The sequence below is a fragment of the Chryseobacterium populi genome, assembly GCF_000282115.1.
Taxonomy (GTDB): domain Bacteria; phylum Bacteroidota; class Bacteroidia; order Flavobacteriales; family Weeksellaceae; genus Chryseobacterium; species Chryseobacterium populi.
Map to the genome: position 1 here is coordinate 57,672 of NZ_AKJY01000045.1, position 42,460 is coordinate 100,131.

Consider the following 42,460-nt stretch of genomic DNA (forward strand, 5'->3'; position numbering starts at 1 on the left):
TATAAAAGCTATGATTATGAACTTGACAGTGCCCATGTTGCCAGCTATAACAGAAATGAGAACGATGATGACCACTATACACAGCCGGGATTATTATATACGAAAGCAATGAATTCTGATGACAGGGAAAATCTTATCAATAATATAGTAGGAAGCATGAGAGGAATTGACGGACCAAAGAGAGATGAAATCATCAACCGACAATTATGTCACTTTTTCAGGAGTAATATAGAACTTGGCATGAAAGTAGCATCACAGTTAAACATCAATATTGACGCAAATATGATGAACCATTCCAAATAATTATATTGAACATAAATTCAATTAAAAGGAAAAAAAGTCAATATTTTTTCCTTTTTTTTGTAAAAAAATTATAATTTGCAGAAAATAATATTTTAAATTGGAAAATGAGCTACGAAAATATATTATTAAATAAAGAAGATAAAATATCTATTATTACCATAAACAGACCTGAAAGTCTTAATGCATTAAATGCTAAAACCATTCAGGAACTCAGTGCTGCATTCGATGAATTAAATTCAGATACAAACTGCAGGGCTATTATTATTACAGGAAGCGGAGAGAAATCTTTCGTTGCCGGAGCAGATATTAAGGAGTTTAGTGACTTCGGACAAGATAAAGCAGAAGAGTTGGCCAGAACCGGACATAATTCTCTGTTTAACAAAATAGAAAACCTGTCTAAACCTGTCATTGCAGCAGTTAATGGCTTTGCTTTAGGCGGTGGATTAGAGCTTGCCATGGCATGCCATATCAGATACGCATCGGAAAATGCGAAGCTCGGACTTCCGGAAGTAACGTTGGGATTAATTCCCGGTTATGGAGGAACTCAGAGACTTCCGAAGCTTATCGGAAAAGGCCTTGCCAACGAAATGATCTTCTCAGCCAAAATGATTCCTGCGCAGAGAGCAAAGGAAATCGGATTGGTTAATGAAGTATACCCTATTGAAGATTTATTATTAAAAACAAAAGAATTAGCAAAAATTATTGCCTTTAACTCACCAATGGCAATATCAAAGGCTATCCATGCCGTCAATTTATCAGACACGGATAAAGGTTTCGATACTGAAATTAAATATTTCGGAGAACTTTTTGAACTGGACGATAAAAAAGAAGGAGTTACTGCTTTTATAGAAAAAAGAAAGCCTGGCTTCTAAAAAAAATTAAACTCAAATTATTTCGAAAAAAACAATGTTGCGGTATGAATAAGTTTGATAAAGCTTATCTTAAGATGGCTCAGGAGTGGGCAAAGCTCTCCTACTGTAAAAGAAAGCAGGTAGGTGCTCTTATCGTAAAAGATAGGATGATTATTTCAGATGGTTACAACGGAACTCCTTCGGGATTTGAAAACTGTTGTGAGGATGAAGACGGAAAAACACACTGGTATGTACTGCATGCAGAAGCAAACGCTATATTAAAATTAGCAGCTTCCACTCAGTCTGCAAAAGGGGCGACGTTGTATTTAACGCTTTCCCCCTGTAAAGAATGCAGCAAGCTGATTTTACAGGCAGGTATTACCAGACTCGTGTATATCAATGAGTATTCGGATGACGATGGAATATCGTTCCTGAGAAACCATAATATTGAAATAGAGCAAATTTCTGATTGTGAACTAAAAAAATAAAGCACAAATGACTTGGGATGAAAAAATTAAGGATTTTGAAATCTTTCTTCGTTTCGAAAGAAATTTTTCAGAAAACACTCTCGACGCCTATGTTCGGGACATTAAAAAATTAAAAGAATACGCCGAGGAAGAACTTGACAGTATAGCTCCTGATAAAATCGGGTACGAAAACCTTCAGGAATATATCTTCAATCTCTCCAAACAAAAATTCAGCGAAAGATCTCAGGCACGATGGATCTCTTCCATAAAAGCTTTTTTCAAGTTTCTGCTTGAAGATGAAGCCCGTGAAGACAACCCTGCCGCATTGCTGGAGGGGCCTAAGTTGGGATTGTATTTACCTGACACTTTAAGTCTGCCGGATATCAACAGGATTATCGGAGCAATAGAAATCTCATCGGATCTTGGGAAGCGAAACCAATGTATTATTGAGGTCCTTTATGGCTGCGGGCTGCGGGTTTCTGAGCTTATCGACCTGAAAATTTCAAATATCAATTTTAAAGAAAATTATATTAAGATACATGGAAAGGGAAATAAAACCCGTTTCGTTCCTTTAGCCGATTACACTGCAGAATTACTGGGAAATTATATCAGGGAGGTGCGTTCGAAAAGTAAAATAAATAAGAAATATGAGGACACTTTATTTCTTAACAGCAGAGGTACCTCTATGTCAAGAGTTATCGTATTCCTTATTATAAAAGAACTTACCGATAAAGCCGGTGTAAGCAAGAAAATATCTCCGCATACCTTCAGGCATTCTTTTGCTACCCATTTGCTGCAGAACGGGGCAGATCTTCGTTATATACAGGAAATGCTGGGACATTCCAGCATTACCACTACAGAGGTTTATACGCATCTGAAAACTGAAGAGCTCAGGGATGTTATCCTGACTTATCATCCGAGAAATATTAATATTGTTTAATGAAATTATTGAAATATTGCCCTAGCTGTGGTAAAGAATCTTTACAATGGGATGGTGAAAAAAAATGGAGCTGCCCCAATTGTGACTTCAGGTTATACAATAACGTGGCCGGCGCTGTAGCTGTAGTCATAAGATGTGGGAACGAAATTTATCTTACCCGAAGAAATCAGGACCCTAAAAAGGGTAAGCTGGATCTTGCCGGAGGTTTTGTAGATCCCAGGGAAAGTGCTGAAGAAAGCTGTAAAAGAGAATTATTTGAAGAGCTTCAGCTGGATATCAATATTTCAAATTTAAAATATTTAACAAGTCTTCCTAATATTTATCATTACAAAGAAATTGATTATAATACGATCGATCTGTTTTATGAATATCGGATTTCAGAAAAATTTGAGGCAAGCCTGGAGCTTTCAGAAATCTCAGAAACACAGTGGATTCCTTTAAGTGAAATCAACCTGGAAGATATTGCTTTTGATTCTCAGAAGAGATTTTTTGAACAGTATCTGAAATCTGTTTAAAAATTTATCAATAAAAAAGCGGACCTAGGTCCGCTTTACTCTTTATATAAGTTGGCTTTATTCAAGCCAGATTTTCTTTTTTACAGATTTTTAAAATGCAATCATTTGCGAAAATCAGTGATATTTGTAATTGAAAACCATGTATTTATAACTCACTCAGATTTTGCAAATTATGCAGAATTAACTGTAAGTAAAATTTAAAAGACCTGAAGAAATTGATTTAATAGGTTTTGGATTTCAGCATTTCTTCAAAATAATTTTCAAGCAATACTCTTTCCGCTTCTGATAGATTAGCCTCTTTGTGATAAACAATATACCCGGGCATCGGCATTGTTTTGCCCTGAAGCGTCTGAACAACATTTTTAAGCATATTGGCTTTCAGGTCTGTATTATAAGTTTCCCAAACAGAGAAATTGATATGCTCCCGACCTTCATTGACATGGCTTTTTACAGACCAGGAAACCGGTGCTATATAGGCATATTTCGGGTAAACCGTTTCATTGGAGTGACAATCGTAGCACGCTCCTTTAATCAACGCCGAGATTTTCACCGGAGTTTTTTTTGAATCAACAAAATTAACTTTGTGGTCAACAGGCTTATTATTTCTGTCTATAGGAATAAACTGAATGATCGCAAAAGCCACCAGGCTCCAGAATAGAATCTTCTTTACCGTCTTCATGAACTGGTCTTTTATCTTACAGGTTTAACAAGGGCATTCCCGGATTTCAGATCCTGATCTTCTTTTTCAGTTTCCTTGACAGGTTGCTTTGGAATATTCAGACTTTTGGTATCCAATACCCGTGGGTCCTTTAGGTCCCAGTTTTCATTGGTATCCCATAATGGCCTCACCACAGCAACTTTATAGAAAACATAGGAATCTTCTGCAAAAATTTCATTCTGGAAATCAGCCTCATCCCAATATTTATTATCATTATTGTCTACAAGAATCCTTACGATATACTCGGAAGGTTTTAAAATATCGAATTTAATCTCATTTCCATTCGTATATTTCTGGTAAACCACTTTTTCTGAAGTATCCAATAGCTGGATCCAATAATTGGTAGCAGGAGCATTCTGAAGTTTAAAAGTTACACTGCCGTAGTTTTCAATTTTATCTGCTTCAAAGTCAAAACGTTTCGACTGGGTATTTTTAGCATAGAAAGATGAAACCGTTTCTTTAGGAATCGTCAGCTGGTATTTTTTTCCGGTTATGAAATCAGAATGGACCAAAATCTGGTAAGGGTTTGTTTCCGAAATTTTTGCTGTAAAAGGTAAAGTATTCAGACTGTCTCCCTCTGTTTTAAGGATCCATTTGTCTGAATTGATTTTATCCAGGTAATAATTGGAACTGATTTTAAAGTCGGTCTTTGGAGCTAACAATGATCCTCCGTTATCACTGATCACATCCATTGCATTCTTCGTATTATACTTGTAAAATACAGAAACGGTATCTTGCTTCTTATCGGCATCGTAACTGAACTTTAAATTTTCTGTCGTGCTTTGTCCCACATTATTTTTTACCGCATCGAACCAGATTCTCACTGAATCCGATTTAGACTGATGGGTAACTTTTATATCCTGAAGCTTATCATTTAAAGAAAGAACTTTTACATCATTCGGATGTCCGTCAAAGGTCATTACAATCCCACCCGGTATTTCTTTCATTTCACCATATTTCAATGGCTTTTTAGACGGATAGATTTTTAAATTCAAGCCTGATATGGAGGTCTGCACATCTACAGGATCTTTCTGGAAGCCTATTTTTTCTTTTCCAGGATCATATATTGAATTTCCGTTTTCATCTTCAAATGCAATGATCTTATATTTTCCCGGAGATAAATAATTAAGCTCGTAATAGCTGTCATCATCCACTTTGGTGATATAATACGGTTTCTGCTTATAGTTCATTGTATCCTGTACCTTATATAAGCCCACAACAAGTTTATTATCCGATGTAGATTGCGGCTTTATTGCTACGGCATCTTTTACTTCTCCACTGATGTATAGATCATCTAATTTATCACCGGTTGAAAAAGCAAAATTAAAGTAACGCAAAACATTAGCTTCATTATTATCCGTAATAGAGTTTCCGAAATTAAAATTATAGGTCGTATTGGCCTGTAAAGTATCTTCCCATTGAATAATCAGGTATTTATTCGCGATATTGGAAGGTAAAATACGTTTGATCTTTTTGATCGGTGGTGAGATGATCAGATTTTTGTTGATATCTTTCAACGTTACATATTCATCAAAATCAATACGGAGCTCTTTAATATCCCTCGGAACATTGATTCTTGTTGTATCAATATTTGAGCTTAAAAATTTGGGAGCTAATGTATCTTTCGGCCCTCCTACAGGCGAACCCACTCTTGCACAGGACTGCACAAGAAAACCGATAATGAATAATAAAAAAAATCTTTTCATGAATACGTTTAAGCAAAAATAAACATTATTCTCCAAAAACTTCATGTCCGTTTTTCAAAGAATCCTGATTATCATTCATTACGCTGTGAAGCTTGTCTTTCTGTGCCGGGAAATCCTCAAATAATCCGGATAAAGCAAGTGCAGTATATACTCTGTTTGAATATTTATTACCGATTGCAATAATGGTTACTTTAGATTTTAATAAATGGGCAAAAACTGAATTGGTTCCATGCCACCAGCCATTATGATAGGTCAGCTTCTCTCCGTTATCAAAAATTTTCATTCTGAATCCTAAGCCGTAATTATTCATTCCCGCCTTTTCATTGCTGTATGGCGTGAAAACCATCTGCATCAGCTCCGGCTGAAGGAAATCTTTAGAATACATTGCTTTTGAAAAATTGAGAAGGTCTCTCGGCGTTGTATAGACATTTTTATCTCCATAAATAAGGTCCAGCCTGTCTAAAGGATATAACCTGTTTCCACCATAATAAAAAGACTGGGCTGCGGTAGGAATATCTTTTTCCTGGAAAATATAAGTGTGGCTCATTTTTAAAGGAGTGAAAACCATTTCTTTCATGGCCTGCGAAAAAGGAATTTCCGTTACTTTTTCGATCAGTAATGCCAGTAAGGCAAAATTGGTATTACAGTACATAAATCCGGTTTCCGTATCTCTGGCCAGTTCAGGCTTATACCTGATAATCATATTCAATACATCCTGGTTGGTAATATAGGTTTTTGAAAGCTCAGCCGGCGCCGGTTGAATTTTGGTGATAAAATACTCATATTTCGGAAGCCCGCTTCTTTGGGAAAGCAAAGACTTCACAGTCACTCCCGGATAAGGAAACCCCGGAAAATATTGTGTTATATGATCTGTTAATTTTATTTTCCCCGCTTCTATCAGCTTCATCATTGCCATTGCCGTCATTGTTTTTGAAACTGAAGCCACATGTAAAGGAGTATCTTTATCAATAGGCATCTGATTTCCATCCCGTCCGAATCCCCTGTACTTTTCATACAAAATATCATCTCCCTTAGCCACCAGAATTCCACCGCTAAGGTCACTCCCTTCCCAGACTTTTTTATAATACTGGTCAATATACTGAATAAGTGAATTTTTATCAGAAAGCTGTTCATCATCTTTTGTAAAGACTTTGCTTAGATCTACGTTTCCATAATTAGGAAGACCCGTCGTATTTTCAGCAACAGATTCTTTTGATTCGGATTTATTTTTACAGGAAAAAAGAAATAAAAAAACAGTGATAACTAATACAAAATTACGCTTCTTCATGAGTTTCAAAAATGAGCGGCAATTTAATAAAACTCAAAATAAATATTAAATACTCGGAGTATATTATGAATTATTTAACATAAAGAGAATTATCAATTTGCAAAATTGCTAAAAGGCAGAGAAGCCTAATTGTAAAACTGCAAAACCGTAAACAACAAGGATGATTTTACAGTTTTACAACTTTAAGACGCTAAAATCTTATCTACAATCACCTGAGCCAGTTTTTCCTTGCTCTGATGGGTCCATCCTGCGATATGGGGAGTAACAATCACTTTTTCAGAGCTCAGAAGGTATTGTAAATCTTCATTTTCGGTTTCAAGATTTTCAAAAGAAGACTTTTCATATTCCAGGACATCAAGACAAGCTCCTTTTATTTTCCCGGACTTTATCGCTTTAACTAAGCTTTTAGTTTCCACATTTTTCCCTCTTGCTGTATTGACGAAATAAAATTCTTTATCCATTTCAGAAATAAAGTTTTCATCAATCAGATAATGGGTTTCAGGGGTGATAGGAATGTGCAGGCTCAGAATATCTGCTGTTTTTTTCAATTCTTCCAGGCTAACCTGTGTGGCATATTCATCCGAAAGACCAGAAATAATATCATGGAAAATCACTTTACAGCCAAAACCTGAAAATCTTTTGGCAGTGGCTTTTCCCATATTACCATAACCTATCAGTCCTACTGTTTTTCCCAACAGCTCATCACCTCTGTTTTCTTCTCGTTTCCATATCCCGTTTTTAACTTCCTGAGAAGCAATGAAAAGACGGTGCATCAGGAATAATAACATCCCTATTACATGCTCTGCAACGGAGTCTCTGTTTCCTTCCGGAGAATTGATGAGCTGAATTCCCAGTTTTTCAGCTACCTCAACATCGATGTTTTCCATTCCGGCTCCTACCCTTGCAATGAATTTAAGATTTTTTCCTTTTTCAAGGAAATTTTTATCCAGGGGAATCCTACTTCTAATGATTATTCCGTCATAATTTGAGATCTTAAGACAAACCTCATCGTAAGAAGACGAAAAATCCTCTTCCAGAGTATAGTTCTTTTCCAAAAGCTGTTCGGTAATAAGAGGATGGTTTTTATCTAAAAGGAGAATCTTCATTTTTAATATTTTTAACGCAAAGTCCGCAAGGATAAAAAAAACAAAAATGCTTTTAAGTTCGCAAAAGCGTTAGCACTTAGCAAAAATTAAAAGCATTTGATTTATTTTAAATATAAGTTATTTTTCTTTTTTAGGCTCCTGAGGTTCCTGGAATAATTTTTTCAGCTCCACGGATTCCAAAGGCTTCATTCTTCCGGAAAGTATTAATGATAATTCTTTTCTACGGAAAGCAGCAGCAAATCTTTCTTTTTCTTCTTCCGTTTCGGGAACCATTTCAGGAATCGGGATCGGGCGGTTGAATTCATCTACTGCCACAAAAGTATAAATACCCGCATTCGTATGGATCTTCTTCTGATTAATAGGATCATCCAACCAGACATCTACATACACTTCCATCGATGTGGAAAAAGCTCTTGAAACTTTGGATTCTAAAACCACAACTCCCCCTTCAGGAATCGGATGATTGAAAGAAACGTGGTTTACAGAAGCTGTTACCACTCTTCTTTCACAGTGTCTTGCCGCAGAAATAGATGCACAACGATCCATTTTCGCTAAAAGCTCACCTCCAAAAAGGTTTCTTAAAGAATTGGTTTCGTTCGGAAGTACGATATTAGTCATAATGGTCAGGGATTCTGACGCTTTTTTTATTTTTCCCATTGAGTCCTAGTGTTATTTTCTGGAGTTTGAATGAATTCCCGTTGCTTTCCCGGCAGGCTTTATCAATGAATCTTTTTTCAGAGAATCTGATTTTTTGACCTGTGTCGAATCTTTTTTAATCGATGCCGTATCCTTTTCTATTCTTTTTGTTTTGGTCTGTACGGAAACTTTATCAAAAGATTTTTTTCCGAAAATAAGCTCCTGTTGGGTATACCCTACATAAAGCAATCCTAAAACAGGCACAGCAAAAAGAAAAATCCACAGAACAGATTTATTGAACTGATAATCTTTTTCTTTGTTTTCCGGGGATGCTGAATTTTCAGCATTATTCATTTCAGAAATCCGGATTTCTTCCAGACCATAAAAATCAGGATGATCGGATTGCAGCCTGTTTCCTTTAAAATGGGTCTGTCCGTCTTCAATAAAAATCGTTCCGAGATTCTGAATTTCCAAAATCTGCTCTGACTGAAGTTTTTTCTTCCAGAAATCGGTCTGAATCTTTAAATCACTTTTCGCAACCGCCACAGACATCTGTTTTTGAGTATTCATGAAAGTAATAAGCTCATCAGACTGAACCTCATAATCAGAAAGAAAAGCAATCCGGCTTGCAGGCGGAAGGATGCTTCCGTTTTCCGAGTTGATAATTGCCTTGGAATTTTCAAGAGAAAACACACCAAAGCCCGGAACTGTAACAGAACCAAATTGTTTCAGATATTCTAAAATGTAAGCTGAAATATTCATCTGGCAGCAAATTTATAACTTTTTCATGACTTTTCGGGACATTTATTTGTATAAAAAAGGCCTGTAACAATGGCTCTCTAAATGTCATTTTCTGAATTTATCATCTGATTTTAATTATTTCTTTTACATCCTTAGTTTTGAGGATTAAAATATTTATTCTTATCATAAAACATTAAATTCCATTGGATTTATTATTAATAAAAAAAGACCGCCGAAGCAGTCTTTAAAAAAAATTGAATCTAACATTTTACTTTATATTAATGTAAAATATCCATAATGAGTATTACTGAATTTTCCAGCTGATCCCGAACATAAAATTAGTTCCGGCCTGGGAAAAATAATAGGGTTCTCCATCATAAACCGCACCATTATTCACATATTTTTTATTGAAAATATTGTTCACCAGTAATTTCAAAGCAATGTCATTATTTGCAATCCTGAACTGATACTGGGCATTAAAATCGGTAAGAAGGTAATCTTTAAGCTGTAAATTTTTGTCTTCCGTATTATCGAGATACTGCTTTCCTACATATTGATTCATCAAAGAAAACTGGAATTTTTTGTTGGGATTAAATTTCAGTCCAAGATTGGCGACAACATCCGGGGAGAATGAGATTTGTGTATTTCCTAATTCTTCAACTGCCGTTTCATTTTCTATTTTAAAATCCTGGTTTCTGTTCTGGCTTAAACTTACGTTTCCGGAAACTTCCCATTGCTCGGACAGCTTTGCCAATGCCCCGATTTCAATCCCTCTCCTGTAGCTTTCTCCTGAATTCGTTCTGATGAAAGCCCCTACATTATTAAGTTCACCATTTAAAACCAACTGATTCACATAATACATATAATACAAATTGGCCGTCACAGATACAATTCCGAACTGTTTTTCCAATCCGGCTTCAAAATCGTGAAGCTTCTCTGCCTTTACATCATTGTTGGCAATCAGGTCATCCCTGTTCGGCTCACGTTGGGCATGGGCATAAGACAGGAATACTTTCCCGTTTCCTATTTTATAATTTACACCGGCTTTTGGATTGAAGAACAGCCAGCTTTTTTTCAGATTTGCCCCTTCATCATCACCTGCCATGATGATTTTTGTATCGTAATCGATATTTCTAAGCTGCAAATCACCAAAGAATTCAAAATTATTGACCCTGAATAATGCTTTTGCAAACCCGGCCACTTCGTTTTTCACAGAACGCCCTCTGTAATATTCATGCTCATCGATCGGATAAAAAACTCCGGTCACGTTTCCGAAATGTCTTCCATAGTACTGGTTCCCTACAGCTCCGAAATTAAGATCGAGATTATCAAACTTCCCGTATAAAGTGGAAACGATCCCATAAAAGTCATTATCCAGCCATTTTTTCCTGATAAAATCAGAATATTCTATGGTCTCATTGCCTTCAATAATATTCGGCAAATTATATCTTGAAAAAGGGTCGCCCTGCTTATAATTTTCATAATAACCTTTTCCTTTTGTATAGTGTAGCGTTGTTTCCAGGTTCCAGTTGTCATTGATTCCTTGCTCCCAAAGCAACTGATAATGATTTTGTCTGTAGTTATCCGTTTCATTATTGTAGAACCCGACAATATTCTCCCAGTTGGCATCATAAATCGCTCCCGAATAATTGAATTTAGGATCATTTTCCCAGGTTTTCCGGTCAATTCCGTTCCATGCCTGGTAAGTTTTTTCCTTTCCTCCAAAAGCCATTAAACGCAATCTTGTTTTTCCTTCTTCAAATAATGCTGTGAAATTGTAAGAATCTAATTTTGATGAAGCCCGGTCTATGTATCCGTCAGACTGGATATGAGTATACCTTCCCATCACGGAAAGACGGTTTTTCCAGAACTTCCCGGAACCTATTTCAGCGGAATACTTATACGTACTGAATGATCCGTAGCTGTCATCTGTTTTTACATAAAACGTTTCCTCAGGATCTTTGGAGATCACATTGATACTTGCCCCAAAAGCTGAAACCCCATTATTGGAAGTTCCCACTCCCCTTTGAATCACGATCTGTGAAGCAGAGCTCGTTAAATCCGGAACATTGACAAAAAAAGTCCCCTGGCTTTCAGAATCATTAAATGGTACTCCATTCATCATTACATTAATTCCTCTACCGGCAACTCCACGGATCCTGAAGCCTGTATAACCCACTCCGTTTCCTGCATCGGAAGTAGAAATAACGGATGTCTGATTTTTTAAAAGAATAGGCAGATCCTGTCCAAGGTTCTTGCTGTCAAGATCTTTTTGAACGTTGATGATTTCTTTAGCAACGGGAAGCCTTTTGGTGAAATTAACAGCTTCAATTTCCTTGATTTTTAAAGTGTCCCTGTTTTGAGTCTGGGCAAAAGCCAGTGAACTTGCCGTAAGCCCTAAAAAAAATAATCCTTTCATTCTATAAATTTTAAAATTTAATGAATAAAAGGGGATCGATAAGATATTATACAATTCCGACGCCCTGAAGAGTCGAAGTCTCCCTAAACGGCATTACCCGTTCCAGGTTCTTTGGGTATAATCTCAGCCTTTTACAGCACCCCTTTATTTCAGCTGCAAAATTACAAAAAATATTTGAGCTATGCGGATTAGGAATTTAAGCTAAGTTTAATATGCCTTATTCGAAGAGTCGATGTAATAATAGTTGGTTCCGTCTTTGGTTACTTCAAACATTTTCCCAAGTTTCCAGCTGAAGTTTCTTTTGATATTAGTATATTCAAATGGAATAACAACTTTATTATGTACGTCTATCACACCAAACATATCATTCTGAGAAGCTACAATCATCGGGTTTGAGACATCATCTCCTTCCATAATATGAAGATATTCGTATTGGGGATAAATCTGATATTGCCTGTAATCGGCAGCATTTACAAACTGTGAGGGCTCTATAATCCCATAGAATCCGTTTAAAATATAAGCCTGATATTGTTGCTTCTTAAATTCTACTTTGCATTTTCCCAGGTCTGAGCTTTTGTATTGATAAACTCTTTTACCGGCCTTGTCTATTCTGTATGAAATAAGATCTTTTTCAACAGTTCCATAATTTTTAGTCCCGTATTTTCTTATTTTTTCATTCGGTGAAGCCAGGAGGTTGCAATCTTCAGCAAAAAAAACCGCGATATGGTATTCCGGCTGAACAATAAATTTTCCCTTCTGATTAATGTAACCAAACTTTTCGTCTCTTTTTTGTGGAATCAGAACGGGAACTTCCTGATTGATCACAACCAAATCAGGATTGGGTTTAGGTTCCGAAATTTTTTTAACAGCTGTCTTAACACCGTTTTTCACCGGAATTTTCTTTACAGATTTGGTCTGTGAAAAAACAAAAACAGAAATAAAGATTCCAAAAAAACACGCACTATTTTTCATATTCATCATTTGTCTGCAAAAATACGACCAAAAATAGAAAATATAAAAAACATATTTATAAAGAATCTAAATAATTTAACTTAGATAAAATATTAGAAATTCGTAAATTTGGGAACACTTTTTAAGCGTTTGATAATTTCTAAAACGTTTTTGAGACAGATATTATCTTACAATTTTAAACGGGGTGTAGGTTATACTCATTCTACTCCGGTTCGTGTTGTGATTCAAAATGCGACATCTCAAAATAGCATTATTGTAATTTTTACAGACTGGTATAGAAAAAATGGCAGTACAGAAGACTGCTTTAATAACCTAAATTTAATATTGAAAAGACTTCTATATGAATATTTATAAGGATTACATCAAAGAGATTGAAGAAAGAAAAAACCATGAGCTTCATCCAAAACCGATTGATGGTGCTGAATTATTAAGCGAAATTATTGCACAAATCAAAGATTCAGGTAATGCAGACAGAGCTGATTCTCTTAAATTTTTTATTTACAATACTTTACCCGGAACGACAAGCGCAGCAGGTGTAAAAGCTAAATTTTTAAAAGAGATCATTCTTGGTGAATCCGTAGTAGAAGAAATATCACCGGCCTTTGCCTTTGAACTGCTATCTCACATGAAAGGAGGTAAATCGATCGAGGTATTGCTGGACCTGGCCTTGGGGAATGATGCAGCTATTGCTAAAGAAGCAGCAAACGTTCTTAAAACACAGGTTTTCCTTTATGATGCAGATACTAACCGTCTAAAGGAGGCATTCGACAGCGGTAACGAAATCGCAAAAGAAATCATTGAAAGCTATGCAAAAGCAGAGTTTTTCACTAAACTACCGGACGTTGCAGAAGAAATTAAAGTGGTTACATTCATCGCTGGTGAAGGTGACATTTCGACTGATTTACTTTCTCCGGGTAACCAGGCTCACTCAAGATCAGACCGTGAGCTCCATGGTAAATGTATGATTACTCCTCAGGCACAGGAGGAAATCAGAGCCCTTCAGGCTCAACATCCGGATAAAAGCGTGATGCTGATTGCTGAAAAAGGCACCATGGGTGTAGGCTCATCAAGAATGTCTGGAGTAAATAATGTGGCTTTATGGACCGGTAAACAGGCTAGCCCTTATATTCCATTCGTAAATATTGCTCCTATTGTTGGAGGAACAAACGGGATTTCCCCGATTTTCCTTACTACAGTAGACGTTACAGGTGGTATTGGTATTGACCTTAAAAACTGGGTGAAAAAACTGGATGCAGAAGGTAACCCGACCCGTAATGAAAACGGAGAACCAATTCTTGAAGAAGCATACTCTGTTGCTACAGGAACCGTACTTACCATCAATACAAAAACAAAAAAACTTTATAACGGAGACCAGGAATTAATCGATATTTCGAAGGCATTCACTCCACAGAAAGTTGAATTTATCAAAGCCGGCGGATCTTATGCGATCGTGTTCGGTAAAAAGCTACAGACATTTGCCGCGAAACTTTTAGGAATAGAAACACCTCCTGTTTTTGCTCCATCAAAAGAAATTTCCCATGACGGGCAAGGTCTTACAGCAGTAGAAAAAATCTTCAACAGAAATGCTGTCGGCACAACACCGGGAAAAGTATTACACGCCGGTTCGGATGTTCGTGTAGAAGTGAATATTGTTGGTTCACAGGATACCACAGGCCTCATGACTTCTCAGGAACTTGAATCTATGGCAGCAACAGTGATTTCGCCAATTGTTGACGGTGCTTACCAATCAGGATGCCACACTGCTTCAGTATGGGATAAAAAAGCTCAGGCAAACATTCCAAAGCTGATGAAATTCATGAATGATTTCGGTTTGATCACTGCCCGTGACCCGAAAGGTGAATACCATTCAATGACTGACGTAATTCACAAGGTTCTTAATGATATTACTGTAGACGAATGGGCCATCATTATCGGTGGTGATTCTCATACAAGAATGTCTAAAGGAGTTGCTTTTGGAGCAGACTCCGGAACTGTTGCTCTTGCACTGGCTACCGGTGAGGCATCTATGCCGATTCCTGAATCTGTAAAAGTAACCTTCAAAGGAAACATGAAAGAACATATGGATTTCCGTGATGTAGTTCATGCAACCCAGGCTCAGATGCTTAAACAGTTCGGTGGAGAAAACGTATTCCAGGGCAGAATTATTGAGGTTCACATCGGAACTCTTCCTGCTGACCAGGCATTCACATTTACAGACTGGACTGCAGAGATGAAGGCTAAAGCTTCCATCAATATTTCCGAAGACAATACCCTGATTGAATCATTGGAAATTGCGAAAGGCAGGATCCAGATCATGATTGACAAAGGTATGGATAATCACAACCAGGTTCTTCAAGGGTTAATCAATAAAGCGGACAAAAGAATTGCAGAGATTAAGTCTGGTGAAAAACCTGCTTTAGCTCCTGATGTGAATGCCAAATATTATGCTGAAGTGGTTGTAGATCTTGATGCAATTGTAGAACCTATGATCGCAGACCCTGATGTAAACAACGACGATGTTTCTAAACGATATACTCACGATACGATCAGAGCTCTTTCTTACTATGGCGGGGATAAAAAAGTAGATCTTGGCTTTGTAGGATCTTGTATGGTTCACAAAGGGGATTTGAAAATCGTTTCCCAAATGCTTAGAAACCTTGAAAAACAACAAGGTAAAGTAGAATTTAATGCTCCACTTGTGGTGGCAGCACCTACCTATAATATCATTGATGAATTAAAAGCGGAAGGAGACTGGGAACTGCTGGAAAAATATTCCGGCTTCGAATTCGATGATAATGCCCCTAAAGGCGAGGCCCGTGTGGAATACAAAAACGTAATGTACCTTGAGCGTCCCGGATGTAATCTTTGTATGGGTAATCAGGAAAAAGCTGCTAAAGGAGATACGGTACTGGCAACTTCTACCCGTCTTTTCCAGGGAAGAGTAGTTGAAGATTCTGAACGTAAAAAAGGAGAATCTCTACTTGCATCAACACCTGTTGTTGTTTTATCTGCTATCATTGGAAGAATTCCTAATATAGATGAATATAAAGCTGCAGTTGAGGGTATCGACCTGACTAAGTTTACACCTCCTATCAAGGAATTGGTTAAAGTTGGCCATTAATACTTCAGCTGTAGATAAGCATAAATGTATAAACATTAATTCTAAGAGATATGACTTTTGATATTGATATGATCAAAAAAGTGTATGAACGTTACCCGGAAAGGATTGCTGCTGCAAGACAAGTTGTGGGAAAACCGCTTACACTTTCAGAAAAAATCCTTTATACCCACCTTTGGGAAGGGAATGCTACCCAGGCACATGAGAGAGGAAACTCTTACGTAGATTTTGCACCGGACAGAGTAGCTATGCAGGATGCAACTGCCCAGATGGCCCTTTTGCAATTTATGCAGGCCGGAAAATCTAAGGTAGCAGTTCCTTCAACAGCACATGCAGACCACCTGATCCAGGCGAAAGTAGGTGCTGATAAAGATTTACAGGAAGGTATCAACAAAAACTCCGAGGTTTTCAACTTCCTGAGTTCTGTCTGTGATAAATATGGAATCGGGTTCTGGAAACCGGGAGCAGGGATCATCCACCAGGTTGTTTTGGAAAACTATGCATTTCCCGGAGGTATGATGATCGGTACTGACTCTCACACCGTAAATGCCGGCGGACTTGGTATGGTAGCCATTGGTGTAGGTGGTGCTGATGCAGTAGATGTAATGGCAGGAATGGCATGGGAGCTTAAAATGCCTAAACTTATCGGTGTAAAATTAACCGGTAAAATGAACGGATGGACTTCTGCAAAAGATGTTATCCTTAAAGTAGCCGGAATCCTTACAGTAAAAGGAGGAACAGGATGTATCGTAGAATATTTCGGAGAAGGGGCACAATCTCTTTCTGCAACCGGAAAAGGTACTATCTGTAACATGGGTGCTGAAATCGGAGCGACCACTTCCACTTTCGGATACGATGATTCAATGAGAAGATATCTGGCTGCTACGGGAAGACAGGATGTAGTGGATGCAGCTGACAAAATCGCTGACCACTTAACGGGTGATGCTGAAGTATATGCAAACCCTGAGCAATATTTCGATCAGGTAATTGAAATCAACCTTTCTGAGCTGGCTCCCCATTTGAACGGGCCTTTCACTCCGGATCTGGCAACTCCTGTTTCTGAATTCAGAGCTAAAGCTGAAGCTAACGGATGGCCGCTTGAGGTTGAATGGGCATTGATCGGATCTTGTACCAACTCTTCTTATGAAGATTTATCAAGAGCTGCTTCAATTGTTGAAGATGCAGTGGCAAAAGGGGTTAAGCCTAAAGCAATCTTAGGAATCAACCCTGGATCTGAGCAGGTAAAATTTACAGCAGAAAGAGACGGTTTCTTAGATTCTTTCAGAAAATTTGAAAACGCAAGAATTTTTACTAATGCCTGTGGACCTTGTATCGGGCAGTGGGACAGAGAAGGGGCTGAAAAAGGAGAGAAAAACTCTATTATTCACTCTTTCAACAGAAACTTCGCAAAGAGAGCTGACGGTAATCCGAATACCCATGCATTTGTAGCCTCTCCGGAAATGGTAGCTGCTGTTGCCATCTCAGGAAGATTAGACTTCAATCCGATTACAGATACTTTAACGAATGAAGCCGGTGAACAGATAAAATTAAATGAACCTCAAGGTTATGAGCTGCCTGAAAAAGGATTTGCTGTAGATGATAACGGATACCAGGCACCATCTGAAGACGGATCTTCAGTAGTGGTAAATGTAAGCCCTACATCGGACAGGCTTCAATTATTAGAAGAATTCCCGGCCTGGAACGGTAAAAATATTGAAGGAGCCAAAGTTTTAATTAAAGCTTTCGGAAAATGTACTACCGACCACATCTCTATGGCTGGACCATGGCTGAAATACAGAGGTCACCTTGATAATATTTCAAATAACATGTTAATTGGCGCAGTAAATGCCTATAACATGGAAACCAACCATGTTAAAAACGAACTGACAGGTGAATACGGTGAAGTACCTGCCGTACAGAGAGCCTACAAAGCTGCAGGAATCCCTACTATCGTTGTGGGAGACCAGAACTACGGTGAAGGGTCATCGAGAGAGCACGCAGCCATGGAACCAAGACATCTTGGAGTAAAAGCCGTATTGGTAAAATCTTTCGCAAGAATCCATGAAACAAACCTTAAAAAACAAGGTATGCTTGGATTAACTTTTGCCAATGAAGCTGATTATGATAAAATTCTGGAAGATGACACCGTTAACTTCTTAGATTTAGATCAGTTCGCACCCGGAAAACAATTAACTTTAGAGTTTGTACATGCAGATGGAACCAAAGACATCATCATGGCCAACCATACTTATAACGATCAGCAAATTGATTGGTTTAAAGCGGGTTCTGCTCTGAACTTAATCAAACAACAGGAAAAATAAGATTAATTGTTAGATTAATTAATATAAAGGCGACTTCATTTGATGAAGTCGTTTTTTTTTGTTGGACTATGGTAATAAACCTTATAGGTTTTAAAAAACAATAAGGTTTATAATATCAGTTTTAAAAAATCTCATTTTAATTTATCCAGAAGACCTGCCCTGTAACTCTCTCCAATAGGGATCTCATACTCAGGAAGAATGACTTTTTTAGCCCCGATACTTTTAACTTTTTCTATATTAACAATAAAAGATTTATGAATCCGTACAAATTTTTCAGAAAGCTGGCTTTCCATAGATTTAAGCGTATCCAGAACAATATATTCATCATTTTCCGTCCGGATGTTAACATAATCTTTGATACTTTCAACGTAAAGAATTTCATGAAAACCGATACGATGTCTTTGTCCGGAGGATTTCACAAAGAAATGGGTATTTTCTCCCTGTGGAAAAGAAAATCGTTCCTGGGCTTTCAGTACACTTTTTTGAAACCTTTCAAAGGAAATAGGCTTCAAAAGGTAGTCTACAATATTATGTTCATAGCCTTCCAATGCATATTCGGAATAAGCTGTTGTTAAAATATATTTTTGATCAGCTCCCACAATCTTCATAAAATTGATTCCTGTAAGCTCCGGCATCTGAATATCCAGAAAGATAAGGTCTGAATCATTTTTCTGCAGATATTCCAAGGCCTGAATAGGATTTTCTGTAGAGTAAACCAATTCAAGAAAAGGAATTTTTTCTACATAATGTTCCAAAAGAGAGATTGCCAATGGCTCGTCATCCACAATGATGCATTTTATCCTATCCATTTCTTAAATCAATTTTTAAATCTACAATAAATTCCGTTTCCGAATCTTTGATCTTAAGCTCATGCTTGGGGTACAAAATTTCCAGTCTTTTTTTCACATTCTGAATTCCAATTCCCGAAACAACATCCTTCATTTTCTTTGTTTTATAATTAAAAAGATAAAAATGCAAAACCTCATCATGATCTGAGATCTTCATTTCAAAACCGTTGTCACGGAAATCACCGTGCTTGAAAGCATTTTCCACAAAAGGGACCAGCAGCATCGGTGATATTTTCAGGTGAGAATGTTGAATATTTTTCTCTATGATCAACAGTTCCGGGTTTCTGATCCTAAGCTTCTCCAGGGCAATAAGACTGTCAATATATCCAATTTCCTTATCCAAAGAAATGGTGTCTTCTTCAAGATCTTTTGTGCTGTATCTCAACAGTTGTCCAAGCTCTTCAATAGCAGGGAGCGCTTTATCCGACTTCTGATAGACAAGTGAGTAGATATTATTTAAAGAATTAAAAATAAAATGCGGATTGATCTGGGTTTTCAAAGCCTGAAGCTCAGCTTGTTTTTTTTCGATCAGAAGCTGCTTTTTATCATTTTCAGCCACTCCATATTTCTCCAGTATCCATAGAATGCCGGCAATAAAAGTAGTCAGAGAGCTATTGTATATATTATCGAAGAGATAGTAGAGAAGTCCCGTATTTTCATCATAATTGCGAAAGCCAAGAGTAGAAGGCAGGATCAGTTCTTCCAAAATATATCTCATACTGGCAAAACACAGCAGCGTCAGAATAAAAACGAAAACTGCCGAATACAATTTCTCAAGTTTAAAAACCTTTGGGAAAATAAAGAAATACGAAATATAGAATGTCGTAATTTTTACAATAAAAAATGTAATCCTCAGAATGTGCATTTCACGACGATTGGTCTCCGGGACAAAAAAATTAGGAGTAATGACAGTTCCTATAAAATTGAACCCCCAGTAAATAATTTGAAGCCAGATAATTTGCTTTTTACTCATATTCAAATATAAACCTCTAAAGGCATAATTCATCTATTGTTTTCGACAAAAACCTGTTTTTTTCCGACGAAATTTATTTGATACACAGAATTCTGCACTTCATCTAAAATCTGTTTTATCGACAATTGTCATCCCATATTTTTGCCAGAGAAATGTAATATAATTATCATTTAATCTGTCATTTATAATATGAAAAAACACATTTTATTGATAGCCAGCCTTGTCTGTTTTTTTTCAACAGCACAAACCAAAGACACCGTTAAAGTCTACAAAATAGAAGCAGTTACTGTGAATGGTAAAAAGGCTCTGGTAGAACGTAAAGTAGACCGGCTGGTTTATAATGTTCAAAATTCTATGCTTTCACAAGGAAGTTCCGGAACTGAGGTTCTTGCCGGCACTCCTTTACTGCAGGTAGATGAAAATAAAGGTCTTCTTTCCATAGCGGGGAAAAATGGGGTTTCTGTAATGGTCAATGACCGGATACTTAATCTTTCCGGGTCTGAGCTGATCAACTACCTTCGAAATCTGCGCTCTGAAAATATTCTGAAAATTGAAGTAATAACGACTCCTCCTGCCAAATACGAAGCTCAGGGAAACAGCGGAATCATCAATATCGTTCTTAAAAAGAACCAGAATCTTGGATGGAACGGCTACCTGAACACCAATTATATTCAAAAAACATATGCTGCTTTCAATAGTGTCGCAGGTGTGAACTATCAGAATGAAAAGATAAAAGCTTCGGTGAAAGTCCAGGGATATGACGGAGACAAAAGATCAGTGGAAAATTATAAAATAAACGGTCAAAATTCCTCTATAAGCAGAGATGAAAGGAGGGATATGAATGACGGATTGGGACTGAATGCTAATTTTGATTATTCTCTTACTAAAAACTCCAATATCGGATTAGTATATGATATTTCGAAGGGACATTCTAATATGGATATCAATTCGAAACAAAACTATTTCACCAACAATACTCCTACTTTACAAACAGATACGGATTCCAAGCACCGTTCTGCCTTTACTTCACAAATGCTGAATTTATATTTTGACCAGAAATTAGGAGAACATAAGCTAAGCCTAGGTGCCAATTATTATGGAAATCTACCGGATACTGAAGTTAATTTTACCACAAGAAATATTGCCAACAATTCAACACAGGTCGTAAGAAATCTTTCATCTGTGGATTATAAAATATATTCCGGTCAAGCAGATTTAACATTAAATTTCAAAAAAATCCAATTGGAAACCGGAGCAAAATACAGTCAGTTTTCAAATAATTCGAACATCAGATATTTCAATTTCACCAATGGTGATTATATTATAGATCCTGCCAGAAGTAATCTGTTTGATTATAAAGAAAAGAATTATGCTGCGTATCTTAGTGCCAGTAAAGATCTTGGAGACAAATGGTCTGTGAAGGCAGGGCTTCGTTATGAATATACACAAACCAACGGATTCTCACCTACTACACAATCTCAGTCCGAAAATAATTATGGTAAATTTTTCCCGACAGCCTATCTGTCTTATAAAGTCAATGATAACAATCAGTTCAGTGTTAATTATTCCCGGAGAATCAACCGTCCTTATTTCCGGGCTTTAGATCCGTTCCGGTGGTATTCCAATCCGAATACCTATTATTCCGGAAATCCAAGTCTTCAGCCTTCTTTTAATCACAATATCGAACTCAACTATATCTTTAAAAATAAATTTTCTGCCAATCTTTATTACCAGAGAACAACGAATAATTTTGACCAGATTACATCCCTGACCGGAATTGATCTCATTAGCACATTTGAGAATTACTACAATCAGGATAATTACGGGATCAATTTGAATTATACAGATATTTTCTTCAAGATATGGGAAAGCAATATTTCAACTTCGTTCAGTTATAATGAGACTCAGATTACAAAGTTCAATGCAGTTCCTAAAAACGGACAGTCTTTCTATTATTCCATTAACAATACTTTACAGCTGAATAAAGCTAAAACATTCATGCTATTTGTCAACTACTGGCAGAACCTTCCTTCCCGTGATGGCTATACTGCTGTAAGAAACAGAGCAAGCCTTGATGCCGGAGTAAAGATGAGCTTTGTGGGAAAAACACTTCAAGTTAACCTTTCGGTGAGTGATATTTTTAAACAATCCGGATATAAGGGAGATATGTATTTTACAGATAATACACAGTCATTCAACAACTATTGGGATGCCAGAAGAATGACGCTCAGCATTACCTATAATTTTGGAAACCAGAAAATAAAATCAAATACCAGAGCAGTGAATTTCGAAGAGAAAAACCGTGCACAATAATTTAATACTAATTAAAAAAAATAAACTCATGAAAACTTTTATTTATATTTTTCTTGTATGTCTTTCTACATCGGTATTTGCTCAAAAAAAGCCTTCAGATTATTTTAAAAATTCAAAGACGAAAGTTTTGGTTGTCGGCTCATTTCATTTTGATTATCCTAATCTGGATGCCCATAAAACCAATAAGGAAGATCAGGTAGATGTACTTTCTCCAAAAGCAGCAAAAGAAGTCACCGAGCTTGTAGAATATATCAAAAGATTTAAGCCTACAAAGATTACAATAGAAGCCTGGCCAAGCTGGAACGCCAATCAAAAGCTGAAGGAATACAACGAAGGTAAACACCGTGACAAAAGAGATGAGCGTTATCAGCTTGCTATGAGAATAGCCAATGAACTTAAAATAAATGAATTGTTCAGCATTGACGCAGAATCCATTCTGGATGACCTTGAAAAACATTTTGGCAAAACTGATTCTGCATTTTTTAAAAATCTCAGCAAGGATTATGATTTCAGAAGTGATGATCCGATATCTCAGCAATTTATTGCCTTCTACAAGAGTTCTGAGCCTAAAAATTTCAAATCTCTTTTAGACACTTTTACTTATATGAATTCTAAAGAAAGTCATCAATACGGATACGGTGCCTATTTGAGCGGTGATTTCAAACTGAGAGAATATGATGGTGCAGATATGCTTGCGCTTTATTGGTACAGCAGAAACCTGAGAATGTTCCGTAATATTCAAAACATCCCTCACAACGGTGAAGACAGAATTCTTGTGATTGCCGGAAATGGGCATGCGGCGGTATTACGGCAGCTTTTTACCTCTTCCGCAGAATATGATTTCACTGAGTTTTCTTCACTGAAATAAATAAAAATGACGGGCAATGACTTTTGTCTAACAAATAAAAAAGACAAAGATTCGATCTCTACAATATCTGCATCGGTCACCACCTTACCAAAGACAGAATTACACAGTACGAAAAAGTAAAGCCTGGAACCCTTACCGTGTTGGCTTACCAATTTAGGAGACAGATGGATATCCCCGGCTCTTTTGGTCTGATTACCGGGAGCAAGTTGGCAAATGAAGCAGAATATAAGTAACAGGTTATCCTTAACAGATATTCTATAAACTTAATATTGAAAATATATAAACTTAAACAAGTTCTGATATTTCTTAAAATTTTACAGTAACAAATGATTTTTTTACGCCTAACTGAAAAGTAGTAAAAAAACATTATGAAAAAAACTATATTCATTTTATTATCCTTATGACTTTTGCCCAGGAGAAAAACTGCAACCGGTAAAAGAGAAGCAGATAGATGGCGTTACGATCACTAAAACTAAAAAAATCGTTGAACAAAACCCCGAACCATACCATATTCGGTTTTTCTGAACAGCCACAACTTAATAACGGCAATGTACTTGAGGAAATTAAAAAACTTCCGGGACTTGTTGCTGCTACAGATATTGCGGGAATGATGTACCAAGGGAAAAATGCTGGACGTATATCTTAAACAACATCAAAAAAAGAAAATAACAGAGTGATGATTAATTTTAATATAGCTTAAGATTCGGCGGCGGGCAAAGCCCGCCGCCGAATTCTTTTAAAACAATATAATTTCAGAAATCTATGGTCTGGAATTGCCAGTTTAAAGTATCAGTCAATGTGATCTGATTCGTCGTTACCGGCAGACCTGTGATTATTTTTAAAGCCAGATGTGCCATCATGCTTCCTACAATTCCCGGCAATGATCCCAGCACTCCAAGGCTGTCACAATCGGGAACATCTTCATCAAACGGCGGTTCAGGGAAAAGGTCTCTTAAATTTTTACTTCTTTTATAATTGAATACAGCCACTTGTCCTGAAAATCCCTGTACACTTCCATAGACTAAAGGTTTATTTATCTTTACACATACATCATTGATAAGATACCTGCTGGTGAAATTATCTGAGCCATCAACAATAATATCATACCGGGAAAGGAGTTCTTCTGCATTGAAAGTCTGTATTTTGTCTTCAATGCCGATGTAATTGACCTGATGATTCAGTTTCTTAACAAAGCTTTCTGCACTTTTCACCTTTGAGGTTCCTACACTGTTTTCATTGTGAATAACCTGACGATTTAGATTATGCAATTCTACCGTGTCAAAATCTACAATTCCTAAAGTACCCACACCTGCAGCTGCCAGATATTGAATCACAGGGCTTCCCAGCCCTCCGGCACCGACAACGAGTACTTTTGCAGCTCTGATTTTTCTCTGCCCTTCTATACCTATTTCATCAATAAATATCTGGCGGCTGTATCTGGAAAAAAGATCTTCATTTTTCATTCCCAACTATATTTTACACCCGTTATACACCGGATCCCAATCCTTCATTACGGGATCATAACCGGCTGCTTTGATCATTTGTTTTACCATATCCATGCTCCTTTCATCGCTGGTCTCAAATTGTTCCAAGGACTGCTTGTCAACTGCATATCCTCCGGGATTGGTTTTTGACCCGGCACTCATCGCTGTTGCTCCTAAAGAAACAATGTGATTCCTGAATTTTTCATTTTCCCTGGTGGAAACGGATATTTCAAGATCTTCATTCCATATTCTGTAAGCACAGATCAGCTGTAAGAGATCTTTATCTTCCATAATGAAATTGGGTTCAATAATTCCTTCCGCGGGCCTCAGTCTTGGAAATGATACGGAAAAACGGCTCTGCCAGTATTGTTTTTGCAGGTGATCGATATGTAGGGCATTAAAGAAACTATCTACCCTCCAGTCTTCTAGGCCAAGTAATACTCCCAGACCGATTTTATGAATTCCTGCCTTTCCTATCCTGTCCGGTGTTTCAAGGCGAAAATCAAAATTTGATTTCTTTCCTTTCGGATGGTAGTGTTTATAGACTTCCTGATGATAAGTTTCCTGATACACCAATACCGAATGCACTCCTTCCTGATGCAGCCATTCATATTCTTCTTCTGACAAGGGTTGTACTTCTATTGAAATATTGGCAAAATGAGGTTTCAGTAACCGCACAGCATTAAGAAAATAATCAATCCCCACAGTTTTATTTGCTTCTCCACTTACTAATAGTACATGGTTGACACCCATTGATTTGAGGACCATTGCTTCTATCATGATCTCTGTATCAGTAAGGGTTTTTCTTTTAAGCTTATTATCTAAACTGAAACCACAATAGGTACAGATATTCTGACATTCATTGCTCAGATACAGAGGTGCATAAAGCTGGATGGTTTTACCGAAACGTTTCCGGGTAATTGAACGTGTCATATTAGCCATCACCTCGAGCTTTTCAGCAGCTGCTTCTGAAATTAAATTTAAAAAGTCATCAACTGTTTTCTGCTTTTTCTGCAGGCTGTATTCTACATCAGAAAGAGTAACATTTTCAAGCTTCAGCTTTATTTCTTCCCAATGGTACCGTTTAAAAACCTCATCAAACTTAATCATAGCCAATCTTATTCAAACAAAAAAGAAGTTAGCGGACTGGAAGCCTCGGCATGCCGGCTGATCATTCCTAATCCTGATTCATAAGCCCTTCTTCCTGCAATAACACCTTCTTTAAATGCCAATGCCATATTCACAGGATCTTTTGCCACCGCAATTGCCGTATTCACCAAAACGGCATCAGCTCCAATTTCCATTGCTTTTGCAGCATCGGAAGGTGCTCCTATTCCGGCATCTACCACAACAGGAACATTGCTCTGACTGATAATAATTTCTAAAAAATCAAGCGTACGAAGTCCTTTATTCGTTCCTATCGGAGCTCCCAAAGGCATCACGACTGCCGTTCCTGCATTTTCCAGACGTTTACATAAAACCGGGTCTGCATGAATGTATGGCATTACGATAAAACCGAGTTTGGCCAGCTCTTCAGTGGCATAAAGGGTTTCAATCGGGTCGGGTAACAGATATTTCGGATCGGGATGAATTTCCAATTTTACCCAATTTGTTTCCAGGGCTTCTCTTGCCAGCTGGGCTGCTAATACTGCTTCCTTTGCAGTACGGGCACCCGAGGTATTGGGCAGGAGATGTGTATTTGCCGGCTTCAGCGCATTCAACAGGTCATCTTCAGACGAATTGATATCGATTCTTTTTAATGCCATTGTTACCATATCTGTTTCTGAAGCAATGATAGATTGCGTCATTTCCGTTAAATTTCCAAACTTGCCGGTTCCCAGGAAAAGCCTGGATTCAAAAATCCGGTCTGCTATTGTTAGTGTCTGATTCATTTCATGAGTTTTATAAATTCATTTACGATAGATGGCTGGCTGGTAATCTGTCCGGAAACAGCCACTCCGTAAATTCCGGTTGATTGTAATAATTCTATATCGTTTAAGACGATTCCGCCTATCGCATAAATTTTTGGAATGCTGATAGACGACTCTTTTAAATCCCTAATAATCTGCTGATAGCCTTCAAATCCTAAAACAGGACTAAGTTTTTCTTTTGTAGCCGTAAATCTTAACGGTCCAAGACCGATATAATTGCATTGTTCTTCTATTCTCTGAAGCACATCAGCCAATGTATTCGCTGTACCGCCGATTATTTTATTCCGTCCAAGAATTTTCCTCGCTTCGGGGATGGAAGTATCATCTAACCCTAAATGTACACCGTCTGCATCCATTCTTTTAGCCACCTGTACATGATCATTAATGATACATACCGCCTGATATTCTTTGCATAGTAGCTGTGTTTTAACACAAAGCTCTTCAAATTCCCTTTCAGGAGCATTTTTCCAGCGTACCTGCACCCATTTTACACCGGCATCCAGTGCTTTACGGATATTCAATTCCTGATCTTCTTTTATATTTCCATGAGAGATATATTGTATTTTTTCCATGATCAATTTTGAGTGGCCATTATATTCCTGCATTTCCTGAAAACTTCCACAGGACGACGGTCCTGCCACACCGCTCCCAACAGAGCTATTCCATTGATATTCTCAGTCAGTAATTCATTACAATTGGTTTCATTAATTCCGCCTAAAGCAATTAATTTAACATCCGGATTATTCCGTTGCCTGCTTTTTTCCCGGATTGCTGCTCTGTTGCCATAACCCTTTTTTGAAATACTCGGATAAAATGGACTCAAGAATGCATATTCCCAATGATCATCCAAAACGTTGAAAGTCTCAATATCATGGACTGATGTGGATCGTAAGTAATCCGGGAAAGACTCCGGATACTTTTTATTCTGACGGTCAGCTTCCCTGATGTGTACTCTGGAAATACCGTATTTTGATGCTAATTCAAAATGACTGTGCAATACGACCTGTGAAAGAAAAGCTTTATCAATTTTGTTTAAAAAAGCTTCCATCTCCGGGCTATTCATCAAAGGTTTTCTCACATGAAGCATATCCAGCCCCTCCTGAAACATTTCATTGATATGATATATTTCATCGGGGATACATTCTTCAGGGGTTATCACGATAATCATAGGTAAATTTCCTTTCCGTTCTCAATAAACTCCATTGATTTATCAAGCATTCCTTTTTCTGCTGATTCCCTGATTTCCTGCGTAATTTTCATCGAGCAGAATTTTGGCCCGCACATTGAGCAGAAATGAGCGATTTTAGCACCTTCAGCAGGCAATGTCTCATCATGATAAGCTCTTGCCGTATCGGGATCTAAAGAAAGATTAAACTGATCTTCCCATCTGAATTCAAACCTGGCTTTACTTAAAGCATTGTCTCTGTATTGTGCTCCCGGATGACCTTTTGCCAGATCTGCCGCATGTGCCGCCAGCTTGTAGGTAATTACCCCGTCTTTTACATCTTTCTTATTCGGAAGCCCTAAATGTTCTTTCGGAGTTACATAACAAAGCATGGCACATCCGAACCAGCCTATCATCGCTGCTCCTATCCCGGAAGTAATATGATCATAACCCGGAGCAATATCCGTTGTCAATGGCCCGAGCGTATAAAATGGCGCTTCATGACATTCTTTCAACTGCTTATCCATATTTTCTTTGATCATGTGCATGGGTACGTGCCCTGGTCCTTCAATCATTACCTGTACATTATGTTTCCATGCAATTTTAGTCAACTCTCCCAGGGTTTCCAGCTCTGCAAACTGCGCCGCATCATTGGCGTCTGCTATGGATCCAGGACGAAGGCCATCGCCCAGAGAAAAAGCAACATCATATTTCTTCATGATTTCACAAATCTCCTCGAAATGAGTATACAGAAAATTTTCTTTATGATGATAAAGACACCATTTAGCCATTATAGAGCCTCCTCTGGAAACAATTCCCGTTACACGGTTCGCGGTCAGGTGGATATATCTCAATAAAACTCCGGCATGAATTGTAAAGTAAGAAACTCCCTGCTCCGCCTGTTCTATTAAGGTATCTTTAAAAATTTCCCACGTCAGGTCTTCAGGAACTCCTTTTACTTTTTCCAGGGCCTGGTAAATCGGAACGGTTCCAATCGGTACCGGGCTGTTTCTGATGATCCATTCCCTGGTTTCATGAATATTTTTCCCGGTGGACAAATCCATAATGGTATCTGCTCCCCAGCGGCAGGCCCAGACTGCTTTTTCCACTTCTTCCTCAATGCTTGATGAAACGGCACTATTCCCAATATTGGCATTTATTTTTACCAGAAAATTCCGTCCGATGATCATCGGCTCGCTCTCGGGATGATTGATATTATTGGGAATGATCGCTCTTCCGGCAGCAATTTCATCTCTTACAAATTCGGGAGTGATCTTATTTTTAGGAGTATTTGCTCCGAAGCTATTCCCTGTGTGCTGGGAAGACATTTCCCTGGAAACAGAATCAAGCTGTTCAATCCGTTGATTTTCCCTGATGGCAACATATTCCATTTCAGGAGTAATAATTCCCTGCCTGGCATAAAAAAGCTGGGTTACTTCATGTCTGTCTTTTGCTACTTTCGGTTTATGATTATAGGAAAAGCGAAGCTCATCCAAACGGGAATCTGCCAGACGTGCCCTTCCGTATTCTGAGGATATCTGGTCTAAAATATTTACATCTTCCCTGTTCAGAATCCATTGTTCTCTTATTCTCGGGAGGCCTTTTAAAATATCAATTTCTGCATTTTCATCGGTGTAGGGTCCTGATGTATCATAGATAGTTACGGGAGAATTATGCTCAAGCGTTCCATTGGTAAGCTTTGTTGCACTTAAATGTATTTCCCGCATTCCTACATTGATAGGATATAGTGTTCCTTCAATATAGATTTTCTTAGAGTTCGGAAAAGGCGAACGTGTAATTGAATGCGCCATAAGTAGTTTTGGTATTAATGAGTATGAATTAACCGCCTTGTGTGGCAGCGATAATTAAAATTGAATCCTGATCCTGAAGCAAAGTGCCCGGCCATAACGATATAGGGATAATGCGGTTGTTGAGAGCAACAGCAATCCCTTTCTTCCGGCCCGGAGCTTCCAGGGCCATCAGTGCTTCCAGATTTTCAGGAAGTACATCAAAAGTTTTTCGGTTGTGGTTGATTATAAGTTCCATTCCTATGTTGTATTATATCAACTTCAGGAATGGCTATGATGGTACAATGGAATGTACAACAAAAGTCATCTCACTTTTCCCTACGCTGGTATGATCCAGATCAGGTTCAAAGGGTAAAGTCTCAGTCTGTTTGCTACAGACACCCCTAAAGTATGGGACGAAATTAGGTTATTTTTTTAGAATGGACAAAATTTTAAAATAAAAAAGACTGTTTCAGGTTTGAACAGTCTGTATTTTTATTTAATAACTTATTTATCGCAAGGTCATACAAGGATAAGCCAGCAGAATCTAAATTAAAGATAAACAAAGCCGTTTCACTTATTGATGAAACACAAATGAAACCTGATCAGAATTTATCTTATTGATTATCCAAATTATTCTTCACAGGCTCTCCAGATTGCATCATTCTGCGGAACAGGAGCTATGATTTGAATGTTTTCTTTTGTTACCGGATGAATAAATTCCAGTTTTCTTGCATGAAGATTGATTCCTCCATCGGGATTAGAACGGGGTGCCCCATATTTCAGGTCTCCCTTTATCGGAATTCCTGTTTTAGATAATTGTGCCCGGATCTGATGATGCCTTCCAGTTTCAAGGTCAATTTCAAGAAGCAGGTAATTATCTAGACTTTTAATAACATTATAGGTCAAAATAGCTTCTTTGGCTCCCTCTGTTGCTTTCGGATAAACGATTGCTTTATTATTTTTTTCGTTTTTCTTTAAATAATGAATCAGTCTCAGGGTTTGAGGGATCATTTCTTTCGCTACAACTGCCCAATATGTTTTTTTTATTTCCCGGTTTTTCACCATCTGGGTAAGGCGGGAAAGCGCTTTGGAAGTTTTAGCATAAATCACCAATCCTGAGGTTGGGCGGTCTATACGATGAACCAAACCGAGAAAAACATTCCCCGGTTTGCCATCTCTTTTCTTTATAAATTTTTTTATTGACTCCAGTAATGATTCATCGCCGGTCTTATCCCCCTGTACAAGCTGGCCGACTTTTTTATTGATCACCAGAAGATGGTTGTCTTCATAAACAATCTGTTCCTCCATTTATCTGTTGGGTCTGTTGGATAATGATAAAATAATTCCGCCAAGAAGTCCTAATGTTTTCATTCCTGCCAATCTCGATTCTAAGGGTAAAAATGCTCCGATAATACAAAGTGCTGCGGCAGCATACATCGGATAAACAAAATTTCTGTTTGAAAGAAAAGGAGCCTGAATGGCAAAACTTATTCCTATCAGGATGTAAAATACTCTTCTGGAAAGTATATTGCTGATCTCCGGAGAGAAGAAATTAAACCATCCTGCTGCAAGACAGATCAATGCAATAACGGAAATAACTCCCTGTATAGTCTGTTGGTTTTTCATCAATTAGTAGCTTTCTTTTTCGTTTGGAAAATCTACGTTTTTCACATCTTTTACATATTGGGCAACCGCACCTGTAATTTCCGTATAAAGATCAAGATATCTTCGTAAGAATTTCGGACTGAAACCCTGGTTCATTCCCACCATATCGTGGTATACCAAAACCTGCCCGTCACAATGAGCCCCGGCTCCAATTCCGATGGTTGGAATTGAAATACTTTCCGTTACCTTTTTAGCCAGCTCGGCAGGAATTTTTTCAAGAACTATGGAAAAGCATCCCAATTCTTCCAGAAGCTGTGCATCGCTGATCAGTTTTTCAGCTTCTGCTTCTTCTTTTGCCCTTACTTTATATGTTCCGAATTTATAGATCGACTGTGGGGTCAACCCTAAATGCCCCATTACCGGAATTCCGGCATTAATGATTTTCTTTATCGATTTTGAGATCTCTTTTCCACCTTCGATTTTCACTGCATGTGCACCTCCCTCTTTCATCATTCTTACTGCAGATTCCAAAGCTTTCTCCGGATTACTCTGATACGTTCCGAATGGTAAGTCTGCTACCACCAAAGCTCTGTCGGTACCCCGTACCACACTCTGGGCGTGATAGATCATCTGATCTAAAGTGATGGGAAGAGTCGTTTCAAAACCGGCCATCACATTCGCAGCAGAATCTCCGATCAATACTGCATCAATTCCACCGGCATCTACCATTTTGGCAGTTGTGAAGTCGTATGCCGTAAGCATTGTTATTTTTTCCTTGTCGAATTTCATTTTACGCAAGGTTTCAGTTGTAACTTTTTTAATTTCAGAATGAACAGACATAATGTATCTATTTTTTAAAAGTTAAAAAGTCGGCTTCCGCCGACTTAAGTTTTTTGTATGATTTATAAAACTACGTGTCCCAGTTTCATGAGTTTATCGTGATTCAGGATTTTGATATTTCTCCCGTCCACCTCGATGAGACTGTCCTGTTTGAATTCGGAGATTAAACGGATGGCACTTTCAGTAGCTGTCCCGATAATATTGGCAATCTCTTCTCTTGTCAAAGAGATCTTAATAAACCCTTCCGGATCAACGCCTAATTTCTGTTCTAAAAGCAACAGAATTTCTGCTAATCTTTCTCTTACGGTTTTTTGAGCCAGGAAGGTGATCGTATTTGAAGATTCACCTAACTCGTATGAAATTTTCTGAAGCATTACAAATGACAGCTGGGAATCTACTTCCAGAAGATACATAAATACATCTGCAGGAAGAAAAACACAGTCAATATCTGTCATGGCTTCTGCTTTAGCCTGGAAATTTTCCCCGCAAAGAAGGGACCGGTATCCAATGATATCCCCTTCTTTGATAAACCTTAAGATCTGATCTTTTCCGAAAGCTCCGGATTTTGAAAGCTTGGCCGCCCCTTTTTCCAGAACGTACACACCTTTCGGGGTTTCTCCATCCTCAAAGATGGTATCGTGTTTCTGAAAACTCAGTTTCTTTTTGGCATTAATGTATTTCTCAAAATCTGTGCTAGAAAGTCTTTCTTTAAATGATTTATCATTAAAAACTCTGGCAAATCTTTCCTCGATAGCGATCTGTTGTTCCTGCGGCATTTTTTATGACATTTATCACAAAAATAGAACATTTTAACTCGATAAACAAAAAAAAATGTTATAATTTTGTACGTCAATAATTTATGAAGGTGAGCGAGAACTGTTTTCATTGTGGTCAAGGGATAGAAAAGGAGAGAATTCTTTTTGATGAAAAAATTTTCTGTTGCAACGGTTGTAAATCGGTCTACGAAATTCTGAATACCAATAATTTAAGTAATTTTTACGAATTAAATAAAAGGGCGGGAATTCGTCCGAATGACGAAAACTCTTCACAGTTCGATTATCTGGATACTCCTGAAATTTTTGAAAAGGTAACTGATTTCTCTGAGGGAAACACAAGCCTGATCACTTTCAAAATCCCTGTAATACACTGTTCTTCCTGCATATGGCTATTGGAAAGCCTTCATACTTTAAACGAACACATTAAGTATTCCCAGGTCAACTTTACCAGAAAAACCCTACAGGTCTCATTCAATCATAATGATTTAAAATTAAGCGAATTAGCTAATTTTTTAACCAATCTTGGGTATAAGCCCGTTATCAGCCTTGAAACCGCAGATAAAAATGTAGATCATCTTGACAAATCACTGCTTGTAAAATTTGCAATTGCCGCTTTTGCTTTTGGTAACGGAATGTTCCTTGCCTTCCCCGAATATGTGGGTGGAGAAGACTATTGGATGGACCATTACAAAGGGCTTTTCAGAACACTGATGTTTTTATTGGCTTGTCCAGTCGTATTTTACTCAGCTTCTGACTATTACAAATCTGCATGGTACGGACTGAAAAACAAGATTGTTAATATTGACGTTCCGATTGTTCTGGGAATTCTGGTTCTTTTCGGAAGAAGCGTTTATGAAGTGGTAACAGATTATGGCCCGGGCTATTTTGACACTTTATGCGGATTATTATTTTTCATGCTTTTAGGTAAGATTTTCCAGAAAAGAACATACAATGCTCTTTCCTACGACAGGGATTACAAATCATTTTACCCGATCGCCGTTACGAAAGTAGACTTTGAAGGCAAGCAGGAAAACATTTTACTTTCGGAAATCAAAGTCGGGGATAGGATTTTAGTAAGAAATCAGGAAATCATCCCGGTTGATGCCATTCTGATCAATGGAGAAGGGAATATTGACAACAGTTTTATTACCGGAGAAAGTGTAAGCATCAGCAAACAGCCTGGAGATAAAATTTTTGCGGGCGGTAAGCAGATCGGTTCTTCTTTAGAGCTTGAAGTGATTAAAAATGTTGATCAAAGCTATTTGACCCAGCTTTGGAATAAGGAAGCATTTAAGAAACATGAGACCGGATTGGATACTCTGACCAATAATATCAGTAAGTATTTTACATTCATCATTTTAGGCATCGCTTTAATTTCTGGAACCTATTGGGCAACTGTAGATTTAGAGAAAATGTTCCAGGTGATTTCCGCAATTCTTATCATTGCCTGTCCGTGTGCGCTTGCGTTATCTGCACCGTTTACTTTCGGACACATTATGAGAATCTTAGGCCGGAATAAGTTCTATGTAAAAGATACACTGACAATTGAAAAAATCGCAAAACTTAACACCATTGTTTTTGATAAAACAGGAACAATTACCCACAGAAAAAAATCAAACATCAAATATGAAGGATCTGAAATTCCTGAATTTGATTTACTTAACATCAAGACTTTATTAAAAAATTCCAATCACCCGCTTTCAAAATCACTGTATGAGTTTTTAGAAATTCAGGATGCTTATTTTCCGGTTGAAAACTTCCGGGAAATTTCAGGGAGGGGTTATGAAGCAGGTGTAAGGGGAAATATTTACAAAATAGGTTCCGCAAGATATAACAATCAGGAATCTAAAAACCTCGAAACAGCGGTTTACATCAGCAAAAACAACGAATTTATTGGCAAATTCATCTTTAAAAATGAATACCGTCAAAATCTGAAAGACCTGTTCAGAAAACTTACGAATTATAAAATCTTCATTCTGAGCGGAGATAATTCTTCCGAAGAAAATCAGCTGAAGGATTTGATCCCGAATTATCAGGCCATGGCATTCAACCAAAGCCCTGAAGATAAGCTGAATTATATTAAAACGCTTCAGGAACAAAACCTTAAAGTAGCAATGCTTGGAGATGGCTTGAATGATGCGGGAGCATTAAAGCAAAGCAATGTGGGGATTGCCATTTCTGATGACTCCAACAGCTTTACTCCTTCTTCAGATGTCATTATGAATGGTGAAAAAGTGGGTGCCCTTGACCATTATCTCAACGTTTGTAAAGGCTCGATAACCATTGTAAAAATGACATTCATAATCAGTTTCCTGTACAATATCGTTGGTTTAAGTTATGCAGTTACAGGACATATGCATCCTCTTTTTGCAGCAATCCTCATGCCAATAAGTTCTATAACAGTGGTTACATTTACCACACTTTCGACCTGGATCCTGGGTAGGAAATACTTCAAAAAACAGGTCTGAAAGCCCTTATTTAGACTGATTTTAAATTAGCTGAAATCCGCATTTCGTGATGAATGTCATTATTTTTCACTAAATTTGAACCCCGAAAATAGGTTAATTTTGTTGTCAAATGGATATTCTATATTTAATGATCCTATGCAGTGTTTCTTTAGCTGCAATTTTCTTGGTCGTTTTTATAGTCAACGCCAGGAAAGGACAGTTTGAGGATGATGAATCCCCTGCTGTAAGAATTCTCTTTGACTCCGGTGAAATAAAGGAAAAAGAAGATACTGGCAACAAATCAGACGAGAAAGAAAAAGGAGAAAATAATAAAATTGAAGAAAAAAGTGAATAGTTGATATGGAAACACAAAAGTTTAGTTATGACAACAGTATTGTTCGGGCATTCCTTTATGCGACCATAGTTTTTGGGCTTATTGGGTTCACGTTCGGGCTTACGGCGGCATTAATGCTTTTCTACCCTGAACTCCCTGAATTTTTATTCGGAACTGATGATACGACCATTAAAAGTTTGGCCTCAGGTAATATACAGGGTCTAATAAACACTCATGGTGCATTTGGATTTGGTAGAATCAGAATGTTGCACACCAACACTGTAATCTTTGCGTTCGTATGTAATATCGTTTATACCGGTGTTTATTACTCATTACAGAGATTATTAAAAGCAAGAATGTACAGTGATACATTATCGTGGTTACATTTCTGGACCTGGCAATTTATGATTGTTGCTACGTTCGTTACTTTCTTTATGGGGATCAATACCTCTAAAGAATATGCAGAACACGAATGGCCAATCGATATCCTGATCACATTCTCATGGGTTATTTTCGGTATCAATATGTTCTTAACGATTGCAAAAAGAAGGGTAAGACACCTTTATGTAGCCATCTGGTTCTATATTGGTACATGGATCGCAGTAGCCATGCTTCATATCTTTAATAATTTAGAAGTTCCGTTATCATTCACTGGCTGGAAATCTTATTCAGCATATGCAGGGGTAAAAGATGCAATCGTACAATGGTGGTATGGTCACAATGCAGTGGCATTCGTATTGACAACTCCGGTTTTAGGTTTGATGTACTACTTCTTACCAAAAGCTGCAGACAGACCAGTTTTTTCTTATAAACTGTCTATTATTCACTTCTGGTCATTAATTTTCGTATATATCTGGGCCGGTCCTCACCACCTTCAGTATACTGCACTTCCTGCATGGGCACAGGCTGTGGGAACAGGTTTTTCAATCATGCTTATTGCACCGTCTTGGGGAGGTATGTTAAATGGACTCCTTACTTTAAGGGGAGCCTGGGATAAAGTAAGGGAAAATCCTATCCTTAAATTCTTCGTGGTAGCGGTTACCTGCTATGGTATGGCTACGTTTGAAGGGCCTCTTTTAGCAACTAAAAACATCAACAAAATCGGTCACTTTACAGACTGGGTAATTGGTCACGTACACTTAGGCGCACTTGGGTGGAATGGTTTCATGGCATTCGGAGTAATCTATTACCTTATCCCGATTATGTGGAGAACAAAACTTTGGTCTGTAAAATTAGCTAACTGGCATTTCTGGTTAGGTACTTTAGGAATTATTTTCTATGCAGTACCAATGTATATTTCAGGATTTACTCAAGGTTTAATGTGGAAACAGTTCAACCCGGACGGAACATTATTGTGGAAAAACTGGTTGGATACCGTAACGGCAATTATTCCTTATTTTAAAATGAGATTCTTAGGAGGAGCTTTCTATATTTCAGGAGCTATCTTAATGATCATCAACGTTGTTGCTACCGTAAGAAAAGGATCATTCCAGAAAGAAGTTCCTGCAGAAGCACCGGCTTTAGCCAACATCAGCAAAAACAGAAAAGAGGGCGAAGGTACCCACCTTTGGTTGGAAAGAACACCGGTATTATTAGGGATCCTATCATTCTTAACGATATCTATCGGTAGTTCAGTAGAAATTATTCCTACTCTGTCTCTTAAGAAAAGTGTACCAACAATTTCAGCCGTGAAGCCTTATTCACCACTTGAATTGGAAGGTAGAGATATTTATATCCGTGAAGGTTGTAACGCTTGTCACTCTCAGATGGTAAGACCGTTCAGAGATGAGATCGTAAGATTTAACGGTAAAAACGGACAGTATTCAAAAGCCGGGGAATTCGTTTATGACAGACCATTCTTATGGGGATCAAAAAGAACAGGACCGGATTTACATAGAGAAGGAGGTAAAAACCCAAGTTCTTGGCATTACAAGCACATGTATAACCCAAGATCAACTTCTGCGGGTTCCATCATGCCTCGTTATCCCTGGTTGATCGCTACCAACTTAGACAGATCCAAAATGGTTGCTAAAATGGAATTAATGAAAAATACTTTCGATGTTCCATATACAAAACCACAGATCGATTCAGCTAATAAGTGGGCAGATAACCAGGCAGCGAAAATTGTAAAAGATATTTTCTCTGAAGCGGCAGATTTAAAAGACGCTTATGCCAAGAGACCTAAAGGAGAATTAGAGAAAAAAGAAATAGTAGCTCTAATCTCTTATCTTCAGAGATTAGGTACTGATATCAAAACAACGGAAATAAAAACAGCAAGTAATAACTAAAAACATTAAAAGGTTCACATGATTCCTCAGAACTTTAAAGATATATTATCAAATACAGAAAACGCTGGTTTTTACCAGACGCTGGCTCTGATTTTCTTTATGCTGTTCTTCGTAGCCTTAGTAATATATGTATTTAGCAGGCCTAAAAAGTATTACAAAGAAGAAGAAGAGGCACCTCTGGGAGATGATGATGAAGACGATTTTAATTTAAAAAATTAAACTATTTATTATGAAACAAAGAACACCGGTTGTTGTAAACATTTTAATAATAATTGGACTTTTAATAGTTTTTTATTATTTATTTGTACAAAGCTACTCGTTTTTAGCTTCACCATATTTCTGGGGTACTGTTGTGATAAGTGCTATTTTAGCTTACATTCACAGTGCTATCGGAGATCTGATTGAAAATAATAAATTCAAAAGCCTTACTGCAGAAGAAAAGGCAGCTTATTTAGCAGAAAAGAAGATTCCTTTCTTAAGAAGAATGTATGATGCTGCTTTCAAAAAGCAATCCGAAACAGAAGAAAAAGATATCCTTATCGACCATGGTTTCGATGGGATTATGGAGTTGGATAACCAGCTACCAAAATGGTGGGTAGGTTTGTTCTATTTTGGAACCGCTTTTTGTATTGTTTATGTTGCAGCTTACTCTTTCACAGATTTCGCTCACCCGTTAAGCGAATATGAAAAGGAATATAAAGAACAGATTGCAAGCATCGAAGAATACCAAAAGACCCAGCCGCCTGTAACAATTGAAACAGCAAAATATTCGGCTGATAATATTGCAGAAGGGAAAGAGTTATTTAAAACAAACTGTGCATCTTGTCACAAAGAAGACGGTAGCGGCGGTATCGGACCCAACTTAACAGATAACTTCTGGATCAACCAGCCTGAGAAAACTTTATTCAAAAACGTTTTCCATATGGACTGGAATGGTTCTCCTACCAACCCTTCGATGAGGCCATTCGGTAAAAACGGGGAGGTTTCAGGTGCTGAGATTGAAAAGATTGCAGCTTATGTATATCACATCAATCAGGAGCAACCTCCGGTAACACCGGCTCAGGGTGGAGCAGCTCCTCAGGGAACAGAAGCTCATTGGGAAAAAGAATAATTAATCTTAAAAAGAATTAAAAACATATGAAAAACATAATTTGTTATTAGAATAAAAATAGTAACGAATTATGTTTTTCTTTTTTTAAATACATTACAAAATGTCAGAAATAGAAGAAATAGAAGCACGCGGTGGACAGGGACAAGTTCTGGACCCTGAGACTTACAGAGATTCTATCGGGACAATGGAGCAATCCGGAAAAAGAAAATGGGTATTTCCAAGAAAACCAAAAGGGAAGTATACCAATTATAGAAACATTGTAAGTTATATTTTACTGGTTATTTATTTTACCGTTCCTTTCCTGAAAATCAACGGCAACCCATTCTTTTTATTCAACGTCATCGATAGGGAGTTTTTTATCTTCGGACAGCCTTTCTATCCACAAGACTTTTTCATCCTTACTTTAGGGGCTATCGCATCTTTAATATTCATTATCATTTTTACGATTGCATTCGGAAGAATTTTCTGCGGGTGGATATGCCCTCAGACAATTTTTATGGAATCTATCTTCCGTAAAATTGAATATCTTATTGAAGGCGACCGAAATAAGCAGATGAAACTGGACAGACAGGAGTGGAACAGCGAAAAGATCTGGAAAAGAAGCTTAAAATGGACGGTTTACATTATCATTTCACTGATCATCACCCACTTTATGCTCATGTATATTGTCGGTTATAAGGAAATATTCAGAATCATATCAGAAGGGCCTTTTGCCCACCCTACCAATTTTATCATCATGGTTCTCTTTACCTCAGCATTTTACTTTGTATTTGCATGGTTCAGGGAACAGGTTTGTACACTGGTATGCCCATACGGAAGATTGCAGGGAGTTCTGATTGACAAAGACACCATCAATGTCTTCTATGATTTTAAAAGAGGAGAAAACAGATCTAAATGGAGAAAAGGAGAAGACAGAAAAGCAGCAGGGAAAGGAGACTGTATCGACTGTCACCAATGTGTGGTGGTCTGCCCTACCGGAATTGATATCAGAGACGGACAGCAGCTGGAATGTATCAACTGTACGGCCTGTATTGATGCCTGTGATGAAGTCATGGAAAAAGTAGGGTTACCGAAAGGACTGATCAGATATGCTTCCGAAAATGAAATTGAAAAAGAAACCCGGTTTAAATTTACCGGAAGAATGAAAGGCTTTGCCGTTGTTCTTGGTTTATTGGTGGTGTTCTTAGGATTCTTATTGTACAACCGTGGTGAGATGGAAGCTAAATTCATTAAACCGGCAGGAAGTACATTCTTTGTAAGAGACGGTAAAATTACCAATACTTACAATTATACCTTCCTGAATAAAACAAACGACAAGAAAGTCGTAACCATCAAAGTAATTGAGCCTGTACATGGTGAAGTTATTTACAGTGCATCAAGCAAAATACCTGTAGAAAGAGATAAAATTTCAAAAGGGACAATCAATATCAGCTTCCCGGAAAACGAAATGAAATTGTCTAAACAGAATATTACCATTGGGGTCTATGATATGAAAGGTAAGCTCATAGATTCTTACCAGACTTATTTTGAAGGACCATTCAAATTACAATTTTAATTATCAGCAATGAAAAACTTTAGTTGGGGACACGGTGTAGTAATCGCATTATTTGCATTCATAGCTTTTATTTTATCCATGCTGTTTCTCTTTCCGAACGGGCAGAAAAACTCTGAAATGGTAACCGATAATTATTATGAAGAAGAATTGCAGTACCAGGATGTCATTGATGCTAAAAAAAGAGCAGACAACCTTCAGGAAAAGCCGGTTTACAGCCAGAATGTAAACGGGATATTAGTCAGTTTTCCTAAAGATTATAATAATTCAAACACAACGGTAAAATTTGTTTTAAACAGAACCGACGACCAGAACCTGGATATAAAAAAATCTGAACAGCTGGATGCCCATCAGTCTATTCTAATTCCTGCAAAGGTATTAAAGCAGGGCAATTATACTTTACGACTGATGTGGACGAAAGACAAAACAGACTATAGAATGGATTATGATGTGATATGGAAATAGCACTTATTTTATCGGCTATCGGCTTAGGCTTTGCTTCCGGCTTTCACTGTATCGGAATGTGTGGCCCTATTGCTTTGTCGATGGGGTTAACGAAGAAGCAGGCTACCAATTTCTATCTTCAGAATCTTACCTACCAGTTTGGCAGAGTCTCCACTTATTCTTTTTTAGGAGGTATCCTGGGAATTATTGGTCAGGGTTTCGAAATGGCGGGCATTCAGCAATATCTTACGATTGCCGTTGGAATCCTTTTAATTATAATGGCTGTATTTTCTTTTGGTGGAAAAGATTTTGCTTCAAAAATCCCGTTTTTCTCTAAATTTTTGTTTTCAGTGAAATCAAATTTAGGAAAGCTGCTTCAAAAGGCCGATTACCGTTCTAGATTTACCACAGGCATTCTCAATGGTTTTCTACCCTGCGGAATGGTTTATATGGCGCTTACAGCAAGCCTGGCAAGCGGAGGAATATGGCAGGGAGCTTTATATATGGCTTTATTCGGTTTGGGAACCCTTCCATTCATGTTTGCGGTAGTTCTTGTCGGAAACCTGATGAATCAGACCTTCAGGGTAAAAGTTTTAAAAGTGATCCCTGTGATCATGATTATTTTAGGAGGTCTGTTTATTGTACGGGGACTGGAATTAGGGATTCCTTACATTTCTCCGAGAGCTGAAGCAATGACCATTTCTAAAGATAACAATGGTGACTGCCATTTGCCCGGAGATCACAGCACTCATGAGCACAGCTCCGTAAACTGTCATTAACTCAAATTAATACCATGAAAAATACATTCTTTTTACTGCTGATCAGTTTTTTTGTATTGCAGTCCTGCACAATAAATTCTGAAATTGTTTATCATAAAGACGCCGCCTCATCTACCATTATGGATATTGATGTAAGGGAATTTATGTCGGAAATGAAATCAATGGCACCGGATTCTGTCAGGAATAAGGAATTTGATGATATGAATAAAATACCCACCACATGGACGAGTATTTATGAGATAGATAAAAAAGAAGGTACCCTGAAAACCAGTAATCCGGATTCCATCAGAATAATGAAGAAAATTTTCATGAAGTCTAACAAGGAAAATAATGATTATGCCGGGTTTTCCCTAAAGCTGGATCATTTTACCCAATCTGAATACAGCTCATTAAACAACCTTTCAAAAGATGAGCCGCTTCCGGTAGATCAGAATGTATTTAATGACTGGGATGGTAAAACTTTAACCATCAATACAGAGAATTTCAACCTTAAAAATATTGAGGAAGCACTCCGTTCAAAAGGATCACAAGAAGAAACCCAAAGTACGGAAGGAATGCTGATGATGCTTTTTAAACAGGTGGGAACAACATTGAGATTTGAAAATAAGATAAAGTCGATTACAGGAAAGCATGACTGGCTCAAGCAGATTGACGATCATTCCGTGCGGATAGATTATGATCTCAAAACAATGTATGATAAAGAGGCTAAACTGAAAAATTCAGATAAAAAAATAAAGATCGTAACAGAATAAAGCAAGAGGCTGTCTCAAAAGGGGCAGTCTTTTTTCTGTCTCAAAATTTGTAGTTTACG

40 protein-coding genes and 1 riboswitch (1 of these 41 running past the window's edge) are annotated in these 42,460 nt (G+C 37.7%); of the genes, 19 read left to right on the forward strand and 21 right to left on the reverse strand.

Annotated features, from left to right (window positions below):
- The 5 genes from PMI13_RS12230 to PMI13_RS12250 all read left to right on the forward strand — a co-directional run.
- A protein-coding gene (locus tag PMI13_RS12230) for a catalase (RefSeq protein ID WP_007844111.1) crosses the window boundary here: on the forward strand, positions 1-303 show its 3' portion. The gene continues 1,185 nt to the left of window position 1, outside the view; only the last 303 of its 1,488 coding nucleotides appear in the window; its start codon lies beyond the left edge, outside the window; its stop codon occupies positions 301-303.
- 104 nt (positions 304-407) lie between these two features.
- Entirely contained in the window at positions 408-1,175 is a 768-nt protein-coding gene (locus PMI13_RS12235; protein WP_007844120.1) for an enoyl-CoA hydratase/isomerase family protein, read from the forward strand.
- Positions 1,176-1,219: 44 nt separating this feature from the next.
- Positions 1,220-1,642 carry a deoxycytidylate deaminase gene (locus PMI13_RS12240; protein WP_007844123.1) on the forward strand — a complete coding sequence of 141 codons (423 nt, stop codon included), beginning with the start codon at positions 1,220-1,222 and terminating at the stop codon, positions 1,640-1,642.
- Positions 1,643-1,649: 7 nt separating this feature from the next.
- Positions 1,650-2,561 (forward strand): site-specific tyrosine recombinase XerD, encoded by a 912-nt coding sequence (gene xerD, locus PMI13_RS12245; RefSeq protein WP_007844125.1) that lies wholly within the window; start codon positions 1,650-1,652, stop codon positions 2,559-2,561.
- Positions 2,561-3,076 (forward strand): NUDIX hydrolase, encoded by a 516-nt coding sequence (locus tag PMI13_RS12250; protein WP_007844126.1) that lies wholly within the window; start codon positions 2,561-2,563, stop codon positions 3,074-3,076. The genes xerD and PMI13_RS12250 overlap by 1 nt, the downstream gene beginning before the upstream one ends.
- 220 nt (positions 3,077-3,296) lie before the next feature.
- Here the strand turns inward: PMI13_RS12250 and PMI13_RS12255 are convergent, their stop codons facing one another.
- The 8 genes from PMI13_RS12255 to PMI13_RS12290 form a co-directional block, all read right to left on the reverse strand.
- The gene (locus PMI13_RS12255) at positions 3,297-3,755 is read right to left on the reverse strand and encodes a heme-binding domain-containing protein (RefSeq protein ID WP_007844128.1); all 459 of its coding nucleotides are present in this window, start codon (positions 3,753-3,755) and stop codon (positions 3,297-3,299) included.
- Between the two features lie 11 nt (positions 3,756-3,766).
- Positions 3,767-5,500: an Ig-like domain-containing protein gene (locus PMI13_RS12260; protein WP_007844130.1), complete on the reverse strand. Its 1,734-nt coding sequence runs from the start codon at positions 5,498-5,500 to the stop codon at positions 3,767-3,769.
- A 25-nt stretch (positions 5,501-5,525) separates the two neighbouring features.
- Entirely contained in the window at positions 5,526-6,788 is a 1,263-nt protein-coding gene (locus PMI13_RS12265; protein ID WP_007844132.1) for a serine hydrolase domain-containing protein, read from the reverse strand.
- A 182-nt stretch (positions 6,789-6,970) separates the two neighbouring features.
- A complete protein-coding gene (locus PMI13_RS12270; protein WP_007844133.1) occupies positions 6,971-7,894 on the reverse strand; it encodes a 2-hydroxyacid dehydrogenase in 924 nt (307 codons plus the stop codon).
- A 117-nt stretch (positions 7,895-8,011) separates the two neighbouring features.
- Entirely contained in the window at positions 8,012-8,551 is a 540-nt protein-coding gene (locus PMI13_RS12275; RefSeq protein WP_007844134.1) for an acyl-CoA thioesterase, read from the reverse strand.
- 12 nt (positions 8,552-8,563) lie between these two features.
- A complete protein-coding gene (locus PMI13_RS12280) occupies positions 8,564-9,292 on the reverse strand; it encodes an HU domain-containing protein (RefSeq protein ID WP_007844135.1) in 729 nt (242 codons plus the stop codon).
- Between the two features lie 283 nt (positions 9,293-9,575).
- Entirely contained in the window at positions 9,576-11,690 is a 2,115-nt protein-coding gene (locus tag PMI13_RS12285) for a TonB-dependent receptor (protein WP_007844136.1), read from the reverse strand.
- A 207-nt stretch (positions 11,691-11,897) separates the two neighbouring features.
- A complete protein-coding gene (locus PMI13_RS12290; protein WP_007844137.1) occupies positions 11,898-12,662 on the reverse strand; it encodes a WG repeat-containing protein in 765 nt (254 codons plus the stop codon).
- A gap of 340 nt (positions 12,663-13,002) precedes the next feature.
- On the opposite strand from PMI13_RS12290, the gene PMI13_RS12295 reads away from it, so the two are divergent.
- Entirely contained in the window at positions 13,003-15,783 is a 2,781-nt protein-coding gene (locus tag PMI13_RS12295; protein WP_007844138.1) for a bifunctional aconitate hydratase 2/2-methylisocitrate dehydratase, read from the forward strand.
- A gap of 50 nt (positions 15,784-15,833) precedes the next feature.
- On the forward strand, positions 15,834-18,101 hold the full coding sequence (locus tag PMI13_RS12300) for an aconitate hydratase (protein WP_007844140.1): 2,268 nt from the start codon (positions 15,834-15,836) through the stop codon (positions 18,099-18,101).
- Positions 18,102-18,232: 131 nt separating this feature from the next.
- Here PMI13_RS12300 and PMI13_RS12305 read toward each other — a convergent pair whose 3' ends face one another.
- Positions 18,233-18,910, reverse strand: a complete 678-nt coding sequence (locus tag PMI13_RS12305; RefSeq protein ID WP_007844143.1) for a LytR/AlgR family response regulator transcription factor — start codon at positions 18,908-18,910, stop codon at positions 18,233-18,235.
- Complete coding sequence (locus tag PMI13_RS12310) at positions 18,903-19,922, reverse strand: sensor histidine kinase (protein ID WP_034669914.1); 1,020 nt, start codon at positions 19,920-19,922, stop codon at positions 18,903-18,905. The genes PMI13_RS12305 and PMI13_RS12310 overlap by 8 nt, the downstream gene beginning before the upstream one ends.
- 189 nt (positions 19,923-20,111) lie before the next feature.
- Here PMI13_RS12310 and PMI13_RS12315 point away from each other — a divergent pair, with 189 nt between their 5' ends.
- The 3 genes from PMI13_RS12315 (at position 20,112) to PMI13_RS12325 (ending at position 23,749) form a co-directional block, all read left to right on the forward strand.
- On the forward strand, positions 20,112-22,235 hold the full coding sequence (locus PMI13_RS12315) for a TonB-dependent receptor domain-containing protein (RefSeq protein ID WP_007844147.1): 2,124 nt from the start codon (positions 20,112-20,114) through the stop codon (positions 22,233-22,235).
- A gap of 28 nt (positions 22,236-22,263) precedes the next feature.
- Complete coding sequence (locus PMI13_RS12320) at positions 22,264-23,103, forward strand: DUF5694 domain-containing protein (protein ID WP_007844148.1); 840 nt, start codon at positions 22,264-22,266, stop codon at positions 23,101-23,103.
- A 451-nt stretch (positions 23,104-23,554) separates the two neighbouring features.
- On the forward strand, positions 23,555-23,749 hold the full coding sequence (locus PMI13_RS12325) for a hypothetical protein (RefSeq protein ID WP_034669905.1): 195 nt from the start codon (positions 23,555-23,557) through the stop codon (positions 23,747-23,749).
- Between the two features lie 106 nt (positions 23,750-23,855).
- On the opposite strand, the gene PMI13_RS12330 is transcribed toward PMI13_RS12325, so the two are convergent.
- The 11 genes from PMI13_RS12330 to PMI13_RS12380 form a co-directional block, all read right to left on the reverse strand.
- Positions 23,856-24,566, reverse strand: coding sequence for a HesA/MoeB/ThiF family protein (locus PMI13_RS12330; RefSeq protein ID WP_007844152.1), 711 nt, complete (start codon positions 24,564-24,566; stop codon positions 23,856-23,858).
- Positions 24,567-24,572: 6 nt separating this feature from the next.
- Positions 24,573-25,697, reverse strand: a complete 1,125-nt coding sequence (thiH, locus tag PMI13_RS12335) for a 2-iminoacetate synthase ThiH (protein ID WP_007844154.1) — start codon at positions 25,695-25,697, stop codon at positions 24,573-24,575.
- An 8-nt stretch (positions 25,698-25,705) separates the two neighbouring features.
- A complete protein-coding gene (locus tag PMI13_RS12340) occupies positions 25,706-26,479 on the reverse strand; it encodes a thiazole synthase (RefSeq protein ID WP_007844155.1) in 774 nt (257 codons plus the stop codon).
- On the reverse strand, positions 26,476-27,090 hold the full coding sequence (locus PMI13_RS12345) for a thiamine phosphate synthase (RefSeq protein WP_007844156.1): 615 nt from the start codon (positions 27,088-27,090) through the stop codon (positions 26,476-26,478). Before PMI13_RS12345 ends, PMI13_RS12340 begins: the two co-directional genes overlap by 4 nt.
- Positions 27,091-27,092: 2 nt before the next feature.
- The gene (locus PMI13_RS12350; RefSeq protein ID WP_007844157.1) at positions 27,093-27,686 is read right to left on the reverse strand and encodes a thiamine phosphate synthase; all 594 of its coding nucleotides are present in this window, start codon (positions 27,684-27,686) and stop codon (positions 27,093-27,095) included.
- Complete coding sequence (thiC, locus tag PMI13_RS12355) at positions 27,683-29,494, reverse strand: phosphomethylpyrimidine synthase ThiC (protein WP_007844158.1); 1,812 nt, start codon at positions 29,492-29,494, stop codon at positions 27,683-27,685. The genes PMI13_RS12350 and thiC overlap by 4 nt, the downstream gene beginning before the upstream one ends.
- Positions 29,495-29,522: 28 nt before the next feature.
- Entirely contained in the window at positions 29,523-29,729 is a 207-nt protein-coding gene (thiS, locus tag PMI13_RS12360) for a sulfur carrier protein ThiS (protein ID WP_007844159.1), read from the reverse strand.
- A gap of 60 nt (positions 29,730-29,789) precedes the next feature.
- Positions 29,790-29,886, reverse strand: a riboswitch (TPP riboswitch).
- Positions 29,887-30,103: 217 nt separating this feature from the next.
- The gene (locus tag PMI13_RS12365) at positions 30,104-30,781 is read right to left on the reverse strand and encodes an RluA family pseudouridine synthase (RefSeq protein WP_007844161.1); all 678 of its coding nucleotides are present in this window, start codon (positions 30,779-30,781) and stop codon (positions 30,104-30,106) included.
- Positions 30,782-31,099 carry a hypothetical protein gene (locus tag PMI13_RS12370; RefSeq protein ID WP_007844163.1) on the reverse strand — a complete coding sequence of 106 codons (318 nt, stop codon included), beginning with the start codon at positions 31,097-31,099 and terminating at the stop codon, positions 30,782-30,784.
- A gap of 3 nt (positions 31,100-31,102) precedes the next feature.
- Entirely contained in the window at positions 31,103-31,918 is an 816-nt protein-coding gene (gene panB / locus PMI13_RS12375) for a 3-methyl-2-oxobutanoate hydroxymethyltransferase (protein WP_007844165.1), read from the reverse strand.
- 62 nt (positions 31,919-31,980) lie between these two features.
- A complete protein-coding gene (locus tag PMI13_RS12380) occupies positions 31,981-32,694 on the reverse strand; it encodes a Crp/Fnr family transcriptional regulator (RefSeq protein WP_007844167.1) in 714 nt (237 codons plus the stop codon).
- Positions 32,695-32,783: 89 nt separating this feature from the next.
- Here PMI13_RS12380 and PMI13_RS12385 point away from each other — a divergent pair, with 89 nt between their 5' ends.
- The 9 genes from PMI13_RS12385 to PMI13_RS12425 all read left to right on the forward strand — a co-directional run bounded on the left by PMI13_RS12385 (position 32,784) and on the right by PMI13_RS12425 (position 42,401).
- A complete protein-coding gene (locus PMI13_RS12385) occupies positions 32,784-35,162 on the forward strand; it encodes a heavy metal translocating P-type ATPase (RefSeq protein WP_185096106.1) in 2,379 nt (792 codons plus the stop codon).
- Positions 35,163-35,271: 109 nt separating this feature from the next.
- On the forward strand, positions 35,272-35,496 hold the full coding sequence (gene ccoS / locus PMI13_RS12390) for a cbb3-type cytochrome oxidase assembly protein CcoS (protein ID WP_007844171.1): 225 nt from the start codon (positions 35,272-35,274) through the stop codon (positions 35,494-35,496).
- Between the two features lie 5 nt (positions 35,497-35,501).
- On the forward strand, positions 35,502-37,763 hold the full coding sequence (ccoN, locus tag PMI13_RS12395) for a cytochrome-c oxidase, cbb3-type subunit I (protein ID WP_007844172.1): 2,262 nt from the start codon (positions 35,502-35,504) through the stop codon (positions 37,761-37,763).
- A gap of 18 nt (positions 37,764-37,781) precedes the next feature.
- On the forward strand, positions 37,782-37,982 hold the full coding sequence (locus PMI13_RS12400) for a cbb3-type cytochrome oxidase subunit 3 (protein ID WP_007844173.1): 201 nt from the start codon (positions 37,782-37,784) through the stop codon (positions 37,980-37,982).
- Positions 37,983-37,992: 10 nt separating this feature from the next.
- On the forward strand, positions 37,993-38,874 hold the full coding sequence (locus PMI13_RS12405; protein WP_007844174.1) for a cbb3-type cytochrome c oxidase N-terminal domain-containing protein: 882 nt from the start codon (positions 37,993-37,995) through the stop codon (positions 38,872-38,874).
- Positions 38,875-38,974: 100 nt separating this feature from the next.
- A complete protein-coding gene (gene ccoG / locus PMI13_RS12410; protein ID WP_007844175.1) occupies positions 38,975-40,429 on the forward strand; it encodes a cytochrome c oxidase accessory protein CcoG in 1,455 nt (484 codons plus the stop codon).
- A gap of 9 nt (positions 40,430-40,438) precedes the next feature.
- Positions 40,439-40,891, forward strand: coding sequence for a FixH family protein (locus PMI13_RS12415; RefSeq protein ID WP_007844176.1), 453 nt, complete (start codon positions 40,439-40,441; stop codon positions 40,889-40,891).
- On the forward strand, positions 40,882-41,649 hold the full coding sequence (locus PMI13_RS12420) for a sulfite exporter TauE/SafE family protein (protein ID WP_007844177.1): 768 nt from the start codon (positions 40,882-40,884) through the stop codon (positions 41,647-41,649). The genes PMI13_RS12415 and PMI13_RS12420 overlap by 10 nt, the downstream gene beginning before the upstream one ends.
- Positions 41,650-41,663: 14 nt before the next feature.
- Positions 41,664-42,401, forward strand: a complete 738-nt coding sequence (locus PMI13_RS12425) for a hypothetical protein (RefSeq protein ID WP_007844178.1) — start codon at positions 41,664-41,666, stop codon at positions 42,399-42,401.
- The last annotated feature ends 59 nt before the right edge of the window (positions 42,402-42,460 follow it).

Coding starts and splice junctions, on each gene's coding strand:
- PMI13_RS12235 (WP_007844120.1), top strand. CDS start 408: ATGAGCTACGAAAATATATTATTAAATAAAGAAGATAAAATATCTATT.
- PMI13_RS12240 (WP_007844123.1), top strand. CDS start 1,220: ATGAATAAGTTTGATAAAGCTTATCTTAAGATGGCTCAGGAGTGGGCA.
- xerD (WP_007844125.1), top strand. CDS start 1,650: ATGACTTGGGATGAAAAAATTAAGGATTTTGAAATCTTTCTTCGTTTC.
- PMI13_RS12250 (WP_007844126.1), top strand. CDS start 2,561: ATGAAATTATTGAAATATTGCCCTAGCTGTGGTAAAGAATCTTTACAA.
- PMI13_RS12255 (WP_007844128.1), bottom strand. CDS start 3,755: ATGAAGACGGTAAAGAAGATTCTATTCTGGAGCCTGGTGGCTTTTGCG.
- PMI13_RS12260 (WP_007844130.1), bottom strand. CDS start 5,500: ATGAAAAGATTTTTTTTATTATTCATTATCGGTTTTCTTGTGCAGTCC.
- PMI13_RS12265 (WP_007844132.1), bottom strand. CDS start 6,788: ATGAAGAAGCGTAATTTTGTATTAGTTATCACTGTTTTTTTATTTCTT.
- PMI13_RS12270 (WP_007844133.1), bottom strand. CDS start 7,894: ATGAAGATTCTCCTTTTAGATAAAAACCATCCTCTTATTACCGAACAG.
- PMI13_RS12275 (WP_007844134.1), bottom strand. CDS start 8,551: ATGGGAAAAATAAAAAAAGCGTCAGAATCCCTGACCATTATGACTAAT.
- PMI13_RS12280 (WP_007844135.1), bottom strand. CDS start 9,292: ATGAATATTTCAGCTTACATTTTAGAATATCTGAAACAATTTGGTTCT.
- PMI13_RS12285 (WP_007844136.1), bottom strand. CDS start 11,690: ATGAAAGGATTATTTTTTTTAGGGCTTACGGCAAGTTCACTGGCTTTT.
- PMI13_RS12290 (WP_007844137.1), bottom strand. CDS start 12,662: ATGAAAAATAGTGCGTGTTTTTTTGGAATCTTTATTTCTGTTTTTGTT.
- PMI13_RS12295 (WP_007844138.1), top strand. CDS start 13,003: ATGAATATTTATAAGGATTACATCAAAGAGATTGAAGAAAGAAAAAAC.
- PMI13_RS12300 (WP_007844140.1), top strand. CDS start 15,834: ATGACTTTTGATATTGATATGATCAAAAAAGTGTATGAACGTTACCCG.
- PMI13_RS12305 (WP_007844143.1), bottom strand. CDS start 18,910: ATGGATAGGATAAAATGCATCATTGTGGATGACGAGCCATTGGCAATC.
- PMI13_RS12310 (WP_034669914.1), bottom strand. CDS start 19,922: ATGAGTAAAAAGCAAATTATCTGGCTTCAAATTATTTACTGGGGGTTC.
- PMI13_RS12315 (WP_007844147.1), top strand. CDS start 20,112: ATGAAAAAACACATTTTATTGATAGCCAGCCTTGTCTGTTTTTTTTCA.
- PMI13_RS12320 (WP_007844148.1), top strand. CDS start 22,264: ATGAAAACTTTTATTTATATTTTTCTTGTATGTCTTTCTACATCGGTA.
- PMI13_RS12325 (WP_034669905.1), top strand. CDS start 23,555: ATGGCGTTACGATCACTAAAACTAAAAAAATCGTTGAACAAAACCCCG.
- PMI13_RS12330 (WP_007844152.1), bottom strand. CDS start 24,566: ATGAAAAATGAAGATCTTTTTTCCAGATACAGCCGCCAGATATTTATT.
- thiH (WP_007844154.1), bottom strand. CDS start 25,697: ATGATTAAGTTTGATGAGGTTTTTAAACGGTACCATTGGGAAGAAATA.
- PMI13_RS12340 (WP_007844155.1), bottom strand. CDS start 26,479: ATGAATCAGACACTAACAATAGCAGACCGGATTTTTGAATCCAGGCTT.
- PMI13_RS12345 (WP_007844156.1), bottom strand. CDS start 27,090: ATGGAAAAAATACAATATATCTCTCATGGAAATATAAAAGAAGATCAG.
- PMI13_RS12350 (WP_007844157.1), bottom strand. CDS start 27,686: ATGATTATCGTGATAACCCCTGAAGAATGTATCCCCGATGAAATATAT.
- thiC (WP_007844158.1), bottom strand. CDS start 29,494: ATGGCGCATTCAATTACACGTTCGCCTTTTCCGAACTCTAAGAAAATC.
- thiS (WP_007844159.1), bottom strand. CDS start 29,729: ATGGAACTTATAATCAACCACAACCGAAAAACTTTTGATGTACTTCCT.
- PMI13_RS12365 (WP_007844161.1), bottom strand. CDS start 30,781: ATGGAGGAACAGATTGTTTATGAAGACAACCATCTTCTGGTGATCAAT.
- PMI13_RS12370 (WP_007844163.1), bottom strand. CDS start 31,099: ATGAAAAACCAACAGACTATACAGGGAGTTATTTCCGTTATTGCATTG.
- panB (WP_007844165.1), bottom strand. CDS start 31,918: ATGTCTGTTCATTCTGAAATTAAAAAAGTTACAACTGAAACCTTGCGT.
- PMI13_RS12380 (WP_007844167.1), bottom strand. CDS start 32,694: ATGCCGCAGGAACAACAGATCGCTATCGAGGAAAGATTTGCCAGAGTT.
- ccoS (WP_007844171.1), top strand. CDS start 35,272: ATGGATATTCTATATTTAATGATCCTATGCAGTGTTTCTTTAGCTGCA.
- ccoN (WP_007844172.1), top strand. CDS start 35,502: ATGGAAACACAAAAGTTTAGTTATGACAACAGTATTGTTCGGGCATTC.
- PMI13_RS12400 (WP_007844173.1), top strand. CDS start 37,782: ATGATTCCTCAGAACTTTAAAGATATATTATCAAATACAGAAAACGCT.
- PMI13_RS12405 (WP_007844174.1), top strand. CDS start 37,993: ATGAAACAAAGAACACCGGTTGTTGTAAACATTTTAATAATAATTGGA.
- ccoG (WP_007844175.1), top strand. CDS start 38,975: ATGTCAGAAATAGAAGAAATAGAAGCACGCGGTGGACAGGGACAAGTT.
- PMI13_RS12415 (WP_007844176.1), top strand. CDS start 40,439: ATGAAAAACTTTAGTTGGGGACACGGTGTAGTAATCGCATTATTTGCA.
- PMI13_RS12420 (WP_007844177.1), top strand. CDS start 40,882: ATGGAAATAGCACTTATTTTATCGGCTATCGGCTTAGGCTTTGCTTCC.
- PMI13_RS12425 (WP_007844178.1), top strand. CDS start 41,664: ATGAAAAATACATTCTTTTTACTGCTGATCAGTTTTTTTGTATTGCAG.